Source organism: Mycobacterium sp. NGS29 (genome assembly GCF_059812965.1).
The window spans coordinates 115,344-173,014 of record NZ_JCALDR010000003.1 but is presented as its reverse complement, the minus strand read 5'-3'; the positions used below and the strand labels follow the sequence as shown (position 1 = coordinate 173,014).

Here is a 57,671-nt window from a genome sequence, read left to right as displayed (position 1 = left end):
ACCGATCGCGGAGAACACTTCGAGTTTGGTGAACACCATCGCCAGGAAGGTGACCGCGACGGTGGCGGCGGACGCGGCGATCACTTTGCCGATCGACATCAACGCCTTCTTGACCGCGATGTCGGAATCGTCGCCGTGCCTCAAATAGTCGTGATACCGACTGATGAGGAAGACGGCGTAGTCCGTTCCGGCGCCCATCATGACCGCGGTCATGAAGACGATGACCTGCAAATTGGTGTCCAGGCCGAGTTCAGCCGCGCCAGAGAGCACGCCCTGGGCGGTGGCCAGCGAAATGCCGATCGTCGCAAGCGGAATGAACATCGTCACGATGTTCCGATAGATCACGATCAGGATGATCAGCACACTGAGGACGGTGGCGATCTCGATGAAGTGAATATCTTCCTGACCGATGTCGGTGATGTCGGAGATGGTGGCCAACGGCCCGCTGAGGTCGGCGTGCAGTGTCGTGCCGGCCACGGTTTGTTTGACGATCGCAGCTACCCGCTTGTAGGTGGCCAGGGTGGCCGGATCGTTCTGGTCCCCAGGAACATTCACCGGCAGGATGAACGCTTTGCCGTCCTTGGCGACCAATAGCTTGCGCATCTCCGGGTCGTCGAGGGCGTTCTGCACGGACATCTTGTCCTGCGTGTCTTCGTTGAGTTTGGTGACGAGTTTTCGGTAGGTGGCGTCGTCGTCGGGGGTCAGACCCTTCTCGTTGGTCAAGACAACCATCAGCAGGGCAGTGGGCGTCGCCGCTGCGGCGGTCGAATCGCTTTTCTCTTCTTGCTTGCCGTCGGGTGTCGTGCTCCACGCCTTGGCCATCTCTCTGGCGACGACCATCGTCGGGGCATCGTCAGGGAACGGACTGGGCGGGTGTTTTCCCGCTTGTACCTGCAGCGGCGGGAAGGAAAGGAAGAGCACCACCGCCACGGCGATCCATGCTCCGATGGTGAGCCACGGATACCGCACCACGAACTGACCTAGGCGGTCGTAGATCCCCCCGACCTTGGCAGCCTCACTAGAACCGCTCGACACCCCTACAAACCTACAAGGTCATTCCGGTCTCGGTGGGGTAACGAGGTGCCGCCGTCAATCGTGACGTTAGCGTTACACCTGTCGCGGTCATGAGAGCTTTCCGCTCCCGCGTACTGGTACTGCCGAGCCAGATTGACGAACCTTCTCCTCGATCAGATCCGCGGCCTTCTGCACGCTGACCGCTGTCGGGGTCATGCGTTTCGCCATCTCGCGAGCGCGATTGACGTACTTGGGCTCGAGAATTTTGCGCAGATCTTTCAGCAGTGATTGTTTGGTGACGCCGGCGAATCGTCGCGCTTTGCCGATCCTGAGCTTGACCACCTGGGCTGCCCACAGGGGCTGTTCGGCGCTGATCCAGAGCACCAGGGTGGGCACGCCGGCTTTCATCCCGGCCGCGAGAGTGCCGGGGCCACCGTGGTGAACAACGGCGCGACACTTCGGAAAGACGGCGGCGTGGTTGGCGTCGGCGACGAGTTTGACGTTGTCGGGAACCGGGATGTCACCCAGATCGGTGACACCGCCGCAAATCAGAGCGCGAGTGCCCAATTCGGCACAGACTTCGCTGATCAAAGCGACTGTGTTCTCGGGGGTTTCCACCCGCATACTGCCGAAGCCGAAGTAGATCGGTGGTGTGCCGTCGGCGATCCAGGACAGGACTTCGTCGTCGGAGGAGGTCGGCAACTCCAGCGTCAGCGCGCCGACGAACGGACGCTGGTCACCCCACTCTTCCTTGAGCCCGGGAAAGAACACGTCGTCGTAGCCCTGGATCTCCAACCATCCGTGCCGGCCGATCCGCTTCGCGGACGACACCTTGGTGGTCGGCATGCCCAGCGCGCGGCGCTGCTCGTTCTCGGGCCCCTTGGTCATCAACCAGTACAGGCCGTAGACCCCTCGCATCACGGTGCGGATTGCCGGCGGCGGAAGCAACGGAAGGATGTGTCCGTGTACGCGCTGCGGAAAGTAGTGCAGTGCGGCCAACGGGATATCGAGGTATTCGCAGACGTTCGCCGGAACACCCTGATAAGTCTGGCCCGAGACGATGACGTCGGCATCCTTGGCCAGTGCCACCAAGGTTTCGCCCATCTCAGCCCAGCCCCGGGTGAGGTACTCCGCGCCCGGACGTAGCACACCGAGCGGATTGCGGACCCGCCAGAAGCTGCGGAAGATCTCTTCCTCTAACTGCGCATGCGAATCCGGGCCATAGGCAACGGCTTTCAGGCCCGCCGACTCGACGAAGCGAACGAGATTCGGCGGCACCGCCATCTGCACTTCGTGCCCCCGACGCTGAAGCTCTGCACCGACCGCAGCGCAGGGTTCAACGTCGCCGCGGGTGCCATGGACGGCGAGGACAGCTTTCATTGCCGGTAATCAACTCCGTTAAATCTCTTCGCGTAGCGAAGGTGAGCCGTGTCGACTCTATTGCGCCACCCGAACGGGAGTGTTCGCCAACGTGCCGGCCACCACCCGCTGGAACACCGACTTCAGCTGGTCGGTGAAGCGGGTCACCGATTCCCGCGCGATCGGGTTGTTCGGGTAGGACACCATGATCGAGACCTCGTCGAACAGGCGGAACACCGTCGAGTACTTGTACGCCGGGCTGCGTCCGTCGGTGTATGCCGCTGCGTTCACCCCGTCCAGCGCGGTCGCGACGATGCCGGACAGCGGCGGCAGGCCGGCATCCATGTAGCTCATCATCGTGAACTGCGGGCCGGGCTTGCGCAGCCACGGGGCCAATTCCAGGACGCGATCGAAGGGCACCTCTTTGACGTTCATGTTGGCGTCGAAGGATGCCTGGGCGGCGCGCGCCGTCTCCTCGAAAGAGTTCGGGTCGATCGGCACGGTGAAGGGCACGATCCCGGTGAACCAGCCAACCGTCATGTACTCCGCCGGAGTCTTGCGCTTGTCGGTGGGGGTGAGCCCGTAATACGTGAGCTCGCCGGTCATTTCGTAGTACGCCAGGGCGGCGCACGCGAACAGCCCGCCGCTGAACCGGGCATCTGCCTGGCGGCACATGTCCTCGAACTTCGCCGTCTGGTCGGCGGCCAGCAACTGCTCCACGCGGACGTCACCGCCGCACGCGATCGACTGGTCGCCCAAGGGCAGCGGGAAGTCGGGCAGCGTCCCACCGTTGGCTTCGGCGAACTCGACCCAGGTCCGCACCTCCGGCGACTCCAGCGTCATGGACGCAATGGTTTCGGCTTCGCGGATGCAGAAATCGTCGTAACTCGCCGCCGGCGGCATGGTCATCGGGGCCCGGCCCTCGACCAGCGCGTTGTAGTTCATCACGATCTCCACGTACAACCCGGCGATCAGCATCGGATCGCAGTGCAGGTGGTCCACCACCGCGTACAACGCGAATTTGTCTTCGTATTGAATGATGCCGTACCGGAAGCAGTCCCACTGCAACGGATCCGGGGTGGCCATCACGTGGGCTTCCCAGTCGGGCTGCGTCATCGTGCCGTACGTCTTGGCGACGAAGTTGATGTCACGCGGGTTCTTCAGGGTGTGGCGGACGATGTTGTCCGGATCCTTGAACTCGAACCAGCTGTGGTACGTGCCGTGGCGGCGCAGGTGCGTGTTGATGACGTACGTCATGGCGCGAATGTCGCAGCGCCCGGGCACTTCCCACGAGCCCATGATCGCGCGCGAGTAGTCGAGCCCCTTGTCGCGGAACTCGACGTAACCGCGAAGGTGACCCGCCTGCATGCAGCTCGGAGGCACAGGAGTAGCTGGAGCTTGCTGTGCCTTCGCGAGGCACCCGGCAGTCGGCTCCCACGCGATGACGGTGCCCTGACCCGGGTCCCAGTCGTACGCGTTACCGACACGCAAGCTGTCGTGCTCAGACCCTCCGCCTATGAACACGCTTCCTCCTATGTTAGAAGTCCTGCAGGACAAGTCATTTCGCGATCACATCAAGTCATGCGGACACACCTTCTTTGGGTGCCATCTTGTCGACCAGGTGATCCGCCAATCCTCGGACGGTGGTGATGTCCGCGGAGGTGATGCGTACGCCGGTCTGAGCCTCGATGTGCGTGCGCAACTCGAGATTGCCCAGCGAGTCGAGGCCGTACTCCGACAACGGGTGATCGGGGTCGATGTTGCGACGCAGGATCAGCCCGATCTGCTCGGACAGCAGCCGGCGCAACCGGCCGGCCCATTCCTCCAGCGGCAGCTCGGACAACTCGGCGCGCAACTTGCTCGAGCCAGAACGCTTGTCGCCCGCGGTCTTGAACATCTCGAGGAACTTGCTCCGCGCAGCGAACGACGCGATCCACGGTGTCCCGATGAGCGGGGTGTAGCCCGAGTACGCCCGGTCGTGGCGCAGCAGCGCCTCGAACGCGTAGGCACCCTCATCCGGAGCGATCGCGGCGCCGCTGTCCTCGGCGAAGTCCGCGCCGCGGCCGATCTCACCCCACGCGCCCCAAGCGATCGCGGTGGCGGGCAGGCCCTGTGCGCGCCGCCAGGCGGTGAACGCGTCCAACCAGCTGTTGGCCGCCGCGTACGCGCCCTGACCCGGCGAGCCCAGCAACGCGGCCGCTGAGGAGAACGAGCAGAACCAGTCCAGCTCCGCCGTGGCGCACGCCTCGTGCAAGTTCCACGCGCCGTACACCTTGGGAGCCCAGTCCCGGTCGATCAGCTCATCGGTGATGTTGGTCAGCACGGCGTCCTCGACCACCGCGGCGCCGTGCAACACGCCACGCAACGGCAGCCCGGTGGCCGTCGCTGTCGCCACCAACTTGTGGGCCGTGTCGAGCTGCGCGATGTCGCCGCACATCACCACCACGTCGGATCCGATCGAACGGATGAGTTCGATTGTCTCCAAAGCCTTTCGCGTCGGCTGCGACCGCGAGCTCAGCACGATCCGGCCGGCTCCGGCCGCGGCCATCTTCTCGGCCAGGAACAATCCCAGACCGCCCAGGCCACCGGTGATGATGTACGAGGCGTCCCGCAGGAACGTCGGCGCCTGCTCCGGGGGCAGGACCACGCTGCTGCGTCCGGCCTGCGGAATGTCCAGGATCAGCTTGCCGGTGTGTTGCGCACCGCTCATCACCCGGATCGCCGTTGCCGCCTCGGCCAGCGGGTAGTGGGTGGCCTCGGGCATCGGCAACTTGCCCTCGGCGGTCAACCGGTACACCGTGCTCAGAATCTCGCTGACCTGCTGCGGGTGGCTGACGGACATGATGCCCACATCCACACCCCAGAACGCCAGGTTCCGGCGGAACGGGAACAGGCCCAGCTTGGTGTCGCCGTAGATGTCACGCTTGCCGATCTCGACGAACCGCCCGCCCAGCGCCAACAGCTTGAGGCCGGCGAGTTGAGCTGCCCCGAACACCGAGTTGAGCACGATGTCGACGCCGTAGCCGTCGGTGTCGCGCCGGATCTGCTCGGCGAAGTCGATGGTGCGGGAGTCGTACACATGCTCGATTCCCATGTCACGCAACAGCTGTCGACGCTGCTCGCTGCCGGCGGTCGCGAAGATTTCCGCACCGGCCATCCGGGCGATCGCGATCGCGGCCTGCCCCACACCGCCGGTCCCCGAGTGGATCAGCACCTTGTCGCCGGCCTTGATGCGGGCCAGGTCGTTCAGGCCGTACCAGGCGGTGGCGTGGGCGGTGGTCACAGCCGCGGCCTGCGCATCGGTCATCCCGGCCGGCAGTTTGGTGGCCAGGCGCGCATCGCAGGTGACGAAGGTGGCCCAGCAGCCGTGCGGAGACATGCCACCGACGTGGTCACCGACCTGGTGGTTGGTGACGCCGGGGCCAACCGCGGTCACCACACCCGCGAAGTCGGTGCCCAGCGCCGGCAGGATCCCGTCGAGGCTCTGGTAGCGGCCGAAAGCGTTCAGCACGTCGGCGAAGTTGATGCTCGACGCGGTGACCGCGACCTCGATCTGCCCGGGCTCCGGGGGAACCCGGTCGAAGGCGGCGAACTCCAGCGTCTGCAGATCACCCGGCGTGCGGATCTGCATGCGCACCCCGTCGCTCTGATGAGACGCGACGGTGGTCTGCCGCTCCTCGGGGCGCAGCGGCGCGGGGCACAGGCGAGCGGTGTACCACTCGTCGTTACGCCACGCCGTCTCGTCTTCGTCGGTGCCGGCCAGCAGCAACTGACGCACGACCTGCTCGGCGTCGGTCTGCTCGTCGATGTCGATGTGGGTGGTGTGCAGGTGCGGGTGCTCGGCGCCGATGACCCGCAGCAACCCGCGCAATCCGCCCTGCTCGAGGTTCGGGACGTCTTCGGTGAGCACGATCTGCGCACCCCGGGTGACGACGAATAGCCGCGGCGCCTCACCCTGGACCTCCGCCAGCTCCGTCGCGATGCGAACCAGGTGGTGGACGTAATCGCTACCGCGGCGCGGTGATTCGCTGTCCGGGGTGCCGTTGCGCGGCGCGGTCAGCACCACCAGTCCGGTGAAGCCGCCACGGTTGAGCTGGTCGCGCAGCCGCTCGGCCATCGCGGCGTGGTCGCCATCCAGATGCCAGGACAACGTCGTCGACTCCGCCTCGTGCAGCTTCATCGTGTCGGTGAGCGACGTCGCCATCAGATCGGCGGCTTCAGAGGTGCTGACGATCAGCCACGAGCCAGGCTCGGTGGCGGCCACGTCAGGCAGTTGCCGCTGTTGCCATTCGACCGTGAGCAGCCGCTCGCCCAGCACGCGAGCCCGCTCGCCACTGGCCGATACACCGGTGCCCATCTGCAGTCCACGGACGGTCAGCACCACGGCGCCGTGCTTGTCGAGCAGGTCGAGGTCGGCCTCGACCGCTCCGCCGGTCGCCGAAGTCACCCGGGAGTGGCAGTACTTGGCGGTGTGGACGGGTCCGTGCAGCCGGAGCTCACGAACGCCCAGGGGAAGCAGCAAACCGCCGAGACTGGCGATCGCGACGCTGGGGTGCGCGGCCACCGACTGGAAGCACGCGTCGAGCAGTGCCGGGTGCACCCCGTAGTTGGTCTGCTGGGTGCGGATGACGCTGGGCAGGGAGATCTCGGCCAGCACCGAGGTGCCGGTTTCTTCCGCGGTGTGTGCGACCGACAGGCCGGTGAAGGCGGGCCCGTACTGAATGCCGCACAGGTCCAGGGCGTCGCGCAGGTCGCCGCCCTGCACGGCACTCGGGTGCACCGACTGCAGGGCCTCGATGTCCTGCGGTGCCGGCGCGGGGTTTTCGTCGGCGGCGTGCAGCACGGCGGAAGCCCGGCGCGCCGAGACCCCGTCCTCGTTGGTCTCGACAGCGAAGTTCAGCTCGTCGGGCACCTCGGCCGTCGCGGTGAGGGTGACCTGAGTTTCCTCGTCGAGCAGCAACATCTGCTCGAACCGGATGTCGCGCACCACGGCGCCGTCGCCGAAGATGGTGCGGGCCGCGGCCAGCGCCATTTCGCAGTAGGCGGCACCGGGCAGGGTGGCGGTGCCGTGCACCTGGTGGTCGCCCAGCCACGGCAGCGCGTCGGTGCCGATCTCGGCCTGCCAGACGTGTCGCTCGGGGTCCTCCGGCAGCCGCACGTGCTGACCCATCAGCGGGTGCACGGCGACGCTTGAACTCAGCGCGCGCGAGCTGTGCCCGTCGCGGCTCAGCAGCAGCGTGCGGTGAGTCCACGCGGGCAGCGGAGCATCGATGAGGTGGCCGTAGGGGTACACGACGGAGAAGTCGACGGTCGCACCCGTCGCGAACAGGTCGCCGACGAAGCTGCGCAAGCCGAACGGCAGCGGCTGCTCGCGCCGCATGGCGGCCAGCGCTGCGGCCGTCATGTCGAGGCTGCGTGCGGTCTGGTCCACGGCGTGGGTCAGCAGCGGGTGCGGCGACAGTTCACCGAAGACGCGGTAACCGTCCTCGAGCGCCGCCTGCACCGCCGCCGAGAACCGGACGGTGTGGCGCAGGTTGTCCACCCAGTAGTTGGCGTCGCAGTACGGCTCCTCGCGCGGGTCGAAGGAGGTCGCGGAGTAGTAGGGGATCTCCGGGGTCAACGGCTCGATGTCGGCCAGCGCGTCGTACAGGTCATCCAGAATCGGGTCGACCTGTGGCGAGTGCGACGCCACGTCGACGGCCACTTCGCGGGCCATCACGTCGCGGTCCTCCCACGTTGCGATCATCTCGCGAACGCTCTCGGTGGCACCGCCGATCACGGTGGACTCCGGCGAAGCAACCACCGCGACCACCGCGTCGTTGATGCCACGGGCCATCAGCTCGGAAAGCACCTGCTGGGCAGGCAGCTCCACCGACGCCATGGCTCCGGAACCGGAGATCTTGATCATCAGCCGGGACCGGCGGCAGATCACGCGTGTGGCGTCTTCCAGGGACAGCGCCCCGGCGACAACGGCCGCCGCGCACTCGCCCATCGAATGGCCGACGACTGCGGCCGGGCTCACACCGTAGGACTTCATCGTCGCCGCCAGCGCCACCTGCATGGTGAACAGGGTCGGCTGCACGCGGTCGATGCCGGTCACCTTGTCCGGCGCGATCATCGCTTCGCTCACCGAGAAACCGGACTCGGCGGCGATCAACGGCTCGATCTCGGCGACCTTCGCCGCGAAGACCGGCTCGTTCGCCAGCAGATCCGCACCCATGGCGGCCCACTGGGATCCCTGACCGGAGAAGACCCAGACCGGACCGCGTTCCTCCTGACCCACCACTTCTGGGTAGAGCGCTTCGCTGTCGGCGACCTCGCGCAGCGCGGTCACCATCTCCACGGTGTTCCGGGCCAGCACGGTGGTCCGCACCGAACGGTGCCCACGGCGGCGCGCCAGGGTGTATGCCAAGTCCCGCGCGGCGAATTCGGTCGCGTGCGCCTCGACCCAGTCGGCCAGCCGCGAAGCGGTCTGGCGCAGGCCGTCTGCAGAGGAAGACGACAGGGGGAGCAGCAGGGTGTCATCGCCGGCCGGGGTGGTGGCGATGCCATTGGGCGAGGTCGGAGCGGGTGCCTGCTCCACGATGGCGTGCACGTTGGTGCCGGAGATTCCCCACGCCGACACGCCTGCGCGGCGCGGACCATCGCCGGCCAGCGGCCACTCGGTGTTTTCCACCGGCAGGAAGAGTTTGGTGTCGATCTGCGCCAGCTCGTCGGACAGCGACTCGAAGTGCAGGTTCTTCGGCACGATGCCGTGCTGAAGGGCGAGGACCGTCTTCATCATCCCGAGTGCGCCGGCAGCCGCCTGGGTGTGCCCGAAGTTGGTCTTGGACGCGCCGATGGCGACCCTGTTGTCTTTGGCGTACACCTTCGAGAGGCTGGTGTACTCGATCGGGTCACCGACCGGTGTGCCGGTTCCGTGCGACTCGACCATGCCGATGCTGCCGGCGTCGACACCCGCGGCCTGCAATGTCGTCTGGTACAGCGCTGCCTGCGCTTCCCCGGAGGGCATGGTGATGTTCGGGGTGCGGCCGTCCTGGTTGGCCGCCGTCGCGCGAATGACAGCCAAGATCCGGTCCCCGTCGCGCTGCGCATCCGAAAGACGCTTGAGCAGCAACAGCACGCAACCCTCGCCGGAAACGAAACCGTCGGCGTTGGCATCGAAGGCGTGGCAACGCCCGGTCCCGGACAGCATGCCGCCCGCTGAGGCCGATGCCGACCTGCGCGGCTCCAGCATCACGTTGACGCCGCCCGCGAACGTCATGTCGCTCTCGCCGTCGCTGATGCTGCGGCAAGCCTGGTGAATTGCGAACAATCCGGAAGAACACGCAGTATCGATCGTGGATGCAGGCCCTGCGAGGCCCAGGGCATGGGAGATGCGCCCGGATGCCATGCTGAACAGCGATCCCGGGTTTCCGTACGGACCGTCGAAGGCGTCCGAGGCCATCTGAACTTGCTGATAGTCGGCATAATTCACGCCGACGAAGACACCGGTCTGTTTGGCGATCGTGTCCTTGGTGAGGCCGGCATGCTCCATTGCTTCCCACGCGGTCTCCAGCAGCAGGCGGTGCTGCGGGTCCATCGCAGTGGCTTCTTTTTCACTGATGCCGAAGAATTCGGGATCGAAATCGCCGACGTCTTTCAGGAACGAGCCCCACTTGCAGACCGAGCGTCCGGGCACTCCCGGCTCGGGGTCGTAGTAGTAGTCGTTATCCCAACGGTCGGCAGGAATCTCGGTGACGAAGTCGTCGCCGCGGAGCAGTGCGTCCCACAGCAGGTCTGGTGAATTGATGCCCCCCGGCATCCGGCAGGCCATCCCAATGACAGCTACCGGAGTGACGCCCGTCCTAGCCACTAACCCTCCACCTCTCTGCCTATCCCCAAGTTCCTATCACCGCCGCACGCTCTTATCAGCGCTTCGGTAAATTTCGCTGGACCTTTAATGGGCCTGCAACATTGCAGTGCCGCAATCCAGCCACCTATCGACCCCCGCAGCGAAGCAGCCTGAAGAACTTGATGCGTCCAAAGCGTAGCTGGTTCGTTGCGCACGCGTGGAAAAATCGTGCGATCGTACAAAAATTTTATGTTGCAGTGCACGTGGGCACCTGACCTTCGTCCGGATCTGGACGCTTCTCGGCGGCCTGTCGCCGGCCAGGTGCGGACATCGACCGGCTGAGCTGGGGCTTTCATACTTGTTGTGCGACAGTGCAGTACGGCGTGTGTACAGGTCAGCGCGCTCGAGAACCGGGATTTGGGCCCGCGGGTGGGGTGGCGGACGCTCACCAGCCCAGACATGTGATCTACAACACATCGTAATGAGGAAGGCCGCATACGCCGAGTTTGCTCGGACCCGGGCGGCCGACTGGTTCGCCCCCAGCGGAGGGGCTGCTGGCTACAGCGGGTTGAGCGCCGTAGAGGTGCAGTCGGTGAGGCCATATTAGGCGTTGTTGCAACAGCGTGTGCGGCTTTTGGAAGATTTTCATCGGCTATCTGCGGGGAGGTGAAGAGGGCGAAGACAGGGCGCTAAATCCAGATCAAGCTTTGCCCTCCCCGGCCAAATCATCACGGTATCGTCGAGCCGTGTTCGAGCCCTCCATCCCCGTTCTGCTGCGCGAATATGCCGAACTGCGGCCCGACGAGCCGGCGTTCACTTTCGTGGATTACGAGCAGGACCCGGAAGGCAGCGCAGAAACTCTGACCTGGTCGCAGTTGTATCGGCGGATCCGCAATGTCGCGCGGATCTTGCGGACCTATGGGGCGACCGGCGATCGCGCGGTGGTGTTGGCGCCGCAGGGAATGCATTACGTCGTCGCGTTTCTCGGCGCATTGGAAGCCGGTCAGATCGCGGTACCGCTGTCGGCTCCGCAAGGTGGCGCCAGCGACGAGCGCGCCAGTTCGGTCCTGGGCGACGCGTCGCCGACTGCGATTCTGACCACGTCCTCGGTGGCCGGCAGCATCGCCGAACACATCGAGCCGGGGGAAACCGCTCCGGCAATGATCGAACTCGATTTGCTGGATCTCGACACCGCTGATCCAGCCCCACACGAGATCCCCGATCTGCCCGACATCGCCTATCTGCAATACACCTCCGGATCCACCCGCACCCCGGCGGGCGTCGTGATTTCGCACCAGAACATGGTGGTCAACACCCAACAGATCATCGCCAGCTACTACCGGGAGGACGGCGGGATTGCGCCGCCGGATACGACGGTCGTGTCGTGGCTGCCGTTCTTCCACGACATGGGTTTGATTGTGGGCATTAGCATTCCGATCGTTGCCGGGGTGCACGGTGTGCTCTCCAGCCCGCCCGCGTTCCTGCAGCGACCGGCACGCTGGATGCAGTTGTTGGCTACCCACACCCAGCCATTCACCGCGGGCCCCAACATCGCTTTTGAATTGGCGGCGGCGAAGACGTCGGACGACGACCTGGCGGGACTCGACCTGGGTCACGTGCGCAACATCCTCAACGGCGCCGAACGCGTGCAGCCTGCCACGCTGCAACGCTTTGCTGAACGTTTTGCCCGATTCAATCTGCAGCCCAAGGCGCTGCGGCCGTCCTACGGTCTTGCCGAGGCCACCGTGTACGTGGCGACCCGTGAAGCAGTCGGGCCGCCGGAAATCGTGTATTTCGAGTCCGAACAACTGACGGCCGGTGTTGCGAAGCGCTGCGCACCCGGCGAGGGCACGCCGCTGGTCAGTTACGGCACGCCCCAGTCGCCGATCGTGCGCATCGTGGACCCCGAGACCGGCATCGAATGTCCGGCGGAAACGGTCGGGGAAATCTGGACGCACGGCGAGAACGTCGCCGACGGTTATTGGCAGAAGCCCGACGAGTCGGCACGCACGTTCGGTGCAACACTGATCGACGCCGCCGCCGGCACCCCGGCCGGACCCTGGCTGCGGACCGGGGACCTGGGCTTCTTCTCCGGTGGCGAGATGTTCATCATCGGCCGCATCAAGGATCTGCTGATCGTCTACGGGCGTAACCACTCTCCCGACGACATCGAGGCGACGATCCAGGAGATCACCGCCGGTCGCTGCGTTGCGATCTCGGTCACCGGCGATGACGGCGTCGAGAAACTGGTCACCATCGTCGAGTTCAAAGTGCGCCCGGATGCCGAAGACGCCGCCGCGCGGGTGGGGGCCGTCCGACGCAAAATCACGTCGGCAATAGCAAAAGCGCACGGTCTGAGTGTGGCCGATCTCGTTCTGGTGCCGCCTCATTCCATTCCGCTGACCACGAGCGGCAAGGTCAGGCGGAGGGAGTGCGTGCAGCGTTACGGGCGCGATGATTTCACCCGCTGGGACGCGCTGATCGCACGTCCGGAGCCGCACCCGGCCGCCGAGACTGACGTGCGCCCCGCCGCGGACGCGGGTTTGCCGCAACGGCTGCGCGCGCTGCGACATCAGCAGCACGAGCTGCTGGTGGGGCTGGTCTGCGAGCAGGCGGCTGCGGTACTGGGTCATTCCAGCACCAGCGACATCGATGCCGAATCCGCTTTTCAGGACCTCGGCTTCGACTCGGTGAAAGCTACTTATCTGCTGGACCGCCTCAAAGCCGTCACCGAGTTGCCGTTGTCACCCACCCTGGCCTTCGACTATCCGACCCCGGCGGCGTTGGGCGCCTACCTCGGGCAGCTGTTCGGCGGTTCGGTCACGGCGGGTTCGCCGGTGCCCGCGCAGACGGCGTCGGACGAGCCGATAGCAGTGGTAGGCATGGCCTGCCGGTTTCCCGGGGGAGTGGACTCGGCCGAGGCGTTGTGGGAGCTGGTGGCTGGCGGCACCGACGCAATGGTGGGTTTCCCGACCGACCGCGGTTGGAATCTGACGGATTTGTTCGACTCCGATCCCGACGCCGTCGGCAAGACCTATACCCGTGCCGGCGGGTTCCTGGCCGGGGCGGCCGGGTTCGACGCGGAGTTTTTCGGCATCTCGCCGCGCGAGGCCCAGGCCATGGATCCCCAGCAACGGTTGCTGCTGGAAGTGTGTTGGGAGGCCCTGGAAACCGCCCGACTCGACCCGGCCTCGTTGGTGCGTTCGCAAACCGGCGTGTTCGTCGGCACCTGGTCGCAGCCGTACGGCGCGGAGGCTGCCGGCGGCGCGGAGGGGTACGCGTTGACCGGCCAGTCCACCAGTGTGGCGTCCGGGCGAGTGGCCTACGCACTGGGTCTGCAGGGTCCGGCCATCACGGTGGACACCGCGTGCTCCTCGTCGCTGGTCGCCACCCATCTGGCGTGCCAGTCGCTGCGCAACGGCGAGAGCACTCTGGCGCTGGCGGGTGGGGTCACGGTGATGACGACGCCGCTGATCTTCACCGAGTTCGCCCGGCAACGGGGCTTGGCGGTGGACGGGCGATGCAAGGCGTTCTCCGCCGACGCCGACGGCACGGGCTGGGGTGAAGGCGCAGCGGTCCTGGTCTTGGAGCGGCTCAGCGACGCCCGACTCAACAACCATCCGGTGCTGGCGGTGATCGCGGGATCTGCCATCAACCAGGACGGCGCCTCCAACGGCCTGACCGCACCTAACGGTCCCGCGCAGCAGAACGTGATCCGCCAGGCGGGCGCCAACGCCGGCATCGGCTTGGATCAGGTCGACGTCGTGGAGGCCCACGGTACCGGCACCACCCTCGGCGATCCGATCGAGGCGGGCGCACTGATAGCCACCTACGGTGCCGGCCGCGACCCCGAGCGTCCGCTGTGGCTGGGGTCGATCAAGTCCAACATCGGGCACACTCAGGCCGCGGCGGGCGCCGCCGGGCTGATCAAAATGGTTCAGGCGCTCAATCACGACGTACTGCCCGAGACGCTGCACGTCGATCAACCCAATCCACGTGTCGACTGGTCCGGTGGAGCGGTCCGGCTGCTGACCGAGGCGGTGCCATGGCCGGTCACGGATCATCCCCGTACGGCTGCGGTGTCCTCCTTCGGCATCAGCGGCACCAACGCGCACGTCATCGTGCAGCAGGCCCCTGACGCCGCAATAGAATCCGACGCGTCGGTCAGTGCGGCACCCCCGGTACTGGTGTGGCCGGTCTCGGCGCGCGGTCCGCGGGCCCTGGCGGGTCAAGCCCACCGGTTGCGCGACTACCTGCACGATCACCCCGAAACCGGACTGACCGATCTCGGCTTCAGCCTGGCCACCACCCGTACCCACCACCCGTACCGGGCCGCCATCACCGCAAGTGGCCTCGGCGGAGATCCCCGCCGCGAACTGGTGGAGGGCCTGGAAGCGCTGATTGCCGACCTGCCCCATCCGCACGTGTCGCGCCACCACCTCGCCGCACACCACCAACCGCCGGAGACCGTGTTCGTTTTTCCCGGCCAAGGCGCCCAGTACGCCGGCATGGGCTTGGAGCTGTACCACCATCACCGCGAATTCGCGCGCAGCCTCGACGAGTGCGATGCAGCTCTGCGCCCCGCCACCGGGTGGTCGGTGCTCGGCGTCTTGCGTGAGGAGCCCGACGCGCCGTCGCTGCAGCGGGTGGACGTTGTCCAACCCGTCCTGTTCGCGATCATGGTGTCGCTGGCCGAACTGCTGAAGTCCTACGGGATCGTTCCGGATGCGGTAGTGGGGCATTCGCAGGGCGAGATCGCGGCGGCCTACGTTGCCGGTGCGTTGTCGCTTGCCGACGCTGCCAAGATCGCGGCGCTGCGCAGCCAGGCGCTCACCACACTGTCCGGCAGTGGCGGGATGGTCTCCATTGTGCTTCCCGCACAAGAGCTTCAGCCCCGGCTGCAACGTTGGGACGGAGCTGTCAGCATCGCCGCGATCAACGGGCCGTCGCACACCATTGTCAGTGGCGACCCCGTCGCACTCGAGCAACTCACTGCGGCGTGTGAACGTGACAATATTCAAATCCGTTCCATCGCAGTGGATTACGCGTCGCACGGCAGCCAGGTGGAGCGGCTGCGGGACCATCTGTTGACGGAGCTGGCCGGGGTGTCCGCGTCGCCGGCACGCATCCCGCTGTATTCCACAGTGGACAGCGCGCGATCGGGTCAGCCGCTCGACACCACCGAGATGAACGCCGACTACTGGTATCGCAATCTGCGGGAGCCGGTTCGGTTCCACGACGTGGTCGCCGAGTTGCTGGGCCAGCGCGAGCGCTTGTTTGTGGAATTGTCGCCGCACCCGGTGCTGGCTGCGGCGATCACCGACACACTGGCCGGCACCCCCGAGCGGCCCGGCTCGGCGGTGCTCACCATGCTGCATCGCGATCGGTCGGACCTGGACACCGTGGCTGCCGCGCTGGGTCAACTCCACAACCACGGCAAATCGCCGTCCTGGGCGGCGCTCTACCCCGACGCCCGAGCCGTTGGGCTACCCACGTATGCCTTCCAGCACCGTTCCTATTGGGCGACGCCCACTCCGGTGTCCGGAGCCGCCGGCCTGGACACCAGTGTTGAAGGCGCGCTGTGGCAAGCCGTCGACGCCGAGGCGGTTGACGCCTTCGCTGAGGTATTGGGCTTGGGCGACCAGGTAACCGGGTCGTCCCTGGAAGCTGTCGTGCGCGCCCTGCGGCAGTGGCGCGGCGACGTCGGCGTTCGGTCAGCGGCGAACACATTGCGCTACCGCGTCGACTGGCGCGCAGTGACCCCGAACACTTTCCCGACCACTCGTCGTCGCTGGCTGGTGCTGGCGTTCCCGGAACAAGCCCACGATGCCTGGGTCGCCGGTATCGCCGAGAAATTCGCGACCGACGTGCTCACGGTAGATCCGAGCGACCTCGGCCGAGAGTCGTTGTCCGCCTTGTTGAAGACGGCCAGTGCGCGGGCCCACCATGACGGGATCGTCTCGTTCCTGGCCACCGACGAACGACCACACCCCGACTTCTCGGGCCTATCGGTTGGTCTGCTCTCCACACATTCTCTTGCGCAAGCACATTGCGATTCCGGTCTCGGAATTCCATTGTGGGTCATCACCCAGGGCGGTGCGACGGTACCCACCGACGATGACCCGCCGAGTCCGAGCCAGGCCGCTGCGTGGGGGCTGGGACAGTCGGTGTGCCTCGAGCACCCGGACCTGTGGGGCGGATTGGTTGATCTCCCGCCGAGCGCGACACCGCGCGACATCGCCCACCTGCACGCGATTTTGAGCTGCGTGCAGGACGAAGACCAACTCGCGATCCGGCAACAGGGCGTGAGCGCGCGTCGATTGGTCGCGGCGCCGTTGGTGCAAGAACGTGCCGGCAGCTGGACGGCTTCGGGAGCGGCTCTGATCACCGGTGCTACCGGGCGGCTGGGTAAGCACCTGGTCGGTTGGCTCGCCGAGGCCGGCGCCAATCCCATTGTGCTAGTAAGTCGCAACGCTACCGAACACCCGCAGACCGCTGAACTGGCCCAGACTTTGCAGGCCCGCGGGGTGACTGTCGCAGCGTATTCGGTGGATGTGAGCAACCGGACGGCGTTGGCGGCCGCGCTTGCCGACATCCGCGCCGCCCACGGTCCGCTGCGGACCGTCGTGCATGCGGCGGCAGCTATCGGATGGAACTCCATCTCCGACACGACCGCTGAGGAGCTCGCCGACAGTTACGCCGCGAAGGCGGTCGGCGCGGACAATCTGGTTGAACTGCTGGAGAAAGACCCACCCGAGACCTTCATCCTGTTCTCGTCTGCGGCTGCGACTTGGGGCGGCGCCCAGCAAGGTGCCTACGCCGCCGCCAACGCTCACATAGATGCGCTGGCAATTCGGTTGCGCTGCAATGGAATCAGGGCAGTGGCACCGGCTTATGGCCTGTGGGCGGACGAGGCCAGCAGTATGCCCGCCGAGGTGCTGGACATCTTCCAGCGAATCGGTGTCAATCCGATCCCACCGACGACTGCGCTGGCCGGACTGCGGCAGGCCATCGACGCCGACGACACCTTGATCACCCTCGCGGATGTGACATGGGATCGGTTCCTGCCCGCGTTCACCGTACGTCGCTCACATCCGTTCCTGACCGAATTGACGGCGCGCGCGAGTGGCAGCGAAATCGACCGGGTGACGCCTGAACCCGGGGTCCGGGATCAGCTGGCCGGCCAAACCGCGGAACAACAGCTCGATACGCTGACCGCGTTGGTGACCAACGCCACCGCCGCGGTGTTGGCCCACCACGATCCGGAAGCCCTCGACATCGGGCTTGCGTTCAAAGATCTCGGCATCGACTCGCTGACCGCACTGGAACTGCGCAATACCCTCAGCGCGCAAACCGGGCTGACCTTGCCTGCGTCCCTGGTCTTCGAGCACCCGACCCCGTCGTCGCTCGCCGGCCACCTGCGGGAACTGCTCACCGATGCCGCTGCGCCGGCCGCTTCGACACTTCAGCCCACCACGGTCGAGGACCAGCCCGCGGACAATCTGCTCGAATACCTCGACCAGGCAGCATTTCTCGCAACCCGGGCGGTGCACGGTGCCCTGATTCAGGTGACCTGGATTTACAACCGCGGTGCTGACCTCGACGCGCTGCGGCGCTTCCACCAGAACCTCGGATCGGGGATGTTCGGTCGCCTGGTCGAGCGGTCGCCATTGCCGTTCGCGCGCGACCGCTGGGTGTTGGCGCCGGCGCCGCAAGACATGGACGTCGTCGCTACGCCGCGGCGGCGCGCCGACGTCAGCGAGTGGGCCGACGAGCGGGCGCGGCTACCCATCGACCCGGAATGGGGTCCCGGCTGGCATCTCGGGGTCCTGCCGCTCGAGGACGGCGGCACGGCCGTCAGTCTGGTGGTTTCCCATGCTGTCGTCGACGCCATCGCATTCGGCCAGGCGATCGCTGATGCTGCCGAGGGCAGAACACACGACCTGGGGTATCCACCCGCGGGGTCGCGTCCCCGCAGGCGCGCGCTGCGCGAGGACTTCCGGCAAACCGTCAAAGAACTCCCCGATGTCGGTCATGCGCTGGTGGCGGTGGCGCGACGGGCGCGGCGTGACCGCAAGGAACTGACATCATCGATCAAAGCTGCGCCGCCTGCCCAGCACTCGGCCGATGCGGATCAGACTATCGAGATGCCTGCCCTGACGGCGTACATCGGGCTCGCGGAGTGGGATAACCTCGCGAAAACCCTTGGTGCCAGCAGTCATTCGCTGGTAGCGGGGGTCGCATGCCGACTCGCGGTGCGGGTCGGACGGGTGAATGACGACGGAGCGGTCACGCTGCGGCTGGTGGCGAACCTGCGAACCAACGGAGACATCCGCGGCAACGCGATCACAGCTGTGGACGTCGCCGTCGATCCCACACCCGTGGCGACGGACCTTCGGGACCTGCACCTCAAGATCACCCAAACCATCCTCGAGGCGATGGACAATTCCGACAACGAATGGTTGGCGCCCCTCCCGCTGACACCGCTGACACCGAAGCGGGTGGTCCGGCGCCTGGCGGGGGTGGCAGCCGGTGGCGCCACGCTGCCGGTGACTGTCTCCAACATCGGCGAATTGCCCCCGGCGCTGAACCGGCCCGACGGCACCGACGCCGACGAAGCGCACATGCGACCGTTCGAACCTGGCATGAAGAAAAGCACACTCGAGCGCATGGGGGGACAACTGCTGCTGGTTTCCGGGCGGGACCGCGGCAAGATCTTCATCAGGATTTCCGCGTACCTGCTCGGTCAGCCGAACACCAAAGACGTTCTGCGCGAACTCATTGTGAGTACGTTCGCCGAATTCGGTCTGACGCCGGAGATCGACTGGTAGCCCCCGTCAGGGCCGCTGCGACCGCAGCTGGACAGGGCTGTGGGGCACCGCGAATTCGCGGCCCTCGGCCACCCGCAGGTAGACCTGCTTCAGCGTCTGCAGATACCGATCGATGGACTCATAGGCCACCGGGTTGCTGGGAAATGACGCCGTCACGGTGGTTTCCTCATGAAACTTGTTGACCCACATGCATACTCGTGCCGCGATTCGACCGTCGCTGAACGCCTGGATGTTCATCCGGTCCAGTTGGGTAGCGATGACTGCGGACAGCGGCGGTACGCCGGCATCCAGGAACGACAGCATGGGAAAGCTGCCCTGCGCGGGCGGTCGGCGCAACCAGGGGGCGAGTTCCAGGACACGCTCGAACGGCACTCGGGCCAGGTGGGTGCCGGAGTCGAAAGCGGTCTGGGCGCTGCGGGCGGTCTCGCCGAAGGAGTCGCCGACGTGGACGGCGAACGGGACGTGGCCGATGAACCATCCGGTGGTCATGAACTCCGCGGCGGTGCTACGGGTGCCGACCGGGGTGACGGCGCAATACCTCTCCGAGCCGGTCAGCTCGTATTCGCAGAGTGCGGCGCACGCGAACACGCCGCCGCTGAACCGCGCGCCGGCCGCGGTGCATGCGGATTCGAACCGGGCGGTCTGCTGAGCGTCCAGCAGTCGCACCGAGAGCAACTCACCGCTGGTGAGCATCGTTGTGTCGCCGAGCGGTAGCGGGAAGCTCGGCAGCGTTCCGTCGTTGTCGTCGAAGAAGTCGATCCACTGCCGGATTTCGGGGGAGCGCAGGGACAGCCCCGCGGTGTAGGCGCTCTCGCGCACGCAGTAGTCGGTGTAGCTGCCGGCCGGCGGAAAGGCGATGGGACCGTCGCCGTCGATCAGTGCGTAATACATCCCCCTGATCTCCCAGAAGATGCCGCCGATGAACATCGGGTCCACGTGCAGATGGTCGACGCTGATGCAGACGGTGAAGTGGTCGTGGCGCTGGATGACCGCGAAGCGGAAGCAGTCCCACTGCAGCGGATTTGGTGTCGCCAGCACCTGGTCCTGCCACTGCGTCGCCGACATTTCGCCGTGTTGTTCAGGCGTGAGCTCGATGTCCGCGGGGTCGGCGATGGTGTGCCGGACGATGTGGTCTCGGGCGGTGAACTCAAACCAACTGTGGTAGGTGTCATTTCGGCGTAGGTGGGCGTTGAGCACGTAGGTCATCGCGCGGATGTCACACTGGCCGCCGATGTCGAAGGCGATCACCAGTAGCCGCGACATGTCCAGCCCGCGCTGCTGTTGTTCCCGGAAGCCGCGCAGATGTCGAGCCTGGATGTAACTGGGCGGGACGGCACTCGTCGGCGCCTGCCGTGCCGCTCTCACCGAAGCCGGCGCGGGACGCCACCACCAGACCGAACCCGGAGCCGGGGCCCAGTCGCGGACTGTCCCCAGACCCAGCTGACCCATCACCACCACCGCGCGCTCCTGTCAGTCCGGCGAATTCTCAGGGTATTTCGTATCCGCCGGGGACCCTCACATTGACACCGGAGCGTCCTGCACCGGGGCGAGTTTTCCGTGCAGGCGATCGGCCAGGTCGCGCACCGTGGTGATATCGGTGGAGCGCAACCGTATTCCGGTGTCGGTCTCCAGTCGGGTACGCAGCTCGAGATTCCCCAGTGAATCCAGGCCGTAGTCCGATAACGGCCGGTCCGGATCGACACTGCGGCGCAGGATCTGGCCAAGCTGATCGGACAGCAACCGTCTCAGCCGGCCCGCCCATTCATCGGCCGGTAACTCCAGCAGCGCGGTGCGGAACTCTGATCCGTCGTGTCGCCGCCCGGCAGCACTGAACATCTCGGCGAATCGGCTGCGTGCCGCGAGCGCGGAAAGCCACGCTGAACCGGTGGTGGGGGTGTAGCCGGAGTAGCAACGGGTATGGCCCAGCAGGGCTTGGAAGGCGTACGCGCCGTCGTCGGGGGCGATCATCGTGGTGCCCGTATCCGCCAGCGTTGCGCCACGGCCGATTTCGGCCCACGCGCCCCACGCGATCGCGGTGGCGGGCCGACCGTGCGCCCGCAGCCAGTGCGCGAAGCCGTCCAGCCAACTATTGGCCGCCGCATACGCGCCCTGCCCCGCAGAGCCCAGCAGCGCCGCCGCCGACGAGAATAGGCAGAACCAGTCCAGCGGGGCTGTCCTGCTCGCCTGGTAGAGGTTCCACGCACCGCGGACCTTGGGCGCCCAAACGCGTTCCAGCAGGTCGTCGGTGATGGTCGTCAACGTCGCATCCTCGACCACGGCGGCCGCATGCAACACACCGCGCAAGGGCAGGCCGGTGGCCGTTGCCGCGGCGACCAGGCGGGCCGCGGTGGCGGGGTGGGCGATATCGCCGCACACCGTCACCACGTCCGCGCCGGTAGATCGGATGAGTTCGATTGTCTCCAGCGTTCCTTGGGAGGGCAGCGTCCGTGAATTGAGCACGATGCGACCCGCGCCGGCCATCTGTTCGGCGAGAAACAAGCCGAGCCCACCGAGTCCGCCGGTGATCAGGTAGGCGCCGTCGCGCCGGAACACCGGTGCCTGTTCCGGCGGCACTCGGGCAGCGCATGTCGTTGCCCCGGGAACGTCAAGGATGAGTTTTCCGGTGTGCTCGGCGGCGCTCATCGTCCGAATCACGTTGCCGGCGTCGGTAAGTGGATAGTGGGAGCGCTGCGGCTGCTTCAGACCGTCCGCGACGAGCCGGTAGACCTCCGATAGCAGCTTCTGGATGCGCCACGGCTGGGTGGCGGTCATCAGAGCCAAGTCGACGGCGTGCAGCGACAGGTTGCGCCGGAGCGCGTAGAGCCCCAACCTCGTGTCGTCGTAAATATCGCGCTTGCCGATCTCGATGAACCGGCCGCCGAAGGCGAGCAGGTCTATGCCGGCGCGCTGCGCGGTACCTGTCAGCGAGTTGAGCACGACATCAACACCGTAGCCGTCGGTATCGGCTCGGATCTGCTCGGCGAAATCCGTGCTGCGCGAATCGTAGACATACTCAATCCCCATGCCGCACAGCAATTCCCGGCGTTGTGGGCTGCCGGCCGTAGCGAAGATCTGCGCTCCGGCAGCACGGGCGAGCGCCATCGCGGCCTGGCCGACACCGCCGGTGGCGGAGTGGATAAGCACCTTATCGCCGGCGCGCACGCGAGCGAGTTCGTTCAGACCGTAGAACGCGGTGACATAGGCGGTGGTGACGGCAGCGGCCTGGCCGTCATCCAGGCAGGGCGGCAGTTTCGCGGCGAGCCGGGCATCGCAGGTGACGAAGGTTCCCCAACACCCGCCCGGCGCCATACCGCCGACCCGATCACCGACCTCCAGGTCGGTCACTCCGGCTCCGACCGCACTCACCACGCCGACGAAGTCGAGACCTAATTCCGGCTGCTCGCCGTCGAAAGACGGATAACGTCCGAACGCCGCCAGCACGTCGGCGAAATTGACGCTGGACGCGCGGACCGCGACCTCGATCTGCCCGGCTCCCGGCGGTCTGCGGTCGTCTTTGACGCACTCGACGGTTTGCAGGTCGCCCGGGATGCGGACCCGCAACCGCATGCCGTCGTGCCGCGGGTCGATCACCGTCGTCATCCGCTCGTCCGGGCGCAGCGGCGCCGGGCACAATCGTGCCGTCAGCCATACGTTGTCCCGCCACGCGGTCTCGTCTTCGGTTGTGCCCGAAAGCAGTTGACAGGCAACCAGGTCCGCAGCGGTCTTGTCGTCGAGGTCGATCTGGGTGGGGTGTAGATAAGGGTGCTCGGCGCCGATCACCCGCAGCAACCCGCGCAGGCCGGCCTGAGCGAGGTTGACGGCGTCGTCGTCCAGAACCGGTAGGGCATTCCGGGACACCACATAGAGCCGGGGCGCAGCACCGCGGACCTCAGGGAGTTCGCGGGCGACGCGGACGAGCCGGCGGACGGGTTCGGTCTTCAGCGGGTCGGTGGTTTCAGGTCCGGCGATCACCACGACACTGCGAGTTTCGTCGGCGGCCAACTCACTGTGCAGTGGCGCGGGGTCGTCCGTCCATCGGCAGACGGTGCATCGCGCTCCGCGTTGTCGCAAGGTGTCGGCCAACTCGCTGGGCAGCGGGTCGTCGTCGGAAAAGCTTAGGAGCAAATAGGTTCCACCGGCGCCTGCGGGTTCGGGCAGTTTCTGTCGTTGCCAGTCGATGGCCAGCAGTCGCTGGTCGAGCAACCGGTCTCGGTCGGCGGCCGCCGAGTTTCCGGTGCCCATCAGGAGCCCGCGGACCACCAGCAGCACAACGCCGCGGTCATCCAGCACGTCGATGTCGGCCTCGACACCGCCGACGCAGGTCGTCACCGTGGTCAGGCAATACCGCGGCATCGAAGACGAAGCGTAACCACGCAACCGGCGTACCCGCAGCGGCAGCAGCAGCCCGCCAGAACCCATGCCGTACACGGCGGGATGCGCTGCCACCGACTGAAAGCAGGCATCCAGCAAGGCGGGATGCATCGTGTATCCCGCTTGCCGCGTGCGGATCGGATGGGGCACGGCGATCTCACCCAGGACGGTGCCGACGACACCCGCGGCGACGTGTGTCACATCCAAACCGGTGAATGCCGTGCCGAACCGAATCCCTCGCTCGCCGAACCATTCTCGGAGTTTGGTGCCCTCGACCCGTTGTGGGTGGGCCGCGAGCAGCGCGTCGAGGTCGTGCGGTTGCGGTGAGGCGTCCTCGGTACGGTGCAGGGTCGCGGTGGCCCGTCGGGACTTGTCACCGCCCGACTCCGTTTCGACGACGAACGTGACAGCGCCGCCAGGTTCCACGGTCGCCGAAGCTCCGACGGGTGTCACGCCGTCCAGCAACAACATTTGCTCGAAGCGGATGTCACGGACCTCGGCCCGCCCACCCAGCACCGCGGCGGCCGCGGCCAAAGCCATCTCGCAATACGCCGCACCCGGCACGGCCGCCACGCCGTTGATTCGATGATCACCCAGCCACGGCAATGCGTCGGTGCCGAGTTCTGCCAGCCACGCGTGCCGTTCCGGTCTCTCCATCAGGCGCACGTGTGCACCCAGCAGGGGATGTGCGGCAACGGTATTGGCGGCTGGTTTCGCGGCGGTGATGAGCAAACGCCGGTTGCTCCAGACCGGCAGCGGCGCGTCCACCAGGTGCCCCTCGGGGCACAGCGTTGCGAAATCCACTGCGGCACCCGCGCCGTGCAGATCGGCCAGCAGGCCGCGTAACCCGTCGGGCATGGCCACTTCACGGCGCATCGCCGGGATCACAGCCACGGGCATGTCGAGACTCTGCGCGGTTTGCTCGACGGCTCGGGTCAACAGTGGGTGCGGTGAGAGCTCCCCGAATACCCGGTGCCCATCGGCGAGCGCAGCCTTGACCGCGGCGGAGAACCGCACGGTGTGGCGCAGGTTGTCCACCCAGTAGCGCCCGTCGCAGCTGGGGCGTTCGCGCGGGTCGAAGGAGGTCGCCGAGTAGTAGGGGAGCTGCGGTGGCTGCGGATTCAGCTCGGCCAGTGCCTCGGCCAGTTCGTCGAGGATAGGGGTGACCTGCGCAGTGTGCGAGGCCACGTCGACGGCGACCTCGCGGGCCAGGATGTCGCGCTGTTCCCACCCCGCGACCAGTCGACGCACCACGTCGGTAGCGCCGCCGATCACGGTGGACTGCGGTGCGGCCACCACGGCGATCACCACATCTGTGATGCCGCGGCGGGCAAGCTCGTCGCGGACCTGCGGCGCGGGCAACTCCACCGCTGCCATCGCGCCCGCACCCGCCAGCCGCATGCACAGCCGCGAGCGGCGACAGATGACGCGGACCCCGTCCTCGAGCGAAAGTGCCGCTGCGACAACGGCAGCCGACACTTCACCCAACGAATGCCCGATCACCGCACCCGGCCGGACACCGTAGGCCTGCATCGCCGCGGCCAGCGCGACCTGCATGGTGAACAGGGTCGGCTGCACCCGGTCGATGCCGGTCACCATGTCTTCAGTCATGGCCGCGGTCACCGAGAAACCCGCTTCGGCGGCGATCAGCGGTTCGGCGGCGGCCACCGTCGCCGCGAAAGCCGGTTCGGTAGCCAACAGGTCCGCGCCCATCGCCGCCCACTGCGAACCCTGCCCGGAGAACACCCACACCGGACCGCGGTCATCACGGCCCACCGCAGGTCGCAGCGGGTCATCGCGATCGGCCACGGCACGCAGCCGCGTGACCAATTCGGCGTTGTCGGTGGCCGACAGCAGGGTGCGCACCGTGCGGTGCGCGCGCCGCCGCGCCAGCGTGTAGGCCAAGTCCGTGGCTGAGGGTTGCTGCGTCGCCACCCAATCCGCGGTCCGGCGCGCTGTCTGGCGCAGCGCGTCGGGTGAGCTGGCTGACAACGCGAAGATCCGCGAGCGTGACTCCTCCCGAGCAGGGACCGAAACCATGGGCGCTTGCTCGAGGATGGCGTGCGCATTAGTTCCCGACATGCCGTACGACGACACCGCGGCCCGCCGTGGCATACCGCCGGGCCACGGCGTAACCTGTTGTGGCACAAACAGTCCGGTGTCAATAGCAGCCAGGTCGTCGGGCAGTGCGGTGAAGTGCGCCATCGGTGGCACCACTGCGTGCTGAAGAGACAGCACCGCTTTGAGGACCCCCACCACGCCGGCGGCCGCCTCGGTGTGCCCGAGGTTGCTCTTCGCCGAACCCAGCGCGCACCGATGCCCGTCAACCCCGTACATGGTTGCCAGACTGCGGTATTCGATCGGATCTCCGACCGCTGTGCCGGTGCCGTGCGCCTCGATCAGCCCGACGGTGCCCGGGTCGACGCCGGCCGCCGACAATGCCGCGCGGTACGCCGCGACCTGCGCGTGCAACGACGGCATCGTGATCGTCTCAGTGCGGCCATCCTGATTCGTCGCGGTGCCGCGCACTACGGCCAGGACCCGGTCGCCGTCGCGCAGCGCGTCGGGCAGCCGTTTGAGCAGCACCACCGCACACGCTTCGGAACGGACGAACCCGTCGGCGCCGGCGTCGAACGGACGGCACCGTCCGGCGGCAGAGAGCATGCCCTGCCCGGAGGCGGAGGCGAACATCTGCGGTTCCAGCATCACCATGCACCCGCCGGCCAGGGCCAGGTTGCTCTCGTATTCATGCAGACTGCGGCACGCCATGTGCACCGCAACCAGACTCGACGAGCACGCGGTGTCCACCGTGATCGACGGCCCCCGCAGACCCAGGGCGTAGGACACCCGGCCCGAAGCCATGCTGAACGCGGTGCCGGTGAACCCGTAAGCGTCGCCCAGGGCGCCGGCCGCGTCGGTGACGTGGGCGTAGTCGTCGTGACACATCCCGATGAAGACGCCGGTCAGCGAGTCTGCCAGCGACGTCGGGGGCAGCCCGGCGTGTTCGACAGCCTCCCACGAGGCTTGCATCAGCAGCCGGTGCTGCGGGTCGATCGCGGTGGCCTCGCGTTCACTGATGCCGAAGAACTCTGGGTCGAAACCGCCGACGTCGTCCAGGAAGCCACCCCAGCGCGACACCGACCGGCCGGGGACCCCCGGCTCGGGGTCGTAATAGGCGTCGGCGTCCCAGCGGTCGGCGGGCACCTCGCCCACCAGGTCGTCCCCGCGCAGCAGCGCGTCCCAGAACTTGGCCGGGGAATCGATGCCGCGGGGGAGCCGGCAGGCCATGCCGATGACAGCCACCGGAGTGACCTGTCTGGACTCCATCGTCGTGCCACCTCGCCGTCCTGCACCGGGCTTCGTGGCCATCTTCCGTGCGCAGGGACCTCGTCGTCGGGATCAACGCGCCGATGGTTTGATTCGCGCACCGCGTCACTTCGGGCGAGTAGTGTTCCAGCCGTGGTTGGCGCTGCTGTCCCCGCTGAATACGTGAAGTTCAGATGACCCGCGCCGACAAGCCCGCCCGCATCCCCCTGCTGCCCGTCGACGAAGCCAAAGCCGCCGCCGACGAGGCGGGCGTACCCGACTACATGGCCGAACTCAGCATCTTCCAGACGCTGCTGAACCATCCGCGGCTGGCGCGGGTATTCAACGACATGCTGGCCATGATGCTGTGGCACGGCGACCTGGACCGCCGGCTGCGTGAGCTGGTGATCATGCGTATCGGCTGGCTCACCGGATGCGATTACGAGTGGACCCAGCACTGGCGGGTCGCCTCCCGCCTGGGAGTGTCGCCCGAGGATCTGCTCGGCGTCCGGGATTGGCAGGCCTACAACGGGTTCGGGCCCACCGAGCGGGCGGTGCTCGCCGCCACCGACGACATCGTGACCGACGGCGTGGTCAGCGAATCCAGCTGGGCGGCCTGCGAGGCCGAATTGAGCACCGACAGAACGGTTCTCATCGAACTCGTGACCGCCATCGGCGCATGGCGGATGGTTGCCTCCGTCCTGCGGAGCCTGCAGGTGCCCCTGGAAGAGGGCGTGGCCAGCTGGCCGCCGGACGGCGTAGCGCCCTCGAACGGGTAGTGGTCGCGGCGTAGCGTCGGCGGCATGCGAACCAGGGTTGCCGAGATGCTCGGCGTCGAGTTTCCGATCTGCGCCTTCAGCCACTGCCGCGATGTGGTGGCCGCGGTGACCAATGCGGGCGGGTTCGGCGTCTTGGGCGCCACCGCGCACAGTCCCAGACGTCTGGACAGCGAACTCACCTGGATCGAGGAGCAGACCGGCGGCAAGCCCTACGGCGTCGATCTGTTGTTGCCGCCCAAGTACGTCGGCGCCGACACCGGTGGGATCAACTCCAGGCAGGCCCAAGACCTGCTGCCCGAGGAGCATCGCGCCTTCGTCGACGAGCTGCTGAACCGGTACGAGGTAGGTCAGGCCGCCGACGACGAACCGGTGCGTGGCGGTCTGAACATCTCGCCCAAGGGCTACGAGCCTCTGCTGGAGGTCGCGTTCGCCCACAACATCCGGTTGATCGCCAGCGCGCTCGGGCCGCCGCCGCGCGACCTTGTCGAGCGGGCGCACCGCCACGACGTGCTGGTCGCCGCGCTGGCTGGAACGACCGAACATGCGCGCCGGCACGCCGCGGCCGGGGTAGACCTGATCGTTGCCCAGGGCACCGAGGCCGGCGGACACACCGGTGACGTGGCCACCATGGTGCTGGTGCCCGAAGTGGTCGACGCGGTGGCGCCCACTCCGGTACTGGCCGCGGGTGGCATCGCCCGGGGCCGCCAGATCGCCGCGGCGCTGGCCTTGGGCGCCGAAGGCGTGTGGTGCGGATCGGTGTGGCTGACCACCGAGGAAGCTGAGACCGCGCCGGTGGTCAAGGACAAGTTCCTGGCCGCCACCTCCTCAGACACGGTGCGGTCGCGCTCGATGACCGGCAAGCCGGCGCGGATGCTGCGCACCGCCTGGACCGAGGAATGGGAGCGGCCCGACACCCCCGCGCCGCTGGGAATGCCACTGCAGACCGCCCTGGTCACCGATTCGCAGGTGCGGATCAATCAGGCCGCGGCACATCCGGGCGCGAAGGCACGCGAGTTGGCGACCTACTTCGTCGGACAGGTGGTCGGTTCCCTGGACCGGGTGCGGCCCACCCGCGCGGTGGTGCTGGACATGGTCGAGGAGTACATCGACACCGTCGGGCGGCTGGAAAGCCTGGCCGACTGACCCCATCCTTGCCGCGAGCGTCCCTCGAATGCCGCTGATTGCGGGCGTTGAGCGCACATATGGGGTCGCTCGTGGCCTGACACGGGGCCGCTCACCCGCTCAGCGCGAGCGTCCCCGAAATGCCGCAAAGTGCGGCCTCTGACCGCACATCTGAGGGCGCTCGCGCCCAACAGGGACCCGCACTATGACATTGAACACGTCACAGTCGCCCCAGGTCAGGGCGCCTCAAGGCTGCGAGACAGCTGTGTGCCCGCATGGAGATGACATAAAGATCGCGAAACTGCGGGATGGCGCGTTGACCGGGCAGGGCCTGTGGTGCATTATCGGTCAGGCAAGCACCTCGTTAGGTGAGGCGGCTACACGAACATAGGCCACTGACCCCGAACGTCGAAAGACGCCCCGGGTCAGGACAGCTCTTCCCGGCTTAAGGGTTGAGCCCAGGTGGCTTCCGGTTTACCGGACACGTCGGGTAGTGCCAAAGCTCTGACGAGAGGGGTGCGGATATCCGGCGATGGTCGGATTCTGTTCTCCTTCGTGCACCCAGACAACATGTGTGTCGTGGCTGAGAGGAGGTGAGGGACGCATGAGTTCCAGTGGCAGTCCGGGTCGAGATCCGGATGTTTCGTCCCTGACCGGTCTTCGGCGCGACGTGTGCGGCTGAGTCGCTCACTTCCTCCGACCGGAACCGTTGCGGGACGGGACTTACCAAGATTCCTTTGAGGTCCACCTGTCAACGTTTGGTCAACCGCTAGGAGGCGATCATGACCGCTGCACTGTACGACGAAGTCACCACCCTCACCGCCGCACCACGGTTGCACGTCGTGCGCGACGTACCCGCGCCCACGAAGCCGGCCCGCCGCATCGACGTCGCCGCCGCCGGCAACGACCCACTGGTCGACGGCGCCGCCCGCCTGCTCACCGTGCCGCTGCGGCACGTCTACGCCGCACTGTGGCGCATTGGTGTGCTCGAAGTCCAGGCGTGACGCATGGATATCGACCAACCGCGGACTCCGAGGGACTAGCCGACTGCAGGCGCGTCCTGCGGTGAGCCAGTCCCTCGGAGTCGTGCAGTTCCATTCGGCATTAGAATCCAATTGGCGTTGATCCGGCCATCACCGGGGAGCCTTCGGAAGAACAGCCGGTACGGCCCAGTAGAACCGAACGGGTGGGCCCGTCACAGCCCTCTTGAGCGGTCACGCGCCAGCGTGGCAAGCGGGGTGGTACCGCGGCGCTTGCGCACCAGCGCATCGTCGTCCCCGGCCAGAGGTGGCTAGAGGGAGACGACGTACGTGACCGATCGGGTTTATCCGAAACTCGCTGCCGGGGCGCCTGATTTTCCGGCCCTCGAACTCGGGGTGCTCGACTACTGGTTCCGCGACGACACCTTCCGTGCCAGCATCGCAAATCGGGACGGCGCAACCGAATACGTGTTCTACGACGGTCCGCCGTTCGCCAACGGTCTGCCGCACTACGGACACCTGCTGACCGGCTACGTCAAAGACATCGTGCCCCGCTACCGCACCATGCGCGGCGACAAGGTGGAGCGCCGATTCGGTTGGGACACCCACGGATTGCCCGCCGAGCTCGAGGTTGAGCGACAGCTGGGCATCACCGACAAGTCCCAGATCGACTCGATGGGGATCGCCGCGTTCAACGACGCCTGCCGCGCGTCGGTGCTGCGCTACACCGACGAGTGGCAGCAGTACGTCACCCGCCAGGCCCGCTGGGTCGACTTCGACAACGACTACAAGACACTGGACCTCAGCTACATGGAGTCGGTGATCTGGGCGTTCAAACAGTTGTGGGACAAAGGCCTGGCCTATGAAGGCTACCGGGTGCTGCCGTACTGCTGGCGCGACGAGACCCCGCTGTCCAACCACGAATTGCGGATGGACGACGACGTCTACCAGAGCCGGCAGGACCCGGCTCTGACGGTCGGGTTCCGCGTTCAGGGTGGCCCGCTGGACGGCACCTATCTGTTGATCTGGACGACGACGCCGTGGACGCTGCCTTCCAACCTCGCGGTCGCGGTGCACCCGGACGTGACATACGTGCATGTGCAGGCCGGCGAGCGACGCTACCTGCTGGCCGAGCCGCGGCTGTCCGCCTATGCGCGCGAACTGGGCGAGGAGCCCGAAGTGCTTGGGACACTGCGTGGCTCGGAGCTGCTCGGCACCCGCTATCTACCGCCGTTTGCCTATTTCCTGGACTCGCCCAACGCCTTTCAGGTCTTGCCGGCCGACTTCGTCACCACCGAGGACGGCACCGGTCTGGTGCACATGGCTCCGGCGTACGGCGAGGACGACATGGCGGTGGGGGATGCGGCCGGGATCAGGGCGGTCACCCCGGTCGACGCCAAAGGCCGATTCGATGCGACCGTGCCGGATTACCAGGGCCAGCACGTCTTTGCCGCCAACCCGCAGATCATCCGCGATCTGAAGAACCAGAGCGGGCCCGCTGCGGTGAATGGCGCGGTGCTGCTGCGGCACGAAACCTACGAGCACCCCTACCCGCACTGCTGGCGCTGCCGTAACCCGCTGATCTACCGCGCGGTGTCGTCGTGGTTCGTGCGGGTGACCCAGTTCCGGGACCGCATGGTCGAGCTGAATCAGCAGATCACCTGGTACCCCGAACACGTCAAGGACGGCCAGTTCGGCAAGTGGCTGCAGGGCGCGCGCGACTGGTCGATTTCCCGAAACCGCTACTGGGGCACCCCGATTCCGGTGTGGAAGTCCGATGACCCGGCCTATCCCCGCATCGACGTCTACGGCAGCCTGGATGAGCTGGAACGCGATTTCGGGGTGCGGCCGTCGAATCTGCACCGCCCGTTCATCGATGAGCTCACCCGACCCAATCCCGACGACCCGACCGGGCAATCGACGATGCGCCGCATCTCCGATGTGCTCGACGTGTGGTTCGACTCCGGTTCCATGCCGTATGCGCAGGTGCATTACCCGTTCGAGAACCAGGACTGGTTCGACGGTCACTATCCCGGTGACTTCATCGTGGAATACATCGGGCAGACCCGCGGCTGGTTCTACACGCTGCACGTGCTGGCCACCGCGCTGTTCGACCGGCCGTCGTTCAAAACCTGCGTGGCACACGGGATTGTGTTGGGCTCCGACGGCCAGAAGATGAGCAAATCGCTGCGCAACTATCCCGACGTGACCGAGGTGTTCGACCGGGACGGCTCCGACGCGATGCGGTGGTTCCTGATGGCTTCGCCGATCCTGCGGGGTGGCAACCTGATCGTCACTGAGCAGGGTATCCGCGACGGGGTGCGCCAGGTGCTGTTGCCGTTCTGGAACGCCTACAGCTTCTTGGCGCTGTACGCGCCGAAAGTCGGTGTCTGGCGCACTGATTCGGCGAATGTGCTGGACCGCTACATCCTCGCCAAGCTGGCGGTGCTGCGTGAGGACCTGACCGCGGCGCTGGATGTCTGCGACATCTCCGGCGCCTGCGAACAGTTGCGCCAGTTCACTGAGGCGTTGACGAATTGGTATGTGCGACGGTCGCGTTCGCGGTTCTGGGTCGAAGAGGCCGATGCGATCGACACGCTGCACACGGTGCTGGAGGTCACCGCGCGGTTGGCCGCGCCGCTGCTGCCGTTGATCTCCGAGATGATCTGGCGAGGCGTGACCGGCGGGCGCTCGGTGCACCTGACCGATTGGCCGCAGGCCGGTGAGCTGCGCGCGGATCCGGACCTGGTCGCGGCGATGGACCAGGTCCGGGAGGTGTGCTCGGCGGCGTCCTCGCTGCGCAAGGCCAAGAAGCTGCGGGTACGCCTGCCACTGCTGAAACTGACCGTGGCAGTGGAGCATCCGGAGACCCTGGCGCCGTTCACCGACCTGATCGGCGACGAGTTGAACGTCAAACAGGTCGAGCTCACCGACGCGATCGACACCTACGGACGGTTTGAGCTGACCGTCAACGCCCGGGTGGCCGGACCTCGTCTGGGCAAGGACGTGCAGGCTGCGATCAAGGCGGTCAAAGCGGGCCAGGGCGTGGTGAACCCGGACGGCACGCTGACGGCGGGTCCGGCGGTGCTGCAGCCTGAGGAGTACAGTTCGCGCCTCGTCGCGGCCGACCCGGAATTCACCGCGGCGCTGCCCGGCGGCGCCGGCCTGGTGGTGCTCGACGGGACCGTGACCCCGGAGTTGGAAGCCGAGGGTTGGGCCAAGGACCGCATCCGGGAACTACAGGAGTTGCGCAAGTCGACCGGGCTGGACGTGTCCGACCGGATCAGCGTGGTGATTGCGGTACCTGCCGAGCGCGAGGAGTGGGCCGCCACGCACCGGGACCTGATCGCGGGCGAGATCCTGGCTACCAGGTTCGAATTCGGTGAGCCCGCGGATGCGACGGAAATCGGCGACGGGGTGCGGGTGGCGATAACCTGCGCGACCGGATAGGTTCCGCGCCGGCGCGGGGGGCGTGTTAGCCGAGGAGGCCGAGCAGGCCGCCCCCGCCCGTCTGGCCGCCGGTCCCGAGCAGGCCACCGCCGCCGAGCAGGCCGCCGGTCCCGAGCAGGCCACCGCCGCCGAGCAGGCCACCGAGGTCTGGCAGGCCGCCGAGACCCGGTAGCAGGCCGCCGAGACCGGGCAGCAGGCCGCCCAGGTTTGGCAGGCCACCGAGACCCGGCAGCAGGCCTCCCAGCCCACCGAGCAGCCCGCCCAAGTCCGGCAGGGCGACGTCGGGCAGCAGGCTGCGCACCCCGTCCAGTAGACCGCCCAGGTTCGGCAGGGAACCGATGCCCGGCAACACGACTTCCGGCAGGGGCACCAGCGGACCGCTGATATGCGGTGCGCCGATGGCTTCGGCCAGTTGTTGCGGTGCGTAGAGCAGCAGACCGGGCAGGATGCCGCCGGTCGGCGTCCCGCCGAGGGGCACCGACAGCAGCGGGGTCGGACTGCCCAGCGGATTCACCACAAGCGTCGTGACGTCGAGGGGGGTCAGGATTCCGCCGAGCGGAATCTGCGCGGTCAGCGGCACAGTCACGCCGCTTAGCGCACCGAGCCCGAGCGGCAGGGTGACCCCCGGTAGGCCGACACTCCACGTCACCTGACCATTGAGGAAGCCGTCGGTGACGACCGCCGGGGCGGTGAGGACCGCAACTAACGCCCCGAAACCGTCGCCGCTCTGTATTGCACTGCCGAAGGCCGACGCGACGGAATACATCGCGTTGGCCGTGGTGATCGGTGAGCCGATGAAATCTATACCCAGCGCGATCGGGAACCCGAAGAACGCGGCGCCAAGCTCCAACTGGCTGAGGGCGATCGGTGATGTCAACGGGTTGATATTGGTTCCGACGGAATACGAGAAGTCGGTAAGCGTGCCCAGCACATTCACGAAGTTCTGCCCGATTCGTGCCGGTATCGACGCGGTGGGTGCCAGGTCCGCCAAAACCATATTCGCGGCCCCGCTGCTCAAGTGCTGCCCGGCATTGGCAAACGCGGTGGAGATTATCTGGCCGTAGCTGATCTGATTGGCGATGAATTGGCGCAAGAACGGGAACGGGTTGGCGGCCAAGCCGTTTCCGAGACTCTGCAGGTTGGCGATCGTATTGGCGAACAGTCTCTCGTACGGTCCGGTGATCGCCGCCAGGCTCACCGGCGTCGGACCGGGCGCCGGTCCGAAAACGCCGGGCAGCAGCGCATTGAGCGACGGCAGACCAAGACCACCGAGTAACCCGCCCGGGTTGAACAGACCGAGTCCGCCCAGCAATCCGCCGGAGCCGCCCAGCAGCGCGGCGGGGTTGCCCAGCGCACCGGTCAGGCCATCCAGAATGGACGCTGCCGGCAACGCGGCGGCTGCGGCAGCTTCGGTACCCAGGTAGGCGCCGACACTCGCGTTGAGCACCCGGACGAACTCCGCGTGGAACGCGCGCGCCTGGGCGCTGACCGCCTGGTATTCCTCGCCGAATTCGGCAAAGAGCGCGGCGACCGCACCTGATACTTCATCGGTGGCCGCGGGCGCGATATTGGTCGTGAAGCCGGCCAGCGATTGGGAGACTTCGGATAGTGATCCGTTCACGCCTGCGAGATCTTGAGCGGCGGCTTGGACCCATTCCGGCACAACGACAAGTGACATAGCGATCTCCCTCGACCCGTGTCAACGTTAACCGGCATCCGCTGAGGGGGGATCACCATCGATAAAGCTAATTAAACATGCGTTTAATATTATATTTTAGGTTAACTAAAGACATCCCGGCACCGCGGCCGCGCCGAGCCGTTCTGAGCGCTCGCGCTCAGCCCCATAGCATCGACAACCGTGGAGTCCCGATGGGTGCTGCACCTGGACATGGATGCGTTCTTCGCATCGGTGGAGCAGCTGACCCGGCCGACCCTCAAGGGCCGGCCGGTACTGGTCGGCGGGCTGGGCGGTCGGGGAGTGGTCGCCGGGGCCAGCTACGAGGCGCGGGTGTTCGGCGCGCGCTCGGCGATGCCGATGCATCAGGCTCGCCGACAGGTCGGTGCGGCCGCGGTGGTGCTGCCGCCCCGCGGCGTGGTGTACGGCGTGGCCAGTCGCCGTGTCTTCGACGCGGTGCGCAGTCTGGTCCCCGTCGTCGAGCAACTGTCGTTCGACGAGGCGTTCGGCGAACCGGCCCAGCTGGCCGGTGCGTCGGCCGACGAGGTGCAGACGTTCTGTGCAACGCTGCGCCGACGGGTGCGTGAGGAAACCGGTCTGGTCGCCTCCGTGGGTGCTGGGTCGGGCAAGCAGATCGCCAAGATCGCTTCCGATCTGGCTAAACCCAACGGTGTCCGGGTGGTCCGCCGCTCCGAGCAGCAAGAGCTGCTGAGCGGATTACCGGTGCGGCGGCTGTGGGGGATCGGCCCGGTCGCCGAGGAGAAACTGCACCGCCTGGGCATCGAGAAGATCGGGCAGCTCGCAGCGCTGGCTGACGCGGAGGTCGCCGACATCCTCGGTGCCACCGTGGGGCCCGCGCTGCACCGGTTAGCGCAGGGCATCGACGACCGTCCCGTCGCCGAGCGTGCCGAGGCCAAGCAGATCAGCGCCGAATCCACCTTCGCGGCCGACTTGACCACGCTGGACCAGCTGCGCGACGCGATCGAGCCGATCGCCGAGCACGCGCACCGTCGGCTGCTCAAAGACGGTCGCGGCGCCCGCACGGTCACGGTGAAGCTGAAGAAGTCGGACATGAGCACGCTGACCCGCTCGGCGACGCTGCCCTACGCGACGACCGAACCCGGTGCGCTGGTGTCGGTGGCCCGCCGGCTGCTGCTCGATCCGTTGCAGATCGGGCCCATTCGTCTGCTCGGCGTGGGCTTTTCCGGCCTCAGCGACGTGCGCCAGCAGTCGTTGTTTCCCGACCTGGACCTGCCGCCGGAACCGGCTGAAGCGCACCAGGATTTCGAGACCCTGCGTGCGGTGCTGCTGACCGGGCAGGACGGCGGGTCCTGGCGGATCGGTGATGACGTCGCGCACCGCGACTTCGGGCACGGCTGGGTGCAGGGCGCCGGCCACGGCGTCGTCACCGTGCGGTTCGAAACGCGCGGCACGGGACCGGGCCAGGCCAGAACTTTCCCCCTCGACACCGCCGACCTGGCGGCCGCCAACCCGGTCGACAGCCTGGACTGGCCCGACTACGTCGAGGCACTGCGCGAGCACGTTCGGTCAACCCCAGCGGTCGAGGATGTCGCCCACGGGTAGGCCGGCGGCCAGCGTCGCCATCAGCAGCACCCGGGCCTGCGGCGGTGCCAGCCGCGGCACCAGCACCGCGCCGGCCTGCACCAGCTCGTGGCCGGGACCATAACCGGCGCTCACCCCGCCGTTGGGCACCCGGGTGGACACCGCGACCGTCACCCCGGCGCGGCACAGGCGCCGGACACCGTCGACGACCGCGCGTCCGGCGTTGCCGGATCCCAGCGCCTGCAGCACCACCGCGCGGGCACCCGCGGCGGCGAAGGCGTCCAGCGCCACCGCGTCGCTGCCCAGGTAGGCCGCCGCGATGTCGACGCGCGGCGCGTCAGCGGCCGACAGCTCGCCGAGAAACGTCCGCTGCTTGGGGTGCGTCAAAACCAGATCGTTGTCCAACACGGTGCCGACCAGCTGCCCGGCGAAACCGCTCAGATCCTGGGTGACCTCCTTGCGCAAACCCAGCGGCTGCAACACCCGGCCGGCGAAGCACACCAGCACCCCCAGGTCGCGAGCCACCGGGCTGGCCGCCACCGCGACGGCGTCGCGCAGATTGGCCGGGCCGTCGGCGTCCGGCGCGTCCGCGCTGCGCATCGCGCCGGTCAGTACCACTGGGACGGGGCCGGCGTGGGTCAGTTCGAGCCACAGCGCGCTTTCCTCCATGGTGTCGGTGCCATGGGCGACGACGATCCCGTCGGCTCCACTGGCGACCGCCCGATGCATGGCCGCGCGCATCAGATCCCAGTCCGGCGGAACGAGTTCGGAACTGTCGACCGCCAGCACGTCGACGACGTCGAGGTCGATATCGACGTCGAATCCCGACAACAGTTGCGCGCCCGAGCGGGCGGGCCGGCGCACCCCGTCGGCGCCGGTGCTCGTCGAAATCGTCCCTCCGGTGGTGATCACGGCGACGCGCCCCATCCCGGCATCATCCCGCACGCCCGCCCCCCTCGCGAGCAGACGCAAAAGCACCCGAACGCTCCGCGTGTCGGGTGCTTTTGCGTCTGCTCGGCAGCACTAGGGGATGATGGTGAGGTGCCTGACGAACCAACCGGATCCGCAGATCCGCTGACTTCAGCCGGTGACGCCGAGGAACCGCGCGCACCCGGGGCTGCCGCGCCGCGGCGGTTGCGGCTGCTCGTCTCGGTTGCGGCTGTGGTGCTCGCGCTGGACGTGGTGACCAAGGTGTTGGCGGTCAAACTGCTGCCTCCCGGTCAGCCGGTGTCGATCATCGGTGACACGGTGACCTGGACGCTGGTGCGCAATTCCGGTGCCGCGTTCTCGATGGCGACCGGATACACCTGGGTGCTCACCTTGATCGCGACCGGTGTCGTGGTCGGCATCTTCTGGATGGGCCGGCGGCTGGTCTCGCCCTGGTGGGCGCTGGGGCTCGGGATGATCCTGGGCGGTGCGATGGGCAACCTGGTCGACCGCTTCTTCCGGGCGCCGGGCCCGCTGCGCGGACATGTGGTGGATTTCCTGTCGGTGGGCTGGTGGCCGGTGTTCAACGTCGCCGACCCGTCGGTGGTGGGTGGCGCCATCCTGCTGGTGGTGCTGTCCATCTTCGGCTTCGATTTCGACACCACAGGTCGACGGAAAGTCAACGGCGACAACGCTATTACGCCGGAACCCGAGAACGCGGGTGACTGAGCGCACGTTGCCGGTCCCAGAAGGATTGGCGGGCATGCGCGTCGACGCCGGGCTGGCCCGGCTGCTGGGACTGTCGCGCAGTGCCGCGGCGGCCATCGCCGAAGACGGTGGTGTCGAACTCGACGGCGTACCGGCCGGGAAATCCGACCGACTCACTTCGGGTGCCTGGCTGCAGGTGCGGCTGCCCGAACCGCCGAAACCGTTGGAGAACAGGCCCGTTGACATCGAGGGCATGACAGTGCTGTATGCCGACGACGACATCGTGGCCGTCGACAAGCCCGCCGCGGTGGCCGCCCACGCCTCGGTCGGTTGGACCGGGCCCACCGTGCTGGGCGGCCTGGCCGCCGCGGGCTACCGCATCACCACCTCGGGGGTGCACGAGCGGCAGGGCATCGTGCACCGTCTGGACGTCGGCACGTCCGGGGTGATGGTGGTGGCCCGCTCCGAGCAGGCCTATACCGTGCTCAAGCGCGCGTTCAAACAGCGCACCGTCGACAAGCGGTATCACGCACTGGTGCAAGGACATCCGGATCCCTCCAGCGGCACCATCGATGCGCCGATCGGCCGGCACCACGGCCCGGAGTGGAAGTTCGCGGTCACCAGCACCGGCCGGCACAGCATCACCCACTACGACACCGTGGAAGCACACGTGGCCGCCAGCCTGCTCGACGTGCACCTGGAAACCGGCCGCACCCACCAGATCCGGGTGCACTTCGCCGCGCTGCACCACCCCTGTTGCGGTGACCTGGTTTACGGCGCCGATCCGAAACTCGCGAAAAAGCTTGGCCTGCAACGTCAATGGCTGCATGCGCGGTCGTTGGCTTTCGCGCATCCGGCCGATGGCCGGCGTGTCGAGATCGTCAGCCCCTATCCGCCCGACCTGGAACACGCGTTGAGCGTGTTACGCGCTGAGGGCTGACACGTCCCGCTCACTGGGTGTGGCACACGAAGTTGATGCCGTTGAGGTTCAGCCTGACCTCGCCCTGGTGCTCCCAGTACTCGGAGCCCTGCCGGCCGTAGCGGGCGCCGCTGCCCGACGGCTGGACGAACAGGATGATCCGGGTGCCCTTCCAGTTCAACACCGCCGCCTTGGGATCCAGATCGTTGTAGAACTGTGCGGTCAACGGACCGTCCCCGGGCGGACAGTTGTAGGTCACGACCGGCGGGGCGACCGTGGCCGGGTCAGCGATCGCCAACTCGACCAGCCGCGTCTGGTAGGCCTCCACCAGGCAGGTCCGGACGTCGACGCGGTCGGTGCAGCCGTCGCGCACTGTCATGAAAGCGTTCTGCGCGGTCGCGAGCGTGGACTGGTCAGCCCCGGGGCGTGCCAGTGCCTGCTGATACGCCGTCTGCGCCCGGCGGTCCAGGACGGTCAGTTCCGGGTCGTTACACACCAGCTGCTGGGCTTTGACGGTGGATCGGGCGCAGTCCAGGGCCGGTGTCGGCGAGGTGGTGGTGATGCTGGCCGACAGGCCCGGTGCGGCGCTCCCGGTCGACGAGTCCGGGTACGACGGTCGCGAACCGCACCCGCCGAGCAGCACGGTGGCCGCGATCACGGCGACGACTGAGACGAGCTTGCCCGACATCGGCATTCGGTACCTATTCATCGGTCGATATCCTAGGTTGGCTTTATGACCTGTGTCACACCGTCCACACTGCCCTCAGGAGCAACTGTCAATGAATCTCGGTGATCTCACGAACCTGGTTGAAAAACCGTTCGCGGCCGTGTCGAACATCATCAACACGCCGAACTCCGCCGGGCGATATCGGCCCTTCTACTGGCGGAATCTGCGCGACGCCGTGCAAGGCCGCACACTCGAAGAGGCGGTCGATGGAAAGATCGCGCTGATCACCGGCGGGTCCTCGGGCATCGGCGAGGCGGCCGCACACAAGATCGCCGAGGCGGGCGGCATCGTAGCGCTCGTCGCGCGCACCAAAGAGAACCTGGACAAGGTCGCCGACGACATCCGCGCCAATGGCGGTACCGCCCACGTCTACCCGTGCGACCTGTCCGACGTCGACGCCATCGCCGAGATGGCCGACAAGGTCATCGAGGACCTCGGCGGCGTCGACATCCTGATCAACAACGCGGGCCGGTCCATTCGGCGATCGTTGGCCCTGTCGTACGACCGGATCCACGACTACCAGCGCACCATCCAGCTGAACTACCTGGGCGCGGTGCAGCTGATCCTCAAATTCGTCCCAGGGATGCGCGAACGCGGCTTCGGGCACATCCTCAACGTGTCCTCGGTCGGCGTCCAGACCCGGGCACCGCGGTTCGGCGCCTACATCGCCAGCAAGGCCGCGCTGGACAGCCTGTGCGACGCGCTGCAGGCCGAGACCGTCAGCGACAACGTCCGGTTCACCACCGTGCACATGGCGCTGGTGCGCACGCCGATGATCAGCCCGACCAAGATGTACGACAAGTTCCCGGCACTCACGCCGGACCAGGCCGCCGGCGTGATCACCGACGCGCTGATCCACCGGCCGCGGCGGGCCAGCTCGCCGTTCGGGCAGTTCGCCGCCGTCGCCGACGCCGTCAACCCGGCCGTCATGGACCGGGTGCGCAACCGCGCATTCGGCATGTTCGACGACTCGTCTGCTGCCAAAGGCAGCGAAAGCGATACCGACACAAAGGATCTCGACAAACGCAGCGAAACGTTCCTGCAGGCCACCCGCGGAATCCACTGGTGATGTCGTGAGCCTTCCCAAACCGAGCAAGCAATCGACCGTCGTCATCACCGGCGCCTCCTCAGGCATCGGCACCGAACTGGCCAACGGGCTGGCCCGCCGGGGCTTTCCGCTGATCCTGGTCGCGCGGCGCCGCGAACGCCTCGACGAGCTGGCCGAAAAACTGCGTGCGGAACACAGCGTCGACGTGGAGGTCTTCCCACTTGACCTGTCCGACAACGAATCCCGCGCAAAGCTGGCCGAACGGCTGCGCAACGAGCCGATCGCCGGGCTGTGCAACAGCGCGGGCTTCGGCACCAGCGGGCGCTTCTACGAGCTGCCGGAGGAGCGGGAAAGCGAGCAGGTCACCCTCAATGCACTGGCGTTGATGGAGCTGACCCGTGCCGTGCTGCCCGGAATGGTCAAGCGGGGCGCCGGTGCGGTGCTCAACATCGCCTCGATCGCGGGCTTCCAGCCGATTCCGTTCATGGCGGTGTATTCAGCGAGCAAGGCGTTCGTGCTGACGTTCTCCGAGGCCGTGCAGGAGGAGCTGCACGGTACCGGCGTGTCGGTGACCGCCCTGTGCCCGGGCCCGGTTCCGACCGAGTGGGCTGAAATCGCCAGCGCCGAACGGTTCAGCATCCCGATCGCGCAGGTGTCCCCGAAGGACGTCGCCGAGCAGGCCATTGCGGGCATGCTCGCCGGCAAGCGCGGGGTGGTGCCCGGTGTGGTGCCCAAGATCGTCAGCACCGGCGGCAGGATTCTGCCGCGCAGCCTGCTGCTGCCCGGCATCCGGATCGGCAACCGGCTGCGCGGCGGCCCGAGTCACTGACCGGGCGTCAGCCCTGTCGCCACGGGTGGGCGTCCAGCCAGTTGGTGACCGTCGAGATCACCTCGGCGTTCGCGTTCTCGTCCTGCTGGCGTAGCTGGTCGACTAAAACCGAAATGCGTTGCAGCAGAGCACCATAAGCTGCGGCTGCGGCGCCTGCGTACTCTTCTGCCGCCTCGGCCTGCCAGGACGCGGAGTAGTGCGAGGGCAGGTTGTGCAGTTGCTCGGCGAGGTCTCGTGCCTCCGCCTGCGCCGTATCCACCAGGTTGCGCACCGTCTCGACATCCTCGGCCGGGCCCGCTTCCAGAATGCGGTCGAGTTCGCGCACGGTGGCCAGCGCCAACTCGATGGACCTGGTGTGGGCGGCCACCCCCAGCGGGGGCACCGGAAGCGCCAACAGGTTCGCCGCCGCCACACCGGGCTCGCGCACCCGCGCCGCTTCCTGAGCAGCGGCGGCCTGCTCGCGGGCCGCCGCCAGTTCGGTCGCCGAAGTCGCGCGCAACTGCTCGATCTCGCTGTAAGCGCGGGTCACGGCCGCGCCGGCATTCTCGGCCTCGGCGCGGGCACGCGCCACCTCGGCCTGCGCTGCTTCGCGCAGGGCGGCGAGCTGCTGGCCGGCTTGCGCGCGCGCCTCAGTCAACTCTGCGGCCGACGAGGTGCGCACCTGCTCGGTCTCCGCTTTGAGCCGGGTCATCTCGGCCGCGGCGGCGGTGCGGAGCTGCTCGAGCTCTGCCTTGGCCCGGGCCACCTCAGCTTCGGCTGCCCGGTGCGCGGCGGTGATCGCACCGGTGGCCTGCCCGCGGGCCGAGGCGACTTCGGCCGCGGCATCGGCCCGGATCTGGTCGAGTTCGCGGCGCACTTCCTCCAACGCGCGCTCGGCGCTTTCCCGGGCAGTCGCGCGCTCGGCGATGCGCTGCTCAGCACGGGCTTCGGCGGCTGTGGCCCGCTCGTTGGCTGCGGCGATCTCGGCCGCGGCATCGGCGCGCACCCGTTCCAGCTCGGCGCGCACCTGCTCGAACGCCTGGCGCCCGGTCGCCCGGTCCGCGGTGCGCTCTGCGATGCGCTGTTCGGCGCGGCTTTCCGCGGCGGTGACCTGCTCGGTGGCCGTGGCGAGTTCGGCGGCCGTGTCGGCGCGCACCTGAGCAAGTTCGGCGCGTACCTGTTCCAGGGCCCGCTGCGCGGCGGCCCGCTCGGCGGCGCGTTCAGCCTTTGTTGTTTCCAATGTTGTTTCGAAGGCCTGCTGCGCGGCTTGCCGCTCGGCCGCCCACTGCTCTTCCTGCCGCGCGGCCTGGGCCTGCACTTCGCGTGCCCGCTCGCGCGCCGCGGTGGCCACCCGCGCCGATTGTTCAGCCTGCGCCCGGGCCATCGCCACGGCCGCCTCGGCGTCTTTGCGGCCCTGCTGCGCCTCCCGCGCGTGCGCCTCGGCCGCGACCCGCTTGTGGTCGGCCTCGACCAGTCGCATCACCGGCGAGAGCCGCTTGCGTGCCGGGCCGGATCGATTTCGGTGCTCGACGAGGTCGCGCTCGCTCATCGCCGCCAGCGCCAGCAACGCCGCGGGCGGTTGCTGTCCGAGCCGCTCGGCGGCGGCGACCGAATCCGCGGCGGCGCGCAGCGTCAACGCCGCCCACTCCGCGGGGTCGAGATCCTCGATGTGTTGTCGTGTGGTGCTCACCCGTGCCGGCGCCTTCCTTTGCCGGCCGGTTCGATAGCGGCCTCATCGGTGGGTGCCGGGGGCTGGTCGGGGGCGGGGGGCTGGTCAGCGGGCGGGACCGACGGCTGGGATTCCCGGGGCTCGCGGGCAGCCGGCGCGTCCCGTCGCGGCGCAGATTGCCGCGCCGCGAGCTGAGACAGCGGTCCAGCCTGCTGCGCCAACACCAGGGAGAACTGGTTGAGGTACACCGTCACCGACCGGGCCAGCGTCTCGTCCCCGAGGAACTCGGCGTCACGCAGCAGCCCGCGCAGCATCTCCAGTGCCAGCTCGGGCCCCAGACCCAGGGTGGCGTTCTCGTGTGCTGCCGGTTCGATCCCCGCGGTCTCCACCACCCACACCAGCCGTTGCCAGCAGCGGTCCAGGGCCGCGCTGCGCTGCGCGTCTTCGCGAAGCTCCTGATGATGACGGTCACGCTGGTCCTGCTGCAGCGCTTCACGTTTGGCGGCCCGGCGCGCGGCGATGAATGCGATGACCGCCAGAATGATCGCCACCGTCAGGGCAGCCACACCGCCGAATCCCGCCGACGTCAGGAAGTCGCGCGCGGGAGGGAGGGCCCCTTCCGCCACAAAATGACGCTCGTGCAAGCTCATGGCTCGGACCGTATCAAACGGGCCCGGATAAAAATCGCGGCAAAAATCGCGGTGAGAGCGCAGCGGCTATCGGTCCGGCACGATCTTGAGCACCTGTCCGGGTTTCACCAGCTGATCGGACCGGTTCGTGCGCGCCGCGGTCAGCGCGTAGACCGCACCTGCGGAATCCACCGCCACACTCATGGCATGAGAACCCAGCGCCACCTGCACCGGATCGCGTCCGGGCGGCAACTGGAAGAAACCCTTGCCGAAGCCGTCGCCGACGAAGATGTCCCCGGCGTCGTCGAACGCGATGTGATTCGGCTCGATGAGTCCGGGGATGGGCACCACGACGGCAGCGGTGGCGCCGACGGGAAGTTTGAAGACCTGGCCACGTCCGGTACCTCTGATATTCGAGGACACGTAGACGGTGCCGTCTTTGGCGACCGCAATTCCACGGGGCAGATGGAGCCCCTCGAAAGACAAGTCGGTCGGTCGGCTTTGTCCCGGTGCGAGCTTGCGCGCCCCGTACTTCACATTCGGGCCCTCGTCCATGAGTGCACCGACTGCGTAGGTGTTGCCCGCATCGTCGACCGCGATGCCACTGACCGAGGTGAATCCCCGAAACGGCAACCGAATCGGGCTGGATTTGCCCGCCTCCAACAGGTAAACCTGGGCGCCTTCGCTGTAGAAAAGATTGCCGGCCTTATCGACCGCCAGGTCCGTCGCGGAGCGAAAATTCACCCCGGGAATTTCCACCGGGGACGCCGCGCTGGCCCCCGGCGCCAGCTTCCAGAGCTGCAGCGGGCCGGGTTCGAACATGCTGATGCCCGGATGCGGGATCACCGCGGCCAGCGCGTAAATGTTGCCGGAGCCGTCGACAGCGACACTTTTCGTCGGGAACATCTCGGGAAATGGCAGCACAGTCGGCTGCGCCGTGTAGGTGCGCCGCGGCGGGGCGGCCTTGGTGGTGGATGCCGTCGAGTCGTTGCGGTGCACGACCTTGGGGATCACGATTGCGCCGGTCACCACCACGGCGATCACGGCGACGAGGGCGACAGCCGGGCCGATGTAGCGGCGCCGTCGTGGTGGCGGTATCGGCAGCTGCATCGGCCGGGAGTGCGGAAACGATACGGTAGGTGACTGTCCGTACATCGGAATAGGTTGCGGGACATAATTATTGGATGACTGGCCAGGAGGCGGGAGGGTGAACGTGCGGGTGGCCGCCGCGGACGGCGGTGCCGGGTTGCTGTTCGGCGGCGCAGGGGGCGGGATCGGCGGGTGGACGCGCTGCGCGGCAGCGGCGAATTCGCCGGCGCTGCGGTACCTGTTGGCGGGATCGGCTGCCGTTGCGCGCTCGATGACAGCGTCGAACTCAGCCGGGATTCCGGCTCGCCGCTCGACCGGCGTCGCCGGGTCGAACGGTTGCCCTGTCAGGCACTCGTAAAGCACCCCGGCCAGCGCGGCGATGTCGGCGCGGTAGACCGCGTCGGTGTCGGTGACCAGCACCCGGGTCCGGTCTGCCGAGGGCGTCGCTCCGCCGAGGTCGGCCAAATAGGCTGAACCGTCGCGCGCCAGCAGAATGTTGGCGGTGCTGACGTCGCGGTGGATTCTGCGGTGGGCGTGCGCATCGTCGATCGCCGCCGCGACTTGGCCTACCAGGTGCACCGCACGGACCGGATCGAGCGGGCCACCTTGTGCCAGTAGCGATTTCAGATCGCTGGGCTCCGTCATCAGCCCACCGCGGCTTTGAGCAGCCGGTTGTTCTCGGTCACGTAGATGCCGCCCGCCGCATCGATCGCCATACCACCGAAGGACTGATTCTCCGGCGCGAACAGCAGGGTCGGGGACGAGGCACCCGCGGACAGCTTGATCAGCCGACCCATGTTGTCGGCGTTGTCGGCCACGTATACGTCGCCCTTGGCGTCCACCACGACGATTTGCGCCCTGCCCAGCTGTCCGAACGGCAGCTGGGTCGGGTTGCTCTCGCCTAGGGCCAACTTCAGCACCCGGCCCGCCTGCAGGGCGTAGACGTTGCCGGCGCCGTCCGTCGCCACGTCCTCGAAAATGCCGGTACCGAACGGCAGCGTGGTGGGGGTCGCGGCACCCGGCGCGAGCGCCAGCACCCGGTCGTTTGCGGCAACGTAGACAGTCCCCGCAGCATCAGCTGCGACGCCATGGGGAAGCATGCGGCCGAAGGGCAACTCGACCGGATCACCGGCGCCGGGCCCCAATTTCAGAATCCTCCCGGCGCCGTCCCGGGGGACATCGGCGACATAGACGTTGCCGGCTGCGTCCACGCTCACCCGTTTGGGCCGGACCAGTCCGCGAAACGGCACCTCGGCGGGCGCATCGGAGTCGGCGGTCAGCTTGTACACCCTGGGGCTGCTGGTGTCGACGACGTAGATTTCCCCGGCCGGGCCGATCGCCACGCCCGCGAGCTGACCGGTTCCGATAATCGGCAATCGGGTGGCGTTCAGGGCGGGGGCGGCGCTGGTGGACGGCGAGCCGGAGCCGCCGGGCGTCGGCGATGCGCTGGTGGTGGGCGCAGCATGCCGGGTCGTGTCGGGCGTGGCCAAGACCGCGACGACGCCGACAATGGCGGCTACCAGCGCGATCACGCCCACGGCCAGCACTGCACGGCGACGGGGCTTGCGGTGCAACTTCATTGGCGTGCGCGCAGTGGGCGCGCCCGGGTGTGTCCACGGTTGGGTGGGGACCGCGTGCGGCGGAGTCCAGGGCTGCACCGGGGTGCTCAGCGCGTGCTGAGCGGCCGCACCCAGTTCACCGGCGCTGCGAAAGCGAACCTGCGGGTCCTTGGCCATTCCACGCGCGATCACCTCGTCGAAACCGATCGGGATCCCCGGGTGGTCCTGGCTGGGGCGCGGCGGCGGGGAGGTCAGGTGCGCGGCGACCAGAGCGGGTATTTCGGTGCGACTCTCATACGGTGCGGCCCCGGTCAGGCATTCATACAGCACACAGGCCAGTGCATAGATGTCCGCACCCGGCGTGACCTGGCCGGACGCCAGACGTTCCGGTGCCAGGTAGGCGAACGATCCGATGGTGGTGCCCTCGCTGGTGAGCTTGGTGTCGGTGGCGGCATTGGCCAGGCCGAAGTCCACCAGGCAGGCGAAGTCGTCGGGACCGAGCAGAATGTTGGCCGGCTTGACGTCGCGGTGAATCACCGTTTCGGCGTGCGCGGCATCCAGTGCCGCGGCGATCTGCCGCACCACGTGCACCGCCCGGGCCGGGCTGAGCGCGCCGCCACGTTCCAGGGTGCTCTGCAGATCCGTACCGTCGATCAGGCGCATGTCGATGTACAGCTGACCGTTGATCTCCCCGCAGCCGTGAATGGGCACCACGTGCGGGTCGTGCAGCCGTCCGGCGGTGCGGGCCTCCCGGAACAGCCGCTCCCGGAAAGCCGGGTTCTGCGAGTAGCTGCTGGACAGCAACTTCAGCGCCACCACCCGGTGCATGACCGTGTCCTCGGCTTCGTAGACCTCACCGAATCCGCCGCTGCCCAGCAGCTGGCGCAGCTGATACGGGCCGAACCGCGACCCCGGGAGGAAGCTGGCAGTCATTGCGCGGCACCCAATTCGAGGACTTTGCCGGTCGCGCAGTCGTCGCCGCGGTGACAGTCGACGACGAACAGATCGCCGGCGTCGTCCACGGCGATACCGAACGGGTAGTTGAGGGTGGGAAAGGCGACCTGGGTGGCAGTGCTCGCACCGCTGGCCAACTTGAAGACCCCGCGGCCGTCGATGTCGGTGACGTAGACGTTGCCGTTCTTGTCCACAGCCACACCGTACGGTTGCTGCAGGCCGGGAAACGGCAGTTCGGCGGGGGTGTCGGCACCGGCAGCCAGCTTCAACACCCGCCGCTCCTCCACATCGGCGATGTAAAGGTTCCCGGTGCTGTCCACCGCGATTCCGGCTGGCATGTTCAGCGGTGTGGTCGGCATCAGGGCGGTGGCACTCGTCGCGCCGGGGGCCAGCTTCAGCACCTGCCGAAGCGTGGCGTCGGTGACATAGACGGTGCCGTCGGCGCCGACCGCCACCCCGACCGGTCTGCCCAGGTGCCCGAACGTCAGCGGAGCAGGCCCACGACCGCCCGCCGCCAACTTCCACACCGCGGATGCGTGGAAGTCGGCGACGTAGACCGCACCCGCCGGGTCCACCGCGACCCCCTCGCCGTACAGCTCACCGAACGGTAGCTCGGTAGGCGAGGGCTGGCCGGGGGGCAACCTCAGCACCCGGCCATTGGGGGAGTGGCTGCTCAGCTCGACCGCGTAGACGCTGCCGTCGTGACCGACGGCCACCCCGCGGGCCTGCACCAGGTCCGGGAATTTCAGCACCGTCGGGACCGTCGAGGACGGCCGCGGCGTGCTGGTCGCCGCGCGCCCGGTGGCAGCATCCCGGCGCGTGACAACAACGACGGCCGCCGCGGCCGCCACCGCGACGATGATGGCCGCCGCGACGGCAATCACCCTGCGACGGCGCGGTTTTCGGCGCTCGGGTGGCACCCACGGCGGTGGCGCGGCCGGCACGGGCGGGGGCAGCGGCACCGGCGGCGGCGCGGTGGTCCACTCGCGGGTGGTCGCGGCCGGACCCAGTGCGTTGTGCGCGGCGGCGGCCAGCTGACCCGCGCTGGAATAACGGTCGTCGGGATGCTTGGCCATGCCCCGCGCGATGACCTCGTCGAACCCGGCGGGGATGCCGGCCCGCTGCTGGCTGGGCCGCGGGATCGGGGCGGTCAGCTGGGCGTTGATCAGCGCGGTCAGATCCTGGTGCTGGGCAAACGGTGGTGCCCCGGTCAGTAGTTCATAGAGCACGCACGCCAGCGAGTACACGTCGCAGCGCGGGTCGATCACTGGATTCTCGCAAAGCCGTTCCGGAGCAACGTAATCGAACGTGCCGACCGCCTTTCCGGTACCGGTCAGCCGGGCGTCGCCGGCCGCGCTGGCCAGGCCGAAGTCGACCAGGCTGGCGAAGTCGTCACCGGAGAGCAGGATGTTCGCCGGTTTGACGTCGCGGTGTAACACCGTCTCGGCGTGCGCGGCGTCCAGGGCTGCCGCGACCTGGCGCACCAGATTCACTGCCCGCGCCGGCGGGAGCGGGCCGTCCCGGCGCAGCACGGTGTCCAGATCCACGCCGCGCACCAGTCGCATGTCGATGTAGACCTGGCCGTCGATCTCGCCGCAACCGTGGATCGGCAGCACGTGTGGTTCCCGCAGCCGGCCGGCGGTGCGGGCCTCCCGGAACAGCCGCTCGCGGAACACCGGGTTTTGCGAATAGGTGCTGCTCAGCAGCTTCAACGCCACCACGCGGTGCATGGCGGTGTCCTCAGCTTCGTACACCTCGCCGTAACCGCCGGCACCCAGCAGCCGCACCAACCGATACGGCCCGAACTGCGACCCCGCCCGATTCTCGACCACCGACCTGCCCTCCGCTTCGCCGCTGAGCGTATCCGGGGTGGAGGGCCGCCGGTCGCGCTGGCGTTACGCTCACCGCTATGGCATCCGTTGACCTGACCCTGGACGTACCGATGACCCCGCAGGAAATGTGGGAGCACGTCTCGGACCTGTCGACCCTGGGCGACTGGCTGGTCTTGCACGAGGGCTGGCGCAGCGAGTTGCCCGACGTCGACGACATCACCGAAGGCACGCAGGTGGTGGGCGTCGCGCGCTCCAAAGGCCTGCGCAACCGGGTGACCTGGACGATCACCAAGTGGGATCCGCCGCACAAGGTCGCGATGGCCGGGGACGGCAAGGGCGGAGCAAAGTACAAGGTCACGCTGACGGTGACGCAATCCAAGGACGGCGCCACCCTTGGCCTGTCCGTTGACCTGGGCGGCCCCGCGCTGTTCGGTCCGATCGGCAAAGTCGCGGCCCGCGCGGCCAAGGGTGACGTGCAAAAGTCGCTCGACAACTTCGTCGAGTTGTACGGCTGAAACAGGCCAAGACACGTGCTGCGACACGCCGGGACCGTGTCGGTGCGCGGTCATAGACTTGCCTCCCTATGAGTGAGTCGTCGTTCGTGCACCTGCACAACCACACCGAGTATTCGATGCTCGACGGTGCCGCGAAGATCTCCCCGATGTTCGCTGAGGCCGCCCGGCTGGGCATGCCCGCGATCGGCATGACCGACCACGGAAACATGTTCGGCGCCAGCGAGTTCTACAATTCGGCGTGCAAGGCCGGGATCAAGCCGATCATTGGGGTCGAGGCCTACATCGCGCCCGGCTCGCGCTTTGACACCCGTCGCATCACCTGGGGCGATCCCGGGCAGAAGGGCGACGACGTATCCGGCAGCGGGTCCTACACCCACATGACGATGATGGCCGAGAACGCGACCGGCCTGCGCAACCTGTTCAAGCTGTCGTCCCTGGCGTCGTTTGAAGGCCAGCTGGGCAAATGGTCGCGCATGGACGCCGAACTCATCGCCGAGCATGCCGAGGGCATCATCGCCACCACCGGTTGCCCGTCCGGCGAGGTGCAGACCCGGTTGCGGCTGGGCCATGACCGCGAAGCGCTGGAGTCCGCCGCCAAGTGGCGCGAGATCTTCGGCGCGGACAACTTCTTCCTCGAGCTGATGGACCACGGAATCTCGATCGAACAGCGGGTCCGGCAAGGTCTGCTCGACATCGGCCGTCAGCTCGGTATCCCGCCCCTGGCCACCAACGACTGCCACTACGTCACCCGTGACGCCGCGCACAACCACGAGGCGCTGCTGTGCGTGCAAACCGGCAAGACGCTCTCGGACCCCAACCGGTTCAAGTTCGACGGCGACGGCTACTACCTCAAGTCCGCCGCCGACATGCGCCGACTCTGGGACGACGAGGTGCCCGGGGCCTGCGACTCCACCCTGCTGATCGCCGAACGGGTCCAGTCCTACGCCGACGTGTGGACGCCGCGGGACCGGATGCCGGTCTTCCCGGTGCCCGAGGGGCACGACCAGGCGTCGTGGCTGCGCCACGAGGTGATGGCCGGCCTGCAGCGGCGCTTCCCGGCCGGCGTGGGCCAGGACTACCTCGACCGGGCCGACTACGAGATCAAAGTCATCTGCGACAAGGGCTTTCCGGCTTACTTCCTGATCGTCGCGGACCTGATCAACTACGCGCGGTCGGTCGACATCCGGGTCGGGCCGGGCCGTGGTTCGGCGGCGGGTTCGCTGGTCGCCTACGCGATGGGCATCACCAACATCGACCCCATCCCGCACGGTCTGCTGTTCGAGCGGTTCCTCAACCCCGAGCGCCCGTCGGCGCCGGACATCGACATCGACTTCGACGACCGGCGGCGCGGTGAGATGGTGCGCTACGCCGCCGACAAGTGGGGTCAGGACCGGGTCGCCCAGGTCATCACCTTCGGCACCATCAAAACCAAAGCGGCGCTCAAGGATTCGGCGCGAATCCACTACGGGCAGCCCGGATTCGCGATCGCCGACCGGATCACCAAGGCACTGCCGCCGCCCATCATGGCCAAGGACATCCCGCTGTCGGGCATCACCGACCCGGCCCACGAGCGGTACAAGGAGGCCGCTGAGGTCCGCAGCCTGATCGAGACCGACCCCGACGTGCGCACCATCTACCAGACGGCGCGCGGCCTGGAGGGGCTGATCCGCAACGCCGGGGTGCACGCGTGCGCGGTGATCATGAGCAGCGAGCCGCTGACCGAGGCGATTCCGCTGTGGAAGCGACCGCAGGACGGCGCCATCATCACCGGCTGGGATTACCCGTCGTGCGAGGCCATCGGCCTGCTGAAGATGGACTTCCTGGGCCTGCGCAACCTGACGATCATCGGCGACGCGATCGAGAACATCAAGGCCAACCGGGGCATCGACCTCGACCTGGAAACGCTGCCGCTGGACGACAAGCTGACCTACGAACTGCTGGGCCGCGGCGACACGCTCGGCGTGTTCCAGCTCGACGGCGGCCCGATGCGCGACCTGCTGCGCCGCATGCAGCCCACCGAGTTCAACGACATCGTCGCGGTACTGGCGCTGTACCGCCCCGGACCGATGGGCATGAACGCGCACAACGACTACGCCGACCGCAAGAACAATCGGCAGGCGATCAAACCGATCCATCCCGAGCTCGAGGAACCGTTACGCGAAATCCTCTCCGAGACTTACGGTTTGATCGTCTACCAAGAGCAGATCATGTTCATCGCCCAGAAGGTCGCCTCCTACACGATGGGCAAGGCCGACGCGCTGCGCAAAGCGATGGGCAAGAAGAAACTCGAGGTGCTCGAGGCCGAGTACAAGGGTTTCTACGAAGGCATGACCGCCAACGGTTTCTCCGAAAAAGCGGTGAAAGCGTTGTGGGACACCATCCTTCCGTTCGCCGGGTATGCCTTCAACAAGTCGCACGCCGCCGGCTACGGATTGGTCTCCTACTGGACCGCTTATCTCAAGGCCAACTATCCCGCCGAATACATGGCGGGTCTGCTCACCTCCGTCGGCGACGACAAGGACAAGGCCGCGGTCTACCTCGCCGACTGCCGCCGGTTGGGCATCACCGTGCTGCCGCCCGACGTCAACGAGTCGCTGGTGAACTTCGCCTCGGTCGGCAAGGACATCCGCTTCGGGATGGGCGCGGTGCGCAATGTCGGCGCCAACGTCGTCGGCTCACTGATCAAGACCCGCAACGAGAAGGGGAAATACACCGACTTCTCGGACTACCTGAACAAGATCGACATCTCGGCCTGCAACAAGAAGGTCACCGAGTCGCTGATCAAGGCCGGCGCGTTCGATTCGCTCGGGCATGCCCGCAAGGGCCTTTTCCTGGTGCACACCGACGCCGTCGACAGTGTGCTGGGCACCAAGAAGGCCGAGGCGATGGGCCAGTTCGACCTGTTCGGCGGCGCCGACGGCGACGGTGCCGGCGACGCCGTCTTCGCCATCAAAGTGCCCGACGACGAATGGGAAGACAAACACAAGCTCGCGCTGGAGCGCGAAATGCTGGGGCTCTACGTGTCCGGCCACCCGCTCAACGGGGTGGCGCACCTGCTGGCCACCCAGGTCGACACCGCGATCCCGGCGATCCTGGACGGCGACGTCCCCAACGACGCGCAGGTGCGGGTCGGCGGCATCCTGGCGTCGGTGAACCGACGGGTGAACAAGAACGGAATGCCCTGGGCATCAGCACAATTGGAGGACCTGACCGGCGGTATCGAGGTGATGTTCTTCCCGCACACATACTCTAACTTCGGCGCCGAGATCGCCGACGACGTGGTGGTGCTGGTCAGCGGCAAGGTCGCGGTGCGTGACGACCGGATCAGCCTGATCGCCAACGAGCTGGTGGTGCCCGACTTCTCGAACGCCCAACCGAACCGGCCGCTGGCGGTGAGCCTGCCGACCCGGCAGTGCACGGTGGACAAGGTCAGCGCGCTCAAGCAGGTGCTGACCCGCCACCCCGGCACCTCGCAGGTGCATCTGCGGTTGATCAGTGGCGAGCGGATCACCACGCTGGAACTGGACCAGTCGCTGCGGGTGACGCCGTCGCCGGCGTTGATGGGGGACCTCAAGGAGTTGCTCGGCCCCGGTTGCCTGGGTGGTTAGACCGACCCCGGGACACGCCTTGACGCGTCGCGGGATACGGACTCGGCGGGATGATTGAGCCCCTATTTGGCGGGCCACGGACGTACGCTCACCGTTATGACCGCGCCGCAACCGGCCTGACAGCGAGGGAGTAAGAGTGTCTGCACGCGAAGTCGGTCGCAGCGGGGTGCGAAAGCTGTTGCAGCGCACCGGGCTTGTCGACGAAGCCACGACGCCGCTGGCGACCGACCCGGACGCGGTTACCCAGCTGTTGGATGCGCAGTGGTTCGGCGAGCGGCTCGACGCGCTGGCCGGCGAGCTGGGCCGCGACCCGGAGAGCGTGCGGGTGGAGGCCGCGGGTTACCTGCGCGAAGTGGCGGCGTCCCTGGACGAGCGCGCGGTGCAGGCCTGGCGGGGATTCAGCCGCTGGCTGATGCGGGCCTACGACGTGCTGGTCGACGAGGACCAGATAGCGCAGCTGCGCGCTCTGGACCGCAAGGCCACGTTGGCGTTCGCGTTCTCGCACCGCTCCTACCTGGACGGCATGCTGCTGCCGGAGGAGATCGCGGCCAACCGGTTGTCGTCGGCCTTCACCTTCGGCGGCGCCAACCTCAACTTCTTCCCGATGGGCGGCTTCGCCAAGCGCACCGGCACCATCTTCATCCGCCGGCAGACCAAGGACATTCCGGTCTACCGGTTCGTCCTGCGGGCCTACACCGCGCAGCTGGTGCAGAACCACACCAACCTCACCTGGTCGATCGAAGGTGGACGCACCCGCACCGGCAAGTTGCGCCCGCCGGTGTTCGGCATCCTGCGCTATCTCACCGACGCCGTCGACGAAATCGACGGACCCGAAGTGTATTTGGTGCCGACGTCGATCGTGTACGACCAGCTGCACGAGGTCGAAGCGATGACCACCGAGGCCTACGGCGCGGCGAAACGTCCCGAGGACTTCCGGTTCCTGGTCCGGCTGTCCCGCCAGCAGGGCGAACGACTGGGCCGGGCCTATCTCGACTTCGGCGAACCGTTGCCGTTGCGCAAGCGCCTCGAGGAGCTGCGGGCGGACCCGTCGGGCACGGGCACCGTCGTGGAACGTATCGCGCTGGACGTCGAACACCGGATCAACCGCGCCACCCCGGTCACACCGACTGCGGTGGTGAGCCTGGCCCTGCTGGGCGCGGACCGTTCGCTGTCGATCAGCGAGGTACTCGCCACGGTTCGGCCGTTGGCGAGCTACATCGCCGCCCGTGAATGGGCGGTGGCCGGGGCGGCGGACCTGACCAACAAGTCGACGATCCGCTGGACCCTGCACCAGATGGTGGCTTCCGGCGTGGTCAGCGTGTACGACGCCGGCACCGAGGCGGTGTGGGGGATCGGCGCCGACCAGCACCTGGTCGCGGCGTTCTACCGCAACACCGCCATCCACATCCTGGTCGACCGGGCCATCGCCGAGCTGGCGTTGCTGGCGGCTTCGGAATGCCCGACCGAGGGCACGGTTTCGCCGGCATCTGTCCGCGACGAGGCGCTGCAACTGCGCGAGCTGCTGAAGTTCGAGTTCCTGTTCTCGGCGCGCGCGCAGTTCGAGATGGAACTCGCCGCCGAAGTGCGCCTGATCGGCCCGGTCGAAGACACCACCAAAGCGGTCAGCGCCGCCGAGGTACGGCACTTGCTGGAGTCGGCGGATCTGCTGTTGGCGCACCTGGTGCTGCGCCCGTTCCTGGACGCCTATCACATCGTCGCCGATCGGTTGGCCGCCCTCGAAGACGAAGCACTGGACGAGGATGCGTTTTTGACCGAATGCCTGGAGGTGGGCAAGCAGTGGGAACTGCAGCGCCGCATCGCCAACGCCGAGTCCCGGTCGATGGAGCTGTTCAAGACCGCACTGCGGCTGGCGCGGCATCGGGAGCTGGTGGACGGTCCCGACCAGGCCGACCTGGCCAAGCGACGCCGGGAGTTCGCCGACGAGATCGCCACTGCGACCCGGCGGGTCAACGTGATCGCCGAACTGGCCCGGACGCGCTGATCGTCCTGCGCTCTCGTCAGCAAGGTGGCAGGGAACCCGCAGGCGATCCCCAGTTGGCGGTGAGTCGTGCGTCGAGCTATCGAATGGTGCTGCGGTGCAAAGTAATTGAGCAGGCAAACCCGACGAGCGCCGGAACTGTCCGCGGGGAATCCCGCTGGTAGTCTCGCGGCAACAGCAGTGGTGAAAGCCGCCAGTAGCACATGAACGGCAAAAGCTAACGCCTGCAGCGTAATCGAAGCGGAGCCACTCGGATCTCGGTATATCTCGCGCGACGATGAGCCAGGCCGGCGCGTCGAGGAGGTTCCCATGCACGAGCTCGTGATCGTCAGCGGCGACGACGCGCTGGCTACGACGGTCATCGACGAACTGGTACGCGCGGGTGCCAGCGTCGTGCGGCTCAGCGCTGCAGATCTGGCCGGTAAGCAGGTCAACGGTGAACTGGCCAGGGCCGGAATTGCGACGGCCACCGCCGTGGTCTGTGCAGGTGACGACGACGCGATCAATCTGGAAATCGCGCTGCTGGCCCGCCGGGCCAATCCCGACGTACGCGTGGTGGCCCGGCTGACCAACGACGTGCTGCGCGAAGCGGTGGCCGCCGACGAGGGGCCGAGCGCGATCTTCGACGTCGCGACCCTCACCGCACCCGCGGTCGTGGAAGCGTGCCTGGCGCGCACCACACATCCCCTGCAGGTGGCCGGTATCGACTTCGTTGTGTTCGGCGCCGACGCGACCCGGGACGCGACCATCCGCGACATCTTCGGGCAGTTGGCGCCCGTCGCCGTCGTCCGCGGCGAGAACAGTTGCACCCCGGGCGATGTCGTGGCCTGCCCGGGCCGCGACTTGACGGTGCGTGCCGGCGACTGGATGTCGATGATCGGCACCCGGGACGATGCGGCCGCCTACGGCATCCGGGCGCCTCGGACCGAGACGACACGTACCCGCCCGTCGCGCCTACGGCGGTCGCTGGCGTCGCTGCGCGCTCTGCCCAGCGACGTCAACCCGGCGTTCTACCCGGTGATCGCGGCGCTGGTCTGCTTGATCGCCGGGTCGACGACGCTGTTGCACTTCTCCTACACCCATCCCGGAATGTCGTGGGTCGACGCGTTCTACTTCACCAACGAGACCATCACCACCACGGGCTACGGGGACTTCAGCTTCGCGCAGCAGCCCACCTGGTTGCGGATCTTCGCCGCCATGTTGATGTTGGGCGGCGTGACGACCACCGCGTTGCTGGTCGCGTTCGTCGCCGATGTGCTGCTGTCGCGCCGCTTCGTGATGGCGTCCGGGCGGCCGCGGGCCCGGCATCTGCGCAGCCACGTCATCGTCGTCGGGTTGAGCGGGCTCGGGATGCGGGTGGTCAGCGACCTCACCGCGGCCGGTCACGACGTCGCGGTGATCGAACGCGACCCCGGTAACCCGTATCTGTCGGCGATGAACGAACTCGACGTGCCCGTCATCTTCGGCGACGCCACCATGCCGAAGGTCCTGGCTGCGGCGCGTGCTGATCGCGCCCGTGCGGTGGCGGTGTTGACCCGCAGTGACATGATCAACATCGAGACCGGGATTGTGCTGCGCGGGTTGTTCGGCTCGCAGGGGGAGGGCGGGCGAAACCGCTGGGGCCGAGTACCTTTGGTGCTCCGCGTCTACGACCACGAGCTCGGGTCTGCGGTGGCGCAGCGTTTCGGTTTCGAAAACGTCAGATCCACCGTCGAAATGGCGGTGCCGTGGTTCGTCGGCGCAGCGATCGGCCTGCAGGTGCTGGGCACGTTCTCGGTCGGCAACCGGTCGTTTCTGGTCGGCGGAATGCACGTGCAGCCGGGCAGCGAACTCGACGGTCAGCAGATGTTCGAGATGTCGAACCAGATCCGCGTCATTGCGATCACCCGGGACGACGCAGCGGCGCAACTGTTGCCGCGCCGCGACGCCCGGCTCATCGCCGGCGACACCGTGTACCTGGTGGGGCCCTACCGGGAACTGCTGGCCACCCTGCGCAAGGGGCAACCCGATCGAGTCGCTGCCGCGGCGCGACCGGCGACCCGTGCCGAGATGGCCGGGGTGCGCAGTCTGCGGTGACGGTCGGGCGCGGGCCTAGAGTGGGTGCATGCCGTTAGAAGGTGAATACGAACCCAGCCCCTGGGATTGGTCCCGCGAGCAGGCCGACAAGATCGCCGAATCCGGCGGAACCGAAGGCACCGAACTCAAGGGCATGAAAGTCGTCCTGCTGACCACGGTCGGCGCCAAGACCGGCAAGCTGCGCAAGACTCCGCTGATGCGCGTCGAGCACGACGGCGAGTACGCGATCGTCGCCTCGCTCGGCGGCGCCCCGAAGAACCCGGTTTGGTACTACAACGTCAAGAAGAACCCCCGGGTCGAGTTGCAGGACGGCACCGTTA

At 67.4% G+C, this 57,671-nt stretch carries 29 protein-coding genes and 1 riboswitch (2 of these 30 cut by a window edge); of the genes, 15 read left to right on the top strand and 14 right to left on the bottom strand.

Annotated features, from left to right (window positions below; translation table 11 throughout):
• From AC5Y5Z_RS05500 to pks2 (AC5Y5Z_RS05485), 4 genes are all read right to left on the bottom strand, one after another.
• Positions 1-1,035, bottom strand: partial view of an MMPL/RND family transporter gene (locus AC5Y5Z_RS05500; protein ID WP_463825135.1) — the 5' portion only. 2,451 nt of this gene lie to the left of the window's left edge; 1,035 of the gene's 3,486 nt are visible here — the first part of the coding sequence; the start codon lies at positions 1,033-1,035; its stop codon lies beyond the left edge, outside the window.
• A gap of 87 nt (positions 1,036-1,122) precedes the next feature.
• A complete protein-coding gene (locus AC5Y5Z_RS05495; protein ID WP_463825136.1) occupies positions 1,123-2,394 on the bottom strand; it encodes a glycosyltransferase in 1,272 nt (423 codons plus the stop codon).
• 57 nt (positions 2,395-2,451) lie between these two features.
• Positions 2,452-3,741: a condensation domain-containing protein gene (locus tag AC5Y5Z_RS05490; RefSeq protein WP_463825137.1), complete on the bottom strand. Its 1,290-nt coding sequence runs from the start codon at positions 3,739-3,741 to the stop codon at positions 2,452-2,454.
• Positions 3,742-3,952: 211 nt separating this feature from the next.
• Positions 3,953-10,228: a sulfolipid-1 biosynthesis phthioceranic/hydroxyphthioceranic acid synthase gene (gene pks2 / locus AC5Y5Z_RS05485; protein ID WP_499923815.1), complete on the bottom strand. Its 6,276-nt coding sequence runs from the start codon at positions 10,226-10,228 to the stop codon at positions 3,953-3,955.
• Positions 10,229-10,953: 725 nt separating this feature from the next.
• On the opposite strand from pks2 (AC5Y5Z_RS05485), the gene AC5Y5Z_RS05480 reads away from it, so the two are divergent.
• The gene (locus AC5Y5Z_RS05480) at positions 10,954-19,038 is read left to right on the top strand and encodes a type I polyketide synthase (protein ID WP_499923813.1); all 8,085 of its coding nucleotides are present in this window, start codon (positions 10,954-10,956) and stop codon (positions 19,036-19,038) included.
• 6 nt (positions 19,039-19,044) lie between these two features.
• Here the strand turns inward: AC5Y5Z_RS05480 and AC5Y5Z_RS05475 are convergent, their stop codons facing one another.
• Both AC5Y5Z_RS05475 and pks2 (AC5Y5Z_RS05470) read right to left on the bottom strand, forming a co-directional pair.
• Positions 19,045-20,487 (bottom strand): condensation domain-containing protein, encoded by a 1,443-nt coding sequence (locus AC5Y5Z_RS05475; protein ID WP_499924019.1) that lies wholly within the window; start codon positions 20,485-20,487, stop codon positions 19,045-19,047.
• Positions 20,488-20,553: 66 nt separating this feature from the next.
• The gene (pks2, locus tag AC5Y5Z_RS05470; RefSeq protein WP_499923811.1) at positions 20,554-26,736 is read right to left on the bottom strand and encodes a sulfolipid-1 biosynthesis phthioceranic/hydroxyphthioceranic acid synthase; all 6,183 of its coding nucleotides are present in this window, start codon (positions 26,734-26,736) and stop codon (positions 20,554-20,556) included.
• Between the two features lie 173 nt (positions 26,737-26,909).
• Here pks2 (AC5Y5Z_RS05470) and AC5Y5Z_RS05465 point away from each other — a divergent pair, with 173 nt between their 5' ends.
• The 4 genes from AC5Y5Z_RS05465 (at position 26,910) to ileS (ending at position 33,046) form a co-directional block, all read left to right on the top strand.
• On the top strand, positions 26,910-27,494 hold the full coding sequence (locus tag AC5Y5Z_RS05465; RefSeq protein ID WP_463825142.1) for a carboxymuconolactone decarboxylase family protein: 585 nt from the start codon (positions 26,910-26,912) through the stop codon (positions 27,492-27,494).
• Positions 27,495-27,518: 24 nt separating this feature from the next.
• Positions 27,519-28,637 carry an NAD(P)H-dependent flavin oxidoreductase gene (locus AC5Y5Z_RS05460; RefSeq protein WP_499923808.1) on the top strand — a complete coding sequence of 373 codons (1,119 nt, stop codon included), beginning with the start codon at positions 27,519-27,521 and terminating at the stop codon, positions 28,635-28,637.
• A gap of 332 nt (positions 28,638-28,969) precedes the next feature.
• Positions 28,970-29,139, top strand: a riboswitch (M-box (ykoK) riboswitch).
• Between the two features lie 259 nt (positions 29,140-29,398).
• The gene (locus AC5Y5Z_RS05455) at positions 29,399-29,620 is read left to right on the top strand and encodes an Rv1535 family protein (protein ID WP_499923806.1); all 222 of its coding nucleotides are present in this window, start codon (positions 29,399-29,401) and stop codon (positions 29,618-29,620) included.
• Between the two features lie 306 nt (positions 29,621-29,926).
• The gene (ileS, locus tag AC5Y5Z_RS05450) at positions 29,927-33,046 is read left to right on the top strand and encodes an isoleucine--tRNA ligase (protein ID WP_499923805.1); all 3,120 of its coding nucleotides are present in this window, start codon (positions 29,927-29,929) and stop codon (positions 33,044-33,046) included.
• A 25-nt stretch (positions 33,047-33,071) separates the two neighbouring features.
• On the opposite strand, the gene AC5Y5Z_RS05445 is transcribed toward ileS, so the two are convergent.
• The gene (locus tag AC5Y5Z_RS05445; RefSeq protein WP_499923802.1) at positions 33,072-34,724 is read right to left on the bottom strand and encodes a PE domain-containing protein; all 1,653 of its coding nucleotides are present in this window, start codon (positions 34,722-34,724) and stop codon (positions 33,072-33,074) included.
• A 180-nt stretch (positions 34,725-34,904) separates the two neighbouring features.
• Between AC5Y5Z_RS05445 and AC5Y5Z_RS05440 the strand changes: the two genes are divergently transcribed.
• Positions 34,905-36,305 carry a DNA polymerase IV gene (locus AC5Y5Z_RS05440; RefSeq protein WP_499923800.1) on the top strand — a complete coding sequence of 467 codons (1,401 nt, stop codon included), beginning with the start codon at positions 34,905-34,907 and terminating at the stop codon, positions 36,303-36,305.
• Here AC5Y5Z_RS05440 and AC5Y5Z_RS05435 read toward each other — a convergent pair.
• Positions 36,270-37,211 (bottom strand): asparaginase domain-containing protein, encoded by a 942-nt coding sequence (locus AC5Y5Z_RS05435; RefSeq protein ID WP_499923798.1) that lies wholly within the window; start codon positions 37,209-37,211, stop codon positions 36,270-36,272. The genes AC5Y5Z_RS05440 and AC5Y5Z_RS05435 overlap by 36 nt on opposite strands.
• Before the next feature lie 114 nt (positions 37,212-37,325).
• Between AC5Y5Z_RS05435 and lspA the strand changes: the two genes are divergently transcribed.
• Both lspA and AC5Y5Z_RS05425 read left to right on the top strand, forming a co-directional pair.
• Positions 37,326-37,940: a signal peptidase II gene (lspA, locus tag AC5Y5Z_RS05430; RefSeq protein ID WP_499923796.1), complete on the top strand. Its 615-nt coding sequence runs from the start codon at positions 37,326-37,328 to the stop codon at positions 37,938-37,940.
• A 34-nt stretch (positions 37,941-37,974) separates the two neighbouring features.
• Positions 37,975-38,859, top strand: a complete 885-nt coding sequence (locus AC5Y5Z_RS05425; protein ID WP_463825151.1) for an RluA family pseudouridine synthase — start codon at positions 37,975-37,977, stop codon at positions 38,857-38,859.
• Between the two features lie 10 nt (positions 38,860-38,869).
• Here AC5Y5Z_RS05425 and AC5Y5Z_RS05420 read toward each other — a convergent pair whose 3' ends face one another.
• Positions 38,870-39,547, bottom strand: a complete 678-nt coding sequence (locus tag AC5Y5Z_RS05420; RefSeq protein ID WP_499923794.1) for an MliC family protein — start codon at positions 39,545-39,547, stop codon at positions 38,870-38,872.
• 70 nt (positions 39,548-39,617) lie between these two features.
• Between AC5Y5Z_RS05420 and AC5Y5Z_RS05415 the strand changes: the two genes are divergently transcribed.
• Entirely contained in the window at positions 39,618-40,634 is a 1,017-nt protein-coding gene (locus AC5Y5Z_RS05415; protein WP_463825153.1) for an SDR family NAD(P)-dependent oxidoreductase, read from the top strand.
• Between the two features lie 4 nt (positions 40,635-40,638).
• The gene (locus AC5Y5Z_RS05410) at positions 40,639-41,442 is read left to right on the top strand and encodes an SDR family NAD(P)-dependent oxidoreductase (protein WP_463825154.1); all 804 of its coding nucleotides are present in this window, start codon (positions 40,639-40,641) and stop codon (positions 41,440-41,442) included.
• Between the two features lie 7 nt (positions 41,443-41,449).
• Here AC5Y5Z_RS05410 and AC5Y5Z_RS05405 read toward each other — a convergent pair whose 3' ends face one another.
• The 5 genes from AC5Y5Z_RS05405 to AC5Y5Z_RS05385 form a co-directional block, all read right to left on the bottom strand.
• Complete coding sequence (locus AC5Y5Z_RS05405; RefSeq protein WP_499923792.1) at positions 41,450-43,111, bottom strand: coiled-coil domain-containing protein; 1,662 nt, start codon at positions 43,109-43,111, stop codon at positions 41,450-41,452.
• The gene (locus tag AC5Y5Z_RS05400; RefSeq protein ID WP_499923790.1) at positions 43,108-43,740 is read right to left on the bottom strand and encodes a hypothetical protein; all 633 of its coding nucleotides are present in this window, start codon (positions 43,738-43,740) and stop codon (positions 43,108-43,110) included. Before AC5Y5Z_RS05400 ends, AC5Y5Z_RS05405 begins: the two co-directional genes overlap by 4 nt.
• Before the next feature lie 66 nt (positions 43,741-43,806).
• Positions 43,807-45,453 (bottom strand): hypothetical protein, encoded by a 1,647-nt coding sequence (locus AC5Y5Z_RS05395; RefSeq protein ID WP_499923788.1) that lies wholly within the window; start codon positions 45,451-45,453, stop codon positions 43,807-43,809.
• Positions 45,453-47,300 carry a serine/threonine-protein kinase gene (locus AC5Y5Z_RS05390; RefSeq protein WP_499923786.1) on the bottom strand — a complete coding sequence of 616 codons (1,848 nt, stop codon included), beginning with the start codon at positions 47,298-47,300 and terminating at the stop codon, positions 45,453-45,455. The genes AC5Y5Z_RS05395 and AC5Y5Z_RS05390 overlap by 1 nt, the downstream gene beginning before the upstream one ends.
• Positions 47,297-49,153, bottom strand: a complete 1,857-nt coding sequence (locus AC5Y5Z_RS05385; protein WP_499923784.1) for a serine/threonine-protein kinase — start codon at positions 49,151-49,153, stop codon at positions 47,297-47,299. The genes AC5Y5Z_RS05390 and AC5Y5Z_RS05385 overlap by 4 nt, the downstream gene beginning before the upstream one ends.
• A gap of 77 nt (positions 49,154-49,230) precedes the next feature.
• On the opposite strand from AC5Y5Z_RS05385, the gene AC5Y5Z_RS05380 reads away from it, so the two are divergent.
• From AC5Y5Z_RS05380 to AC5Y5Z_RS05360, 5 genes are all read left to right on the top strand, one after another.
• Positions 49,231-49,668 (top strand): type II toxin-antitoxin system Rv0910 family toxin, encoded by a 438-nt coding sequence (locus tag AC5Y5Z_RS05380; protein ID WP_463825160.1) that lies wholly within the window; start codon positions 49,231-49,233, stop codon positions 49,666-49,668.
• Positions 49,669-49,736: 68 nt separating this feature from the next.
• Positions 49,737-53,276 (top strand): DNA polymerase III subunit alpha, encoded by a 3,540-nt coding sequence (gene dnaE, locus AC5Y5Z_RS05375; RefSeq protein WP_463825161.1) that lies wholly within the window; start codon positions 49,737-49,739, stop codon positions 53,274-53,276.
• A 136-nt stretch (positions 53,277-53,412) separates the two neighbouring features.
• Complete coding sequence (locus tag AC5Y5Z_RS05370) at positions 53,413-55,278, top strand: lysophospholipid acyltransferase (protein ID WP_499923782.1); 1,866 nt, start codon at positions 53,413-53,415, stop codon at positions 55,276-55,278.
• A gap of 306 nt (positions 55,279-55,584) precedes the next feature.
• Positions 55,585-57,351 (top strand): NAD-binding protein, encoded by a 1,767-nt coding sequence (locus AC5Y5Z_RS05365; protein WP_499923781.1) that lies wholly within the window; start codon positions 55,585-55,587, stop codon positions 57,349-57,351.
• Between the two features lie 28 nt (positions 57,352-57,379).
• On the top strand, positions 57,380-57,671 hold the 5' portion of the coding sequence (locus tag AC5Y5Z_RS05360) for a nitroreductase family deazaflavin-dependent oxidoreductase (RefSeq protein WP_463825164.1). Its footprint extends 146 nt past the window's final position; 292 of the gene's 438 nt are visible here — the first part of the coding sequence; its start codon is at positions 57,380-57,382; its stop codon lies beyond the right edge, outside the window.

Excerpts from the sequence above, each read along its gene's own strand:
- AC5Y5Z_RS05445 (WP_499923802.1), bottom strand. The coding sequence starts at position 34,724 with ATGTCACTTGTCGTTGTGCCGGAATGGGTCCAAGCCGCCGCTCAAGAT.
- AC5Y5Z_RS05460 (WP_499923808.1), top strand. The coding sequence starts at position 27,519 with ATGCGAACCAGGGTTGCCGAGATGCTCGGCGTCGAGTTTCCGATCTGC.
- AC5Y5Z_RS05490 (WP_463825137.1), bottom strand. The coding sequence starts at position 3,741 with ATGCAGGCGGGTCACCTTCGCGGTTACGTCGAGTTCCGCGACAAGGGG.
- dnaE (WP_463825161.1), top strand. The coding sequence starts at position 49,737 with ATGAGTGAGTCGTCGTTCGTGCACCTGCACAACCACACCGAGTATTCG.
- AC5Y5Z_RS05365 (WP_499923781.1), top strand. The coding sequence starts at position 55,585 with ATGCACGAGCTCGTGATCGTCAGCGGCGACGACGCGCTGGCTACGACG.
- pks2 (WP_499923811.1), bottom strand. The coding sequence starts at position 26,736 with ATGGAGTCCAGACAGGTCACTCCGGTGGCTGTCATCGGCATGGCCTGC.
- AC5Y5Z_RS05400 (WP_499923790.1), bottom strand. The coding sequence starts at position 43,740 with ATGAGCTTGCACGAGCGTCATTTTGTGGCGGAAGGGGCCCTCCCTCCC.
- AC5Y5Z_RS05435 (WP_499923798.1), bottom strand. The coding sequence starts at position 37,211 with ATGGGGCGCGTCGCCGTGATCACCACCGGAGGGACGATTTCGACGAGC.
- AC5Y5Z_RS05425 (WP_463825151.1), top strand. The coding sequence starts at position 37,975 with ATGCGCGTCGACGCCGGGCTGGCCCGGCTGCTGGGACTGTCGCGCAGT.
- AC5Y5Z_RS05420 (WP_499923794.1), bottom strand. The coding sequence starts at position 39,547 with ATGAATAGGTACCGAATGCCGATGTCGGGCAAGCTCGTCTCAGTCGTC.
- AC5Y5Z_RS05390 (WP_499923786.1), bottom strand. The coding sequence starts at position 47,300 with ATGACTGCCAGCTTCCTCCCGGGGTCGCGGTTCGGCCCGTATCAGCTG.
- AC5Y5Z_RS05415 (WP_463825153.1), top strand. The coding sequence starts at position 39,618 with ATGAATCTCGGTGATCTCACGAACCTGGTTGAAAAACCGTTCGCGGCC.
- AC5Y5Z_RS05475 (WP_499924019.1), bottom strand. The coding sequence starts at position 20,487 with ATGGGTCAGCTGGGTCTGGGGACAGTCCGCGACTGGGCCCCGGCTCCG.
- AC5Y5Z_RS05465 (WP_463825142.1), top strand. The coding sequence starts at position 26,910 with ATGACCCGCGCCGACAAGCCCGCCCGCATCCCCCTGCTGCCCGTCGAC.
- AC5Y5Z_RS05395 (WP_499923788.1), bottom strand. The coding sequence starts at position 45,453 with ATGACGGAGCCCAGCGATCTGAAATCGCTACTGGCACAAGGTGGCCCG.
- AC5Y5Z_RS05455 (WP_499923806.1), top strand. The coding sequence starts at position 29,399 with ATGACCGCTGCACTGTACGACGAAGTCACCACCCTCACCGCCGCACCA.
- AC5Y5Z_RS05495 (WP_463825136.1), bottom strand. The coding sequence starts at position 2,394 with ATGAAAGCTGTCCTCGCCGTCCATGGCACCCGCGGCGACGTTGAACCC.
- AC5Y5Z_RS05380 (WP_463825160.1), top strand. The coding sequence starts at position 49,231 with ATGGCATCCGTTGACCTGACCCTGGACGTACCGATGACCCCGCAGGAA.